The organism is Flavobacterium soyae (assembly GCF_045348165.1).
In the GTDB taxonomy this organism is placed as follows: domain Bacteria; phylum Bacteroidota; class Bacteroidia; order Flavobacteriales; family Flavobacteriaceae; genus Flavobacterium; species Flavobacterium soyae.
Genome location: NZ_CP150845.1, coordinates 5,305,777 through 5,360,377 on the forward strand (window position 1 = coordinate 5,305,777; position 54,601 = coordinate 5,360,377).

48 protein-coding genes and 1 tRNA gene (1 of these 49 cut by a window edge) are annotated in these 54,601 nt (G+C 34.5%); 22 read left to right on the forward strand and 27 right to left on the reverse strand.

Annotation, left to right across the window (positions count from 1 at the left end; genetic code table 11):
* Window positions 1–756 carry the 5' portion of an AEC family transporter gene (locus AABD74_RS21955; protein ID WP_406844295.1) on the reverse strand. 156 nt of this gene lie to the left of the window's left edge, so the window shows 756 of its 912 coding nt (coding positions 1–756); the start codon lies at window positions 754–756; the stop codon falls past the left edge of the window.
* A 377-nt stretch (window positions 757–1,133) separates the two neighbouring features.
* On the opposite strand from AABD74_RS21955, the gene AABD74_RS21960 reads away from it, so the two are divergent.
* The 5 genes from AABD74_RS21960 (at window position 1,134) to AABD74_RS21980 (ending at window position 4,925) form a co-directional block, all read left to right on the forward strand.
* Window positions 1,134–1,700 carry a Crp/Fnr family transcriptional regulator gene (locus AABD74_RS21960; RefSeq protein ID WP_232678836.1) on the forward strand — a complete coding sequence of 189 codons (567 nt, stop codon included), beginning with the start codon at window positions 1,134–1,136 and terminating at the stop codon, window positions 1,698–1,700.
* 54 nt (window positions 1,701–1,754) lie between these two features.
* The gene (locus AABD74_RS21965) at window positions 1,755–2,219 is read left to right on the forward strand and encodes a hypothetical protein (protein WP_406844296.1); all 465 of its coding nucleotides are present in this window, start codon (window positions 1,755–1,757) and stop codon (window positions 2,217–2,219) included.
* A gap of 296 nt (window positions 2,220–2,515) precedes the next feature.
* A complete protein-coding gene (locus AABD74_RS21970; protein WP_406843531.1) occupies window positions 2,516–3,490 on the forward strand; it encodes an integrase core domain-containing protein in 975 nt (324 codons plus the stop codon).
* Between the two features lie 328 nt (window positions 3,491–3,818).
* Complete coding sequence (locus tag AABD74_RS21975; RefSeq protein ID WP_232678832.1) at window positions 3,819–4,226, forward strand: Rrf2 family transcriptional regulator; 408 nt, start codon at window positions 3,819–3,821, stop codon at window positions 4,224–4,226.
* A 57-nt stretch (window positions 4,227–4,283) separates the two neighbouring features.
* Window positions 4,284–4,925: an NAD(P)-dependent oxidoreductase gene (locus AABD74_RS21980; RefSeq protein WP_406844297.1), complete on the forward strand. Its 642-nt coding sequence runs from the start codon at window positions 4,284–4,286 to the stop codon at window positions 4,923–4,925.
* Window positions 4,926–5,582: 657 nt separating this feature from the next.
* Here the strand turns inward: AABD74_RS21980 and AABD74_RS21985 are convergent.
* A complete protein-coding gene (locus AABD74_RS21985) occupies window positions 5,583–6,296 on the reverse strand; it encodes a helix-turn-helix transcriptional regulator (protein WP_406844298.1) in 714 nt (237 codons plus the stop codon).
* A gap of 85 nt (window positions 6,297–6,381) precedes the next feature.
* On the opposite strand from AABD74_RS21985, the gene AABD74_RS21990 reads away from it, so the two are divergent.
* From AABD74_RS21990 to AABD74_RS22000, 3 genes are all read left to right on the forward strand, one after another.
* Complete coding sequence (locus tag AABD74_RS21990) at window positions 6,382–6,600, forward strand: hypothetical protein (protein WP_406844299.1); 219 nt, start codon at window positions 6,382–6,384, stop codon at window positions 6,598–6,600.
* 308 nt (window positions 6,601–6,908) lie between these two features.
* Window positions 6,909–10,136 carry a hypothetical protein gene (locus AABD74_RS21995; protein WP_406844300.1) on the forward strand — a complete coding sequence of 1,076 codons (3,228 nt, stop codon included), beginning with the start codon at window positions 6,909–6,911 and terminating at the stop codon, window positions 10,134–10,136.
* 183 nt (window positions 10,137–10,319) lie between these two features.
* Window positions 10,320–11,624 carry a peroxiredoxin family protein gene (locus AABD74_RS22000; RefSeq protein ID WP_406844301.1) on the forward strand — a complete coding sequence of 435 codons (1,305 nt, stop codon included), beginning with the start codon at window positions 10,320–10,322 and terminating at the stop codon, window positions 11,622–11,624.
* A 1,411-nt stretch (window positions 11,625–13,035) separates the two neighbouring features.
* Here the strand turns inward: AABD74_RS22000 and AABD74_RS22005 are convergent.
* Window positions 13,036–13,353, reverse strand: coding sequence for a GIY-YIG nuclease family protein (locus AABD74_RS22005; protein ID WP_406844302.1), 318 nt, complete (start codon window positions 13,351–13,353; stop codon window positions 13,036–13,038).
* A gap of 284 nt (window positions 13,354–13,637) precedes the next feature.
* Here AABD74_RS22005 and meaB point away from each other — a divergent pair, with 284 nt between their 5' ends.
* On the forward strand, window positions 13,638–14,732 hold the full coding sequence (meaB, locus tag AABD74_RS22010) for a methylmalonyl Co-A mutase-associated GTPase MeaB (protein WP_406844303.1): 1,095 nt from the start codon (window positions 13,638–13,640) through the stop codon (window positions 14,730–14,732).
* Window positions 14,733–15,262: 530 nt separating this feature from the next.
* Here meaB and AABD74_RS22015 read toward each other — a convergent pair.
* The 3 genes from AABD74_RS22015 to AABD74_RS22025 form a co-directional block, all read right to left on the reverse strand.
* Entirely contained in the window at window positions 15,263–17,197 is a 1,935-nt protein-coding gene (locus AABD74_RS22015) for an LTA synthase family protein (RefSeq protein ID WP_406844304.1), read from the reverse strand.
* A gap of 204 nt (window positions 17,198–17,401) precedes the next feature.
* On the reverse strand, window positions 17,402–17,629 hold the full coding sequence (locus AABD74_RS22020) for a hypothetical protein (RefSeq protein ID WP_073484329.1): 228 nt from the start codon (window positions 17,627–17,629) through the stop codon (window positions 17,402–17,404).
* A gap of 159 nt (window positions 17,630–17,788) precedes the next feature.
* Window positions 17,789–19,174, reverse strand: coding sequence for an MATE family efflux transporter (locus tag AABD74_RS22025; RefSeq protein WP_406844305.1), 1,386 nt, complete (start codon window positions 19,172–19,174; stop codon window positions 17,789–17,791).
* 190 nt (window positions 19,175–19,364) lie between these two features.
* Here AABD74_RS22025 and AABD74_RS22030 point away from each other — a divergent pair, with 190 nt between their 5' ends.
* On the forward strand, window positions 19,365–19,889 hold the full coding sequence (locus AABD74_RS22030) for a hypothetical protein (RefSeq protein WP_406844306.1): 525 nt from the start codon (window positions 19,365–19,367) through the stop codon (window positions 19,887–19,889).
* Between the two features lie 634 nt (window positions 19,890–20,523).
* Here AABD74_RS22030 and AABD74_RS22035 read toward each other — a convergent pair.
* The 3 genes from AABD74_RS22035 to AABD74_RS22045 form a co-directional block, all read right to left on the reverse strand.
* A complete protein-coding gene (locus tag AABD74_RS22035) occupies window positions 20,524–22,302 on the reverse strand; it encodes a cytochrome-c peroxidase (RefSeq protein WP_406844307.1) in 1,779 nt (592 codons plus the stop codon).
* A 94-nt stretch (window positions 22,303–22,396) separates the two neighbouring features.
* Entirely contained in the window at window positions 22,397–23,866 is a 1,470-nt protein-coding gene (locus tag AABD74_RS22040; RefSeq protein WP_232678807.1) for a hypothetical protein, read from the reverse strand.
* Between the two features lie 289 nt (window positions 23,867–24,155).
* Complete coding sequence (locus tag AABD74_RS22045; protein ID WP_406844308.1) at window positions 24,156–25,034, reverse strand: PPK2 family polyphosphate kinase; 879 nt, start codon at window positions 25,032–25,034, stop codon at window positions 24,156–24,158.
* Between the two features lie 178 nt (window positions 25,035–25,212).
* Here AABD74_RS22045 and AABD74_RS22050 point away from each other — a divergent pair, with 178 nt between their 5' ends.
* From AABD74_RS22050 to AABD74_RS22080, 7 genes are all read left to right on the forward strand, one after another.
* Window positions 25,213–26,049 (forward strand): DUF6929 family protein, encoded by an 837-nt coding sequence (locus tag AABD74_RS22050; RefSeq protein WP_406844309.1) that lies wholly within the window; start codon window positions 25,213–25,215, stop codon window positions 26,047–26,049.
* A gap of 729 nt (window positions 26,050–26,778) precedes the next feature.
* Window positions 26,779–27,279 (forward strand): RNA polymerase sigma factor, encoded by a 501-nt coding sequence (locus AABD74_RS22055; RefSeq protein ID WP_232678800.1) that lies wholly within the window; start codon window positions 26,779–26,781, stop codon window positions 27,277–27,279.
* Window positions 27,280–27,281: 2 nt separating this feature from the next.
* On the forward strand, window positions 27,282–28,256 hold the full coding sequence (locus tag AABD74_RS22060) for a hypothetical protein (protein ID WP_406844310.1): 975 nt from the start codon (window positions 27,282–27,284) through the stop codon (window positions 28,254–28,256).
* A gap of 80 nt (window positions 28,257–28,336) precedes the next feature.
* Window positions 28,337–30,505 carry a von Willebrand factor type A domain-containing protein gene (locus tag AABD74_RS22065; protein WP_406844311.1) on the forward strand — a complete coding sequence of 723 codons (2,169 nt, stop codon included), beginning with the start codon at window positions 28,337–28,339 and terminating at the stop codon, window positions 30,503–30,505.
* 52 nt (window positions 30,506–30,557) lie between these two features.
* Entirely contained in the window at window positions 30,558–31,145 is a 588-nt protein-coding gene (locus AABD74_RS22070) for an LURP-one-related/scramblase family protein (RefSeq protein WP_232678794.1), read from the forward strand.
* Between the two features lie 111 nt (window positions 31,146–31,256).
* On the forward strand, window positions 31,257–31,973 hold the full coding sequence (locus tag AABD74_RS22075; RefSeq protein WP_406844312.1) for a 3-ketoacyl-ACP reductase: 717 nt from the start codon (window positions 31,257–31,259) through the stop codon (window positions 31,971–31,973).
* Window positions 31,974–32,067: 94 nt separating this feature from the next.
* Entirely contained in the window at window positions 32,068–32,577 is a 510-nt protein-coding gene (locus AABD74_RS22080; protein WP_232679496.1) for a hypothetical protein, read from the forward strand.
* 152 nt (window positions 32,578–32,729) lie between these two features.
* Here the strand turns inward: AABD74_RS22080 and AABD74_RS22085 are convergent, their stop codons facing one another.
* On the reverse strand, window positions 32,730–33,704 hold the full coding sequence (locus AABD74_RS22085; RefSeq protein WP_406843531.1) for an integrase core domain-containing protein: 975 nt from the start codon (window positions 33,702–33,704) through the stop codon (window positions 32,730–32,732).
* An 85-nt stretch (window positions 33,705–33,789) separates the two neighbouring features.
* Complete coding sequence (gene mtaB / locus AABD74_RS22090) at window positions 33,790–35,124, reverse strand: tRNA (N(6)-L-threonylcarbamoyladenosine(37)-C(2))-methylthiotransferase MtaB (RefSeq protein ID WP_232678789.1); 1,335 nt, start codon at window positions 35,122–35,124, stop codon at window positions 33,790–33,792.
* A gap of 498 nt (window positions 35,125–35,622) precedes the next feature.
* Here mtaB and AABD74_RS22095 point away from each other — a divergent pair, with 498 nt between their 5' ends.
* Window positions 35,623–36,147, forward strand: a complete 525-nt coding sequence (locus AABD74_RS22095) for a hypothetical protein (protein ID WP_406844313.1) — start codon at window positions 35,623–35,625, stop codon at window positions 36,145–36,147.
* 82 nt (window positions 36,148–36,229) lie between these two features.
* Here AABD74_RS22095 and AABD74_RS22100 read toward each other — a convergent pair whose 3' ends face one another.
* The 12 genes from AABD74_RS22100 to hisS all read right to left on the reverse strand — a co-directional run bounded on the left by AABD74_RS22100 (window position 36,230) and on the right by hisS (window position 47,716).
* The gene (locus AABD74_RS22100) at window positions 36,230–36,757 is read right to left on the reverse strand and encodes a GNAT family N-acetyltransferase (RefSeq protein WP_406844314.1); all 528 of its coding nucleotides are present in this window, start codon (window positions 36,755–36,757) and stop codon (window positions 36,230–36,232) included.
* A gap of 8 nt (window positions 36,758–36,765) precedes the next feature.
* Window positions 36,766–37,569, reverse strand: coding sequence for a Cof-type HAD-IIB family hydrolase (locus tag AABD74_RS22105; RefSeq protein WP_406844315.1), 804 nt, complete (start codon window positions 37,567–37,569; stop codon window positions 36,766–36,768).
* A gap of 117 nt (window positions 37,570–37,686) precedes the next feature.
* Window positions 37,687–37,905: a putative signal transducing protein gene (locus AABD74_RS22110; protein WP_232678782.1), complete on the reverse strand. Its 219-nt coding sequence runs from the start codon at window positions 37,903–37,905 to the stop codon at window positions 37,687–37,689.
* 26 nt (window positions 37,906–37,931) lie between these two features.
* Window positions 37,932–38,747, reverse strand: a complete 816-nt coding sequence (locus AABD74_RS22115) for an alpha/beta hydrolase (RefSeq protein ID WP_406844316.1) — start codon at window positions 38,745–38,747, stop codon at window positions 37,932–37,934.
* An 83-nt stretch (window positions 38,748–38,830) separates the two neighbouring features.
* Complete coding sequence (locus AABD74_RS22120) at window positions 38,831–39,493, reverse strand: DEAD/DEAH box helicase (protein ID WP_406844317.1); 663 nt, start codon at window positions 39,491–39,493, stop codon at window positions 38,831–38,833.
* Window positions 39,494–39,600: 107 nt separating this feature from the next.
* Window positions 39,601–40,764: a sigma-54 dependent transcriptional regulator gene (locus AABD74_RS22125; RefSeq protein ID WP_232678775.1), complete on the reverse strand. Its 1,164-nt coding sequence runs from the start codon at window positions 40,762–40,764 to the stop codon at window positions 39,601–39,603.
* Window positions 40,765–40,967: 203 nt separating this feature from the next.
* Window positions 40,968–42,284: an ABC transporter permease gene (locus AABD74_RS22130; RefSeq protein WP_406844318.1), complete on the reverse strand. Its 1,317-nt coding sequence runs from the start codon at window positions 42,282–42,284 to the stop codon at window positions 40,968–40,970.
* A 69-nt stretch (window positions 42,285–42,353) separates the two neighbouring features.
* On the reverse strand, window positions 42,354–43,283 hold the full coding sequence (locus tag AABD74_RS22135) for an ABC transporter ATP-binding protein (RefSeq protein ID WP_406844319.1): 930 nt from the start codon (window positions 43,281–43,283) through the stop codon (window positions 42,354–42,356).
* A 163-nt stretch (window positions 43,284–43,446) separates the two neighbouring features.
* Complete coding sequence (gene dnaJ / locus AABD74_RS22140; protein WP_255669395.1) at window positions 43,447–44,556, reverse strand: molecular chaperone DnaJ; 1,110 nt, start codon at window positions 44,554–44,556, stop codon at window positions 43,447–43,449.
* 78 nt (window positions 44,557–44,634) lie between these two features.
* Window positions 44,635–45,213 (reverse strand): nucleotide exchange factor GrpE, encoded by a 579-nt coding sequence (locus AABD74_RS22145; protein ID WP_232678769.1) that lies wholly within the window; start codon window positions 45,211–45,213, stop codon window positions 44,635–44,637.
* Between the two features lie 455 nt (window positions 45,214–45,668).
* Window positions 45,669–45,739, reverse strand: a tRNA-Trp gene (locus AABD74_RS22150).
* Between the two features lie 549 nt (window positions 45,740–46,288).
* Window positions 46,289–47,716: a histidine--tRNA ligase gene (gene hisS, locus AABD74_RS22155; protein ID WP_232678767.1), complete on the reverse strand. Its 1,428-nt coding sequence runs from the start codon at window positions 47,714–47,716 to the stop codon at window positions 46,289–46,291.
* Between the two features lie 241 nt (window positions 47,717–47,957).
* Between hisS and AABD74_RS22160 the strand changes: the two genes are divergently transcribed.
* Window positions 47,958–49,202, forward strand: a complete 1,245-nt coding sequence (locus AABD74_RS22160; protein WP_406844320.1) for an ABC transporter permease — start codon at window positions 47,958–47,960, stop codon at window positions 49,200–49,202.
* Between the two features lie 68 nt (window positions 49,203–49,270).
* Here AABD74_RS22160 and prmC read toward each other — a convergent pair whose 3' ends face one another.
* Genes prmC through AABD74_RS22175 form a run of 3 tightly spaced genes read right to left on the reverse strand, consistent with a single transcriptional unit; the run spans window position 49,271 to window position 51,466 of the window.
* A complete protein-coding gene (prmC, locus tag AABD74_RS22165) occupies window positions 49,271–50,137 on the reverse strand; it encodes a peptide chain release factor N(5)-glutamine methyltransferase (protein WP_232678763.1) in 867 nt (288 codons plus the stop codon).
* Between the two features lie 32 nt (window positions 50,138–50,169).
* A complete protein-coding gene (locus AABD74_RS22170) occupies window positions 50,170–50,976 on the reverse strand; it encodes a hypothetical protein (RefSeq protein ID WP_232678761.1) in 807 nt (268 codons plus the stop codon).
* A gap of 4 nt (window positions 50,977–50,980) precedes the next feature.
* Window positions 50,981–51,466, reverse strand: a complete 486-nt coding sequence (locus AABD74_RS22175; protein ID WP_232678758.1) for a GNAT family N-acetyltransferase — start codon at window positions 51,464–51,466, stop codon at window positions 50,981–50,983.
* A 126-nt stretch (window positions 51,467–51,592) separates the two neighbouring features.
* Here AABD74_RS22175 and ribD point away from each other — a divergent pair, with 126 nt between their 5' ends.
* The 3 genes from ribD (at window position 51,593) to AABD74_RS22190 (ending at window position 53,980) form a co-directional block, all read left to right on the forward strand.
* Entirely contained in the window at window positions 51,593–52,642 is a 1,050-nt protein-coding gene (ribD, locus tag AABD74_RS22180) for a bifunctional diaminohydroxyphosphoribosylaminopyrimidine deaminase/5-amino-6-(5-phosphoribosylamino)uracil reductase RibD (protein ID WP_406844321.1), read from the forward strand.
* A complete protein-coding gene (locus tag AABD74_RS22185; RefSeq protein WP_406844322.1) occupies window positions 52,635–53,237 on the forward strand; it encodes an HAD family hydrolase in 603 nt (200 codons plus the stop codon). Before ribD ends, AABD74_RS22185 begins: the two co-directional genes overlap by 8 nt.
* A 110-nt stretch (window positions 53,238–53,347) precedes the next feature.
* On the forward strand, window positions 53,348–53,980 hold the full coding sequence (locus tag AABD74_RS22190) for an IMPACT family protein (protein WP_406844323.1): 633 nt from the start codon (window positions 53,348–53,350) through the stop codon (window positions 53,978–53,980).
* 31 nt (window positions 53,981–54,011) lie between these two features.
* Here AABD74_RS22190 and AABD74_RS22195 read toward each other — a convergent pair whose 3' ends face one another.
* Window positions 54,012–54,416, reverse strand: a complete 405-nt coding sequence (locus tag AABD74_RS22195; protein WP_232678750.1) for a thioesterase family protein — start codon at window positions 54,414–54,416, stop codon at window positions 54,012–54,014.
* Window positions 54,417–54,601: the final 185 nt, after the last annotated feature.

The following is a 54,601-nucleotide window of genomic DNA, read 5'->3' on the forward strand; positions in this document are numbered from 1 at the left end:
CGTAATTTTTATAGCCTCAGACCGCTGGTTAAAAACAAAAACATAGAGAATAAAAATGATAAGCGGCGTTACAATAAGACGGAATAAAAGTCCGAGCTGCAAAAATTTCCAATGCTTGCTTTTTCTATTAAAAGTCAGCTGTAATCCAACCGAAAATAAAGCCAAAGGTGTAACCAGACTTCCCAGTTTTAATAAAAGTGACTGAATATCCGAATCTAAATCGTACTCAAAAACATTTAGCAGGCAGGAGACAATAAATGTAATAAATGGCGGAAAGAGAATTATCTTTTTCGAAATACTTTTAAAATCCGGGCTCCCTTTTGAGTAAAAAGCCGCCACAAAAACACCCAGGGTCGAAACCACAACAAAAGTTCCCGGCTGATCTACCAGTACAGCTGTTTCTAAACCTTTCTTTCCAAATAAAGCCTCAACAATTGGATAACCAAGAAACGACGAATTACTTAATCCTGCTGTTAAAACCAAACAGCCAATCAGTTTATTAGACCAGCCCAATCGCCGCCCTAAAAAATGAAAAAACACAAAAGCCAGGAAAAAACTAATCCAGCCCGCCCCTATTGGAAACAACAATTCGCTGCTCCATTTTATTTTCGGAATATGATATAAGGTGATGGCCGGAAGACAGACATAAATGACAATTTTATTGATTGTTTTATAGATATGAACTGGAAACCGCTTTACATTTTGCAAAAGCAATCCTAAAAACAAAAAGAAGAATATTATAATAAAATTGTTCATATCAAGGCTTAAACACAAAAATAGGTATTTATAAATTGATGTATAAAACAAATTACACACCTTCTCTAAGATTTTTGTTATTTTTAACTCATTGAGTGTAATTAATATTAACACATAGTCCCGAAGCTTCGGGAGCAAAGGTTTTGTCATTTCGACCGAAGGGAGACCCGAGCGATAGCGAACAGACGAAGTAAATCACACTCGAGACTCGACAAAGATTGGCGATTATGCATGCGGAGTTACTTGCGAAGATTTCTCCCTTCGGTCGAAATGACAATATTGCGTTAAGGCTTTGAGAAATTAATTTTATTCTCTAAAAGCTTAATTTAATCACATTGCCCAACGGGTTTATTTTTAATCTGAAATTTAAAAAATCAATGCAGCAAATAAGAGACAATTTCGAGCGAATGGCAAAACTTTCAGATGATGATTGGAATATTTTTTCGTCAAAGCTCATACGTCGGGAATTTTCAAAGAAAAAACCTATACTCGAAACAGGCCATGTCGAAAATTACCTCTCCTTTATAGAAAAAGGGTTTGTAAGATATTATATTCCCCGTGAAGATAATGATCTCACTTTTGCTTTTGTATTTGATGGCGAATTTACAAGCGGTTATGATTCATTTATTACAAGACAGCCCGCAAACTACACCATCGAAGCCCTTGCCGACACTGTGCTTTGGTGTATATCTTATAATGACCTGCAGGATATTTATGCCGAAACAAAAATTGGCAATACCATTGGGCGTCTTGCAAGCGAAGGATTATTTCTTCAAAAATCAAAGAGAGAACTTTCACTCCTTAACGATTCTGCAGAACAGCGGTATCGTAACCTGTTTACAGAACAGCCGCAGCTAATTCAAAAAATTCCTCAAAAATATCTGGCATCCTATATTGGTATTACACCGCAGGCATTGAGCAGGATAAGAAAACGAATTTGTTAACCCAGGTTCATTGTTTCGGGTTTCTTTATTGCGCAGCTTTGCATAAAAAAAGACATGGAAACCTTAATTGTATTATTTGGAACTTTTATAATTGCTCTACTTGTTATAAGACTTATAACTAAAAGAACCGAAATTTCACAAGCAGGCAGAATTGCCATGGCGGCCATGCTTATATTAACTGCCACAGGTCATTTTTTATTTACCAAAGGCATGGCCATGATGGTATCTTTTTTACCTTGGTCAATTGCAATTGTGTATGTTACAGGAATAATAGAGCTCATAGCAGCAGCCGGACTATTGATTTCAAAAACGAGACTGCTCACAGGCAGGCTTCTTATACTATTTTTTATAGTACTGCTTCCCGCAAATATTTATGCGGCATACCACAATATAAATTTAAAAAGTGCTGACTACAGCGGCGAAGGAATGTCTTATCTATGGTTTAGAATACCATTACAGCTGCTTTTTATAGTCTGGGTATATTTTTTTTCAATCAAAAATCAATCAAAAACGGTATAGTTAATCAGGAGAATACACATCACTTAAACAGATGATATGCATAATCTTCCGCTTTGTTTTTAATATAGTTTAACCTTGCTGGGCGTAATTAATTCCAACATATAGAAACATAAATTCTGCTACTGTTAAAAGGCATTTCACTTGCATTAACAAACATAGCAATGTGGAAGAAACGAGTTTCTTTTGATCATCTTTTAAAATAAAATTAATCTCGCAAAACCTAAACACAATATTGTCATTTCTGTAAAGGTTAGATATTTCGGTAACAAAATTTAACTTTAATAAATTTTGTTGCGATGAGAAATAATAGTCAAGATTGCACATTAGAGAGAAACTATTTAGAGAAATATCGTTTCTTAATAAAAGAATATGAGCAGGTAAAAAATAAAACTCACCCGCTTTATAAAAAAGCGATGGATTTTTACACAGCAAATGACACTTGCAGAAAAAGTTTCTTAAAGTATTATAATCGTTATAAACAGAGCGGGAAATCTCGGGATCTATTACCCCAAAAGCGGGGTCCAAAATATAAAACCAGACGTCCTTTGCCCTTTATAGAACAGAAAGTAATAGAATTACGAGAAAAAGGAAACAACAGATATGAAATTGTTAGTATATTGAATCCCAAATTAGGAAAACATACACCATCATATTCTGGAGTTTATAATATTTTAAAACGGCATAAAATAAATAGATTAACTCCGAAGATTAAAAGGAATCATCAAAAAATAATCAAGGAAAGAATGGGACAGCTGGGTCATATTGATTGTCATTATTTAAGTAAAAGTATTGTTCGAGGAGAAAACAAAAAGCTCTATTTAGTCTGTGTAATTGATGACTACAGCCGGGTTGCCTGGGCAGAATTGGTTCCCGACATCACAAGTTTGACAGTTATGTTTGCCGCATTAAAATGCTTAAACATCTTAAGCAGTCATTATGAAATAAAATTTGAAGAGATATTATCTGACAATGGAGCTGAGTTTGGACCTAAAACAAGCAAGGTAAAAAATAATCATCCTTTTGAAAGAATGTTAATGGAATTAGGCATAGTGCACAGATACACAAAACCATATCGACCACAAACAAACGGCAAAGTAGAACGCTTTTGGAGAACTCTGGAAGATGATTTATTAAGAGATACTGATTTTGATTCTCAAGAAGAACTAAAGGAAGAATTATTACAATATTTATATTATTACAATCATGAAAGGCCACATCAGGGAATTGATGGAAAAAAGCCAATTGAAATGATAAATCCGTTACCGAAATAAGTGACTTTTACAATTTCGACCGAAGGGAGAAATCACACTCGAGACTCGACAAAGATTGGCGATTATGCATGCGGAGTTTCTTGTGTGATTTCTCCCTTCGGTCGAAATGACAAAACCTTTGCTCCCGAAGCTTCGGGATTGCATCTTTGTGAGAGATTTATTCACCATTGCATCATAGATTTTCCCCTTAACTTAATGACATTGAGCTTCGGGACTATGTGTTGAACAAAATTTTTATGCCCAAGAGAAACAAACGGAATTAATTTTTAGTTAAAATTAGTTTTTGTATGATAAAATGTTTTAAATTTGTAACATATTTTATTACAGTATGCTTTCAGGTAAATTTGCCATAACGATTCACATTCTTACACTCCTCAATAAATTCCCAAATGATTATTTATCATCAGAATATATTGCAGGAAGCATTAATTTGAATCCGGTTTTGGTTCGAAAAGAAATTGCAAACCTAAAAGCGCATCATATTGTAGAAAGTAAAGAAGGAAAAAACGGCGGTACAAAACTGGCTGTAGATTCATCGAAGCTGACTTTGAAAGAAATTTTTGAAATGACTTTTGAAACCATTAATCTGGGTTATGCTAAAAACCAGCCCAATCCCGATTGTCCTGTGGGGAAAAAAATCAATGAGAACCTGGATGCTTTATATGCCGACATGAATCAAAAAGTGAGTACACAACTGCAGGGAATCTCTTTAGAAGATTTTTCGAATCAATTTTAAAACAATTTTTTTACTCAAAACTGTAACATTTTTTATTACTAAATAAATTTATATATTATGAAAATCGCAATTATTGGAGCAACAGGATTTGTAGGCTCAGCAATCTTAAATGAATTAGCAGGCAGAAACCACGATATTACTGCTATCGCCAGAACCCCAAAAGATACAGCCGGTATTAACTGGAAAAGTGCTGATATTTTTAATGTAAACGAATTGGCAGAAATTTTAAAAGGAAACGACGCTGTTATCAACGCCTATAATTCAGGATGGACAAACCCAAATATTTACGATGATTTTATTGCAGGATCAAAAGCCATTCAGGAAGCGGTAAAAAAATCGGGTGTAAAACGTTATATTACAATTGGCGGAGCAGGAAGTTTGTTTGTAGCTCCGGGTTTACAAGCCGTAGATACACCGGATTTTCCAAAAGAATATCATGCCGGCGCAGCAGCAGCAAGAGATTATTTAAATATTTTAAAAGAAGAAAAAGAACTAGACTGGGCATTTTTCAGCCCTGCTTTTGAAATGCACCAAGGCATTACAACCGGAAGAACAGGAAAATATCGTTTAGGTTTAGAAAATCCTGTTTTTAACGACGAACAAAGAAGCATCTTGTCTGTAGAAGATTTAGCAGTTGTAATTGCTGATGAAACCGAAACCCCAAAACACCATCAGGTTCGATTTACGGCAGCATATTAATATATAGACTTTAACAACAGTCATTGCGCTGAACGAAGCAGCCGCACTAACAATAAGGCACAAACTTAATTTAGCAAATGAGATTGCTTCTTTCCTCGCAATGACTGTGCTGGTTTTTTATCATTTCGGCCAAAGGGAGATTTGAATGATAGTGACAGACTAAGCAAATTGCACAATCCCGAAGCCCAATATCATTAAGTTAAGCTTTTAGAAAATAAAATTATTGCAAATCAAATCCGTGTTTATCAGCGTTTTTACGAAGTAAATCTGTTTTATCCGCGTCACAATTAGACACTGATTTTACTGATTCGCTAAAGCGAAAACGCTGATAAAAACTGATTTTTCTAATGACTTTCTTAATTAAACTGTTAAGTAATTTTATAGATTTCCTCTTAACTTAATGACATTACCCGAAGCCTTGGGATGCAAACCGTACCGCCAATCTCTATAGTTAACAAGATTGGAAAAAAAATAAATGTAAAAAAATTTCAAAAAAAAAATCGCAATTGTTAAAAATCAGCATAAAAAACCTACAATATTTAACACTCAAAAAAACATTTTTTTTTCAACAATTTCAAGTTTTATTTAATATATAAGAAAAAAGCTAAAAAATAAATTATAAATAAGTTTATAAATCATCTCAAAAAAACAAAGATTTTATTCTAATCTTATTACCCCGGTTACAATGGCTATAGAAAGCAGTTTTGACTTAGGCAGTTCAAACGAATCATAATCTTTATTATCACTAACAATGGTAACAAAATCGTCATTATCTGATTTACAAATACGTTTTACAAGAATCCCTTGTTCAGTATTTATAACATAGACTTTGTTCCATTGAAAAAAGGTGTCGAGCGGCAGATGCTTGCAGGCCACAATATCACCGCTATTGTATTTAGGATACATAGAACTCCCTATTACTGTAATTAAATAATCAGAGCCTTTAAATGTCGGGATTAAAAATTTTGCGGCATTTATCTCTGCAGCCACCTTATTGCCGGCATTGTATTCAATCATATTTTCTGCAGAGATAAGGGGCAGCACCTGATTATTTATAAAAGTACCGGTAAAAGATTCGCTTACAGGTTTAGTATTATTTTCGTCATTATAACCTTTGTTAGTATTGTCGCTGTTTTCTAAAACATTGCCAATTCCTGTTTTAATCCAGTGTTTATTTATTGCAGTATTTAAAGCGCATAATCTGTCTACAAAATCAGCCGGGAGGTTCACTTTTCCATTCAATACCTGCGAAAATGATGATTTATTTGAATATCCTAATAACTTTCCAGCCTCCTCTTGATTTCTTGCGGCACCTAAACTTATCAACGCCTTTAACGCAATTTTAACCCTTTGTAATTCAGTAATTTGCATTCTTGTTGTAGGAAATTTTATATTTTTATTGTTTAATTATAAACTTGTTTATATCTTTGCCTCAATTTTTAAAAGAAATTTGACAATGGATAAAAGTAAGACAAAAATTTACAAATCCTATGATTCGAATATTTTGGAGGCGCTGTTTTTAAAATATGGTGTATCAAAATATTACATACGTCAAAGTATAAGCGGATCTGTTCAGGGGATTACACCAGACAGCATAAAAAAAGATTATGCTACTATGGAAAAAGCAAGCAAAGAAGTCCTTATGCTTCTTATTCAGAAAACGATGGGCAAGTAAAATTATTAAAAAACAATATATAACTATTGTAATTATCCCTGCCCTCCTTTCTGCCTGCCCCAAAAAAACCAAGTTTTTATAAGCCAGTCCTAACAAAAATTCGCTTATGGCGAAATACAAAACCTTTCATCATTATAAGCCATATTGAATACCTCAATAGCGCCTATTTTTTTACAAAAAATACCATAAAATACCACAAATAAAACGAGCATCAACACAGCTGCTCCTAACATATATATGCTTTAATCTATTGCTTTTTTGAGTAATGGCAATGGGTATGTTATTTTAAAAAATTAAAAAAATTAAAAATGAAGAAAAATCTATTTTGTATGTGGCTTCTCCTTCTGTCCATATTATTTTCGGTAAACACGCAGGCTCAGATGACTGTTGGGGGCAAAAAGGAGCCCGAGGCTTTCTCAGTTCTGGAACTGCTTAACAAAGGCGGACTTAGACTGCCGCAAATGACAACTGCAGAGCGTAACGCTTTTGCTGTAAAAAACAATGATAAAGGAAACGGACTTACTATTTACAATAAAACCACCAATTGTGTGGAGTATTGGAACGCTGTGCGCTGGGTAAGTTTATGCGAAGGAACATCGCAGACAACCATAAGCCCGCAGCCATGTGTAAATATTGCTGCAGACGGTACCGGCTGTAACCAGACATTTGATGTTTCAGACCCGGACTGTCCTAACGGTCCATTCAATATTACTATTGTGGCCGGTTCAGAATATGCTTCATTAAGTGAGGTTGATAATGCTGACGGAAGTTTTAAAATAAACTTTCTTCCAAATGAAACAGTAAACGTACATACAGTACTGGTACGTGTTACCAGTACCTGTACCAGTTTATATAAAGAGTTTTTATTCTCTCAAAACGGGGTAGACTGCAGTTCTATGGCCTATACTGCGCCATCGGTAACAGCATCCGGGACTTCTTTATGTGCAGGAGGTTCTGTATATTTATCAGTTCCTGCCAATACCGCTAACCTTGATAAATTAATCTGGACCCGTAACGGTATCGAAGTAGCCCGCGGGGTTAATTATTATATTGCAACCCTGACAGGAAAATACAATGTTTCTATGGGGGCTGTAGGGTGTAATACAAATGCGGCAGGCGAAAAAATCATTACTGCATCCGGTACTGCGGCACCAACTGCTATTTCGATATTGGCTTCTAATAATGGTGTACTGTGCGGAACAAATTCTGTTACACTTTCTGCATCCGGAACCGGCACTATAGCCTGGTTTCACAATGGGGTTGAAGACAAATCAAAAACAGGTAAATCTATAGATATAAGCGGAGATAGCAGTGTTGGCGATTGGTTTGCAGCGGTAAAAGATGGAAGCTGTTATTCTAAACAATCCAACACTATTAATGTGACTAAAAGTGAAGCATCAGGATCAATAACGGTGCCCGATGCAGATGTACTGGTAAACGGAAAAGCTTTAAATACGTTTACTTCATTCTGTTCTGGCGGAACTCTGGATTTAAGTATTGCCAACAAACAAAACGGAATTACCTATACCTGGTACAATGGTAATGACCTTATAACAGCGAACCCATTTGTGGTGCCAGGTTCACAGACTACCATGTCGCTGAGAATGATTGCGACAGACAACAGCGGGGCTAAATGTCCTGCAGAAGCGCATGTATTAGAAAAAAATATTACAACAGGAAATACCCCTGCACAGCCAAATATTACAGGTAAAACTGTACTTTGCGACGGAAGCACAGATTTAACAGTGGTACCGGCAGTGGCAGGTACTTATACTTATGTGTGGTATAAAGACAATGTAAAAATGAGCCAGACTGCTCAAACTATTACAGTATCTGAAGGCGGGGTTTACAACGCCACTGTTACTAATGCAACAGGCTGTACCAGTACACTGGCAGTAAAAAATGTATCATCGACCGTTTCAAGCTTACCGGTGGTTTCATGGGTGTCTAACCCTGCGACGGCTGTATTTGGGGCAAAAGTTACCCTGCAGGCATCTGCTACATTCAACCCAACAGCTTACACCTGGACAGCAGATAATGGTGCGGTGGTAACCGGCACAGGAGCAAGTGTATCTGTACAGCTTCCGGCAAGCGGAGCTGATGGATTAAAAGTTAAAATTACCGTAACGGCTAAAAACGACTGTGGTGACTCTGTACCGCTGGTGCATGAAATCACAATAAACAATGCGTGTCCTACACCTATACTTACGGCACAATCCAGTACAGCTCAAAATACAACAGCAGGTTCTGCCGTAACATTGTCTGTATCTGCAGCAAATGCTGTGCAGGCGACTTATCAATGGTACAGCAATACATCTGCGAGCAATACAGGCGGTACAGCTGTAAGCGGGGCTGCAGCAGCTTCTTATTCTTATACCCCATCGGCTGCAGGCAGCTATTATTTTTACTGTATCGTAAAAAATGGCTGTACTGGTAACCCAACAGGAACTTCACCGGTATTTACGGTTACAGCAGCGGTTAACCCGGCTAATATACCATCTGGCACAGGTACTTTGAGCGGTAAAACTTGTTTTGATATTGCAGAAAGTAATGATAATACTTCTTGTGGTACACTTGCCTCTCGTATATCTATGAAGACAGATTTTAACCTGGCTTCTGTAAATACACAAACGTATACTTTTACCCCAACCGGTACAGTAAGTAAAGTGCGTTTTGTATATGTAGAATCTCTTACCGGTATCGTTAAATCGTTTACTGCTGATGTAGATAAATCACAGGCCCTTAATGTATCTGGGGCCCTTACGGCTAAAATGGTATACAATAGTAATTTAAGCAGCAGCAGCGCCGGTGCTGCAAATGGTATGGCTTACGGAAAAGCAACTGCTGATGCGCTTAAGGTAACCATATATGCTGTTTACAATACAAAAGCAGACGGAACCGGTACAGATGCAACAGTACAGCTTACTGCACAAATAAAAGACTGTATGTGCTGCGGCGCCATGATTAGTGCTACAGAGTGGAGAGGGTTTATGTGTTATAACTTAGGCGCTGACACCTCTATAGATCCTTTTACTCCAGATCAGCGTTTATATGGAAGCTATTATCAATGGGGAACAAACACCCCTGCTATTACTTCTTATACTGGCCAGTCATTTACAGTACCAGCTATTGCAGCCAAAACACAAGCTAACGGCTGGAGTAATGTAAAAGATGTTAAAAACACAGCAACAGATCCGTGTCCTGCGGGTTATCGTGTGCCTACTTTTAGTGAGTGGACAGGAGTAGCAGCTAATAATACTTATAAAACGATAGGCAGTTATGCAGCTTATGGTAGTGGAACAGGAGGTTTATTGATTGGTACTTCATTAATGCTGCCTTATGCCTCCTATGTTTCGTCGGCAAGTCCTAGCAGAATGGATACTAATACACTCCTTTTCTATCAAAGTGCTACATTAACGAATAATCCTGCAACTAATAATCTTGGTATGGGTGCTAATGGCGTTAACCAATTAACGGGGTATAACACCCCTCAAAGATCAGCATTACCTATACGTTGTATCGCTGAAAAACCATAATTTAAAAAAGTTTTAAATTTTAGAAAATAACGAATGTTTTCAGTGTTAAATAAAATACTCAAATCATAAAATTATTTAAAAACCCGCGACGCTTTTCATTTCCTGTTTACAAATCAGGAATGAAGGGCGTTTCGGTGTTTTTGAGATATTTAAATTAATTTATTAAAACAGATAAATAAAAACATGAAAAATATACTTTTAAAAAGCCTTGCCGTTTTTGGTGTGATAACTACTGTACAGGCACAAACCATAAATGTTGCTTTTTCGCATTATGCAGGAAAACAATATGTGTATGTATTAGAACGCGGCAATAAAAAAGACACCATTGCCACAGGCAAGCTCGATACAGCCGGTAAGGCGGCACTGGTTATCCCGGCAGCAAAAAAAAGCTATGCGGGTATTTCGCATTTTGCCCTTACAGACGGCGGAGGTATGGATTTTATTGTAAACAAAGAAAATTTCTCTGTTTCCTCTCTGGAAGAACAGCCCAATTTTGAAAACACAAAATACACCGGTTCTGCTGAAAATGATTTTTTAAATCAAAAAATAAAACAGCAAAAAGCAGTTCTGGACAAAGTCGGTTTTGTGCAGTACGGTCTTAATTTGTATACCAAAGAAGAACCTTTGCATGCCGCTTTTCAAAAAGAAAACCAAAACCTGCAGCAACAGTTTACGGCACTAGCAGACGAAACAGCAAAAAGTCCGCTTTATGCAGCGCGCTTTATAGAAATCTATAATTTTTTAATGGGTATAGGCAGCAGCTTGAACCAGCCCGAAGAGGAAAAAGCAAAAGAATTAAACCTTTTTGTAAAAGGAAAACTCGATATGCAGGCGCTTTACAACAGTGGTTTCTGGAACCAGACCATAGAAGGCTGGACAGATTTACAGCAAAGGGTAATTAAAGACGATGCTGTTTTACTGGCAGATACCAAACAAATATTATCACGCATAAAAAGCAATGAAATCTACACCGCCTTTACAGAAAAAGTCGTGGCTGTGTTTACCAAAGCCGGAAAAGATGATTTAGCAGCAGCCATAAGCCAGTATGCCGCAAAATCCGGAAGGCTCGAAAAACCGGCCAAACAATTAACAAATGCAATTAATGCCCCGGTAATTGGCGGTTCGGCTCCCGCTTTGCAAACGGCTGCAGGCAAGAAAGTAATCAATAAAAAAACGTTGTTATTCTTTTACGAATCGGGCTGTAACAACTGCGAGAACGAGATTCACCAGTTATTAGGCAATTACGAAATTGTAAAAAGTAAAGGTTACGAAATTATAAGCGTAGCTGCAGACATGACCAAAGATGCCACAGACGGCCATGATCACACTTTCCCGTGGAAAGAACAGCTATGCGATTTTAAAGGTTTTGCAGGCCCAAACTTCCAAACCTACGCCATAATAGGAACCCCGACTTTTTTCACCATAGACGAAAAAGGCAAAATCACAGGGAAATATGCGAGACTTGTTGACACAGAAATTCTTAAATAATCCGTATTCCGCAGCAAAGCAGGAATAAAAAAAGAGGCTGTCTCAAAAGGACAGCTTTTTTTTGTCATCCTAAGGAACGAAGGATCACACCAGAAGCTCTACAAAGAAAATCCACAAAGAAAATCCACAAAGTAAATCCACAAAGTAAACCGCCAATCTTTGTCAATCAGCAAATGCGATCCTTCCTCCGTCAGGATGACAAAAAAAAAAAACGCTCATCAACCTTGTCATCCTGAGGAACGAAGGATCACACCAGAAACTCCACAAAGAAAATCCACAAAGAAACTCCAAAAAGCAAACCGCCAATCTTTGCCGATCAGCGAGTGTGATCCTTCCTCCGTCAGGATGACAAAAAAAAACGCTCATCAACCTTGTCATCCTGAGGAACGAAGGATCACACCAGAAACTCCACAAAGAAAATCCACAAAGCAAACCGCCAATCTTTGCCGATCAGCAAATGCGATCCTTCCTCCGTCAGGATGACAAAAAAAAAAAAAAACGCTCATCAACCTTGTCATCCTGAGGAACGAAGGATCACACCAGAAGCTCCACAAAGTAAATCCACAAAGAAACTCCACAAAGAAATTCCAAAAAGAAATTCCAAAAAGAAACCCCACAAAGCAAACCGCCAATCTTTGTCGATCAGCAAATGCGATCCTTCCTCCGCCAAGATGACAAAAAAAACGCTCACCAACCTTGTCATCCTGAGGAACGAAGGAACACACCAGAAACTCTACAAAGAAACTACACAAAGCAAACCGCCAATCTTTGTCGATCAGCGAGTGTGATCCTTCCTCCGTCAGGATGACAAAAAAAAATGCTCATCAACCTTGTCATCCTGAGGAACGAAGGATCACACCAGAAACTCCACAAAGAAACTCCACAAAGAAACTACACAAAGCAAATCGCCAATCTTTGCCGATCAGCGAGTGTGATCCTTCCTCCGTCAGGATGACAAAAAAATGCTCATCAACCTTGTCATCCTGAGAAACGAAGGATCACACCAGAAACTACACAAAGTAAATCGCCAATCTTTGTCGATCAGCTAGTGTGATCCTTCCTCCGTCAGGATGACAGAAAAAAACGCTCATCAACCTTGTCATCCTGAGGAACGAAGGATCACACCAGAAGCTCCACAAAGAAATTCCACAAAGCAAACCGCCAATCTTTGCCGATCAGCGAGTGTGATCCTTCCTCCGTCAGGATGACAAAAAAACGCTCATCAACCTTGTCATCCTGAGGAACGAAGGATCACACCAGAAACTCTACAAAATAAATCCAAAAAGAAACTACACAAAGAAACTACACAAAGAAACTCCACAAAGAAACCCCACAAAGCAAATCACCAATCTTTGCCGATCAGCGAGTGTGATCCTTCCTCCGTCAGGATGACATAAAAAACACTATCTAATCATTCAAAATAACAATTTAGAAAATCGAAATTTGGATTAAAATCTTTTATTAATTCGATTTTTTTATCTCTTTTCCAACCCTTTAATTCTTTTTCCCTAGAAATTGCTTCTTGAATCCAATTAAATTTTTCATAATACACTAAGAATTGAACATTATACCTGGACGCAAAGGTCTTTCTATTGGTTTCAATATTTTGAGCATGTTGATTAAGTCTGACTTTTAGGTTATTTGTAACACCAATATAAAAAGTTGACCGATATTGATTCGTGATAATGTAAACATAATAACTATGAAAACCGATTTGAGGATTTAGCATTTTTTTTAAAACGAATATAACCGTTATTAAATAATTTAACAAGTTAAATATTATAAAAGTACAATTTGTCATCCTGAGGAACGAAGGATCGCACTCGGAACTCGACAAAGATTGACGACTTTGTTTGCGGAGTTTCTAGTGTGATCCTTCGTTCCTCAGGATGACATAAAATTTCATGCAAATTCGTGCAATTTGTGGCAAACCTAACAACCCACAATTTCAAAGAAATCCTTTTTTTGAAACTGTTTTTGTTTTCAGTACTTTTACAATATTAAAAAAGTATTTTGTCAAGTTTAAAGAAACAGTCGGGCAGTTTAAATGAAAAAGCTGGAATTTCATCTCCTGAAATTACCAATGCTTCGGCTATCAATCAAATTAAAAACAAACGCCGACAGCAGCCTTCTGCATCCGAATTAATCTCTGGGATTCTTTCGGGAAACATAACCGCATTAAGCCGTGCGATTACACTTATCGAAAGCACAAATCCCGAACATGCAGCAAAAGCAGACGAGATTATAAAAGGCTGTCTTCCGTATGCCAATAAATCAATCCGCATAGGTATCACCGGTGTTCCCGGAGTTGGAAAAAGTACTTTTATTGAGGCTTTTGGAACTTATTTGACCCAGGCAGGAAAAAAAGCGGCCGTTCTGGCAGTTGATCCCAGCAGTTCGATTTCGCACGGAAGTATTCTGGGCGATAAAACCAGAATGGAAGAACTGGTAAAAGATGAAAATGCTTTTATTCGTCCGAGTGCTTCTGGAGAGAACCTGGGCGGTGTTGCCCGTAAAACCCGTGAAACGATTATTTTATGTGAAGCCGCGGGTTTTGATACAATAATTATAGAAACTGTTGGCGTGGGACAAAGTGAAACCGCCGTTCACAGTATGGTTGACTTTTTTCTTTTATTGAAAATTTCCGGTGCGGGCGATGAACTTCAAGGCATTAAACGCGGTATTATGGAAATGGCAGACGCCATTGTCATCAATAAAGCAGACGGTGATAATATCAAAAAAGCCAATCAGGCAAAACTTGAATTTAACCGCGCTCTGCATTTATTTCCTCCAAAAAAATCAAACTGGCAGCCCAAAGTCACGACTTGCAGTGCGATTACAAAAGAAGGCATTTCGGAGATATGGGACACTATTTCTGATTATTTCGAAATGACTAAAGAAACGGGTTTCTTTCAGGAAAAAAGAAACGAACAAAACCAGTTCTGGATGATGGAAACCATCAACGAACAATTAAAATCAAATTTCTTTAACCAGCCCGAAATCATTACGCTTCTGGAACAAAGCAAAAAAGCAGTGCAAAATCATGAAATTTCACCTTTTGCCGCTGCTCAGGAGTTATTAAAATTGTATTTTAATAAAAGCCGCTAAGGTTCTAAGATACTATCCCGAGGCTTCGGGCAATGTCATTAAGTTAAGAGAAAATCTATAAAATTACTTAACAGTTTAATTAAGAAAGTAATTAGAAAAATCTGTGTTTATCAGCGTTTTCGCTTTAGCGAATCAGTAAAATCAGCGTCTAATTGTGACGCGGATAAAACAGATTTACTTCGTAAAAACGCGGATAAACACGGATTTGATTTGCAATAATTTTATTCTCTAAAAGCTTAACTTAATGGCATTGGGCTTCGGGACTAAGATTTTTTTCTCAATCTTGTCATTCCGAGGAATCTCACAAGTAACTCTACAAAGACTGGCGATTTTCTTTGCGGAATTTCTTGTGAGATTCCTCGTTCCTCGGAAAAACAAAACTCAGGTTATATTTTTTTTGTCAGTTCGGGCGAAGTAGAGAACCCGCAAAGCATTTCGACTTCGCTCAATGTGACAAAGGTTCAAAGCAGCAAAGTTTTTTCTCTGCTTCTTTGAACCTTTGTCCCTTTGTTACTCTGCGCCTTTGAACCTTACTTCGTTCTAAGCTTATATTTGTTTTCTTTGTATAAATTCCCTGCAGTTATAACATGTGCTAAGGCATCTTTTGCTAATTCCTCGTTTAATTTTACGGGAATTAAAGTCGTATCGTTTTTAATTTCGAATTGAAGCGGTTTTAAATTTGGCTGCATTATTACAACCTGATTTTCGACCCTAAATGCGTTGATATCATTAAACTGCATAATTGATCTTCCCTGAACTTTTGGATCTAGTTTACTCAGGTTTCTGCCCACCATTGGTGTTTCAAACGAAAGCCCTAAATAGCTTAATAATGTTGGCGGAATATCAATTTGACTTGCCAGTCTGTCATAAACTGCACCTTTTGGAACTCCTGGCCCCATAATAAAGGCCGGAATATGGAATTTGTTTATTGGCACTAAATTTTTTCCGTAAGTTCTCGTGTTATGATCTGCAATTACAATAAAAATCGTGTTTTTAAAATACGGTTCTTTTTTAGCCATTTCGAAGAATTTACCAATCGAGAAATCGGCATATTTCATGGCGTTGTTTACTGTTGCTGCTTTTTTATCGTATTGTTTTATTCTTCCCGCAGGATATTCAAACGGTTCATGATTTGAAGTCGAAAACATTAAAGAGAAAAATGGTTTATCGCCTCTTGCTTTAAAATAATTATTGGCTTTCGTTACCAAATCTTCATCAGAATAACCCCAGGTTCCCTTGAAAGCGTATTTATTTCCATCTGATTCAAAATCTTCCTGATCTACAATATCGCTGAAACCATTTCCGTTGAAAAATGAAGCCATATTATCAAAATTCGCCATTCCGCCATAAATAAAACTAGTGTCGTAGCCTTTTTGTTTTAAAGCTTCTGCCAAAGTAAAAAAACCTTGCTGTGAGTTTCCAAGTTTTACCACACTTTCTGACGGTGACGGTAAAAATCCGGTTACAACAGCTTCAATTCCGCGAACACTTCTGGTTCCTGTACAGTATAAATTGGTAAACAATAAACCTTCTTTTGATAATTTATCAAATTCCGGTGTTAATGGTTTTCCGCCTAAAATTCCAACATATTCTGCGCCTAAGCTTTCCTGCAGAAAAATGACCAAATTGTATGGTTTTTTCTTAACAGAATCTGGCTGCTGTACATGCAGAAACGGAATTTCGGCATCTGTAAAATCTGTCGGGCCGGCAATCATGTATTTTTTTACACGGGCAATGGCTTCGGCTTCATCCATTTTACCATACATTTTTGTGTTTCCTTCATTCTTAATCGAATAAGCGGCAAATGCAACAGTATAAAATGAATTTAATCCTAAAGTATTTGTCAATTGATCTGTAGAGAAAACAGCATTACTGGCATTGATAGGACGTTTTGAAGTAAGGCTTGAACGCGCCCCAAAAAACAATAAAAAAGCCAATAATGGAAAAACAATTAATTTGAATTTATATTCGGTACTAGTGGTATGAAAATATTTTTTCCCTTTTTTGAAGGCAAAATAAATCACTAGCCCTAAAATTAGAAAAGTCACAATGATCGAAGTCAGATAACTTTTTAAAAGCATTGGAATTACTTCTTTAGGATAAATCAGATAATCTAAGAAAATCTTATTCGGACGTGTGTCGTATTGTTTTACAAAATCAGGCGAAGCCAATTCTACAAAGAGAATCAGAAACAGGAATAAGAAACTGTAAATTACCAAAAACCTATTGGTGAATTTAAGCCAGTTATTTGGCAGAAAAGTAATTAAAACGGCCGGAAGAAATGATAAATAACAAAGTAAAATCAAGTCCATTCGCAGACCAATTGGAAAAATATACCAAAAATCAGGTGTCTGCTCTACCCTTTCTTTAAAAAGGAAAAATAAAAATATTCGGCTTAAAGTTGTAATCAGTAATCCGGTTACTATAAAATTGAAAATAGGTTTTAAATAACTTAATTTTTTCATTAGGTGCTTTACATTAATTTTTAATTTGAGATTATGAAGTTGCAAAGTTTTTGTTTCACGCAGATTTTAAAAGATTTAAGCAGATATACGCAGAAATTTTTATAGTAATTTTTAAAATTAAATCTGCTTAAATCTGCAAAATCTGCGTGAGAAAATCCCGGAAACATTGAAGACGCACTGCTGTGCGTCTCTACATGTGCGTCTCTACTCTTCGTAACGGTTTATTTCTCTGTCGTAAAATTCATTGGCTTTAACGATAAGGCCTTCCATTTCGGCATTTAATTCTGCTTCATCAAGATCTTCGGCTTCTTCCATAAACTCAACCTCATCATCTTTTAAGTTGATTATAAATCTTGGATAATCAAGGTGAATGATGAAAATATCATCTGGAAAATCAGTATTATCGCCAAGTAAAAATTTAGGTAAATCCATTTTATTTATGTTTATTTTTTTAATTTATAATGTTTGTTTTTGGCCCACAGATGTCACAGATGTCACAGATTAATACAGATTAAACAGATTTTATTAAAAAACACAGCGTTCATCTGTATCAATCCGTGACATCTGTGGCCTATACTTTAAGTTTCAAATTTAGTTATTTGCAAATGAATTTGAGATTAATTTCTTTGTAAGGTAATGAAAGCGCATGTACAGGAAAATTGCTGCTGTGGTTAATCCTGCCAAAAGCCCTATCCAAACTCCCTGCGCCTTCCATTCTGTATATTCTCCCAAATAATAAGAAATAGGGAAACCAATAATCCAATAGGCTGCAAAAGTAATGTACATTGGAATTTTAACATCCTGCAAACCACGTAAAGCTCCCAGAACCACAACCTGAACTCCATCAGAAATCTGGAAAATAGCAGCAATCAATAATAATTTTGAAGCAATTTCGATTACTTCGGTATTATCTAAAATTTGTCCGCTGTTTTCCATATTTAAAAAGATATGCGGGAAAAAATCATGGAAAACGACAAACAGAAAAGCAAAAAATGTTTCGATAATAATGGCAAGCAAAAATATAGAACGGGCTACAACAACGAGGTTTTTATAATCCTGCAGTCCTCTTTGATTGCTTACTCTAATCATCGATGTTACGCTTAATCCCATCGCAAACATAAAAGTAAGCGACGACAAACTCAACGCAATTTGATTGGCCGCCTGACTGGTTTTACCAATATTACCGCAAAGCCAGATCGAAGCTGTAAACAAAACGACTTCAAAAAGCATCTGCATCGCTGATGGCAATCCTAAGTTTATTATTTTTTTAAGCGTCGCGCTTTTAATTTCGCTGAAGCTGAAATTTTTGAAAAAGTGTTTTAAATCATTTCTTCTTGACAGCATAATGTGCATGAACATAACCAGAAATATTCTCGAAATCACGGTACCAAGTGCCGCGCCGATAATTCCCATTTTAGGAAAAATCCAAATACCGTAAATCAACACATAATTTATTCCTACGTGAAGTACATTTGCCATAATCATGGCGTACATCGAATATTTTGTCATCGATTTTCCGTCGGCAAATTGCTTATAACCCTGATACATTACTAATGGAATCAGCGAGAAAGCAACCCAGTCTAAGTACGGTTTTGCCAGTACAATTACTTCTTTAGGCTGTTCTAATAATTCCATTAATGGTTTTGCCAAAACAATTAAACCAAAAAGCAATAATCCAATAATGGCGCATAAAAATAAACCATGATGAAACGCAGAACGAATTTTGCCATCATTTTTTTCGGCATCGCCTTCGGCCACAATTGGTGTAATGGCTGTCGAAAAACCAATTCCTAATGACATGGCAATAAAAATCATACTGTTTCCTAGTGAAACTGCTGCCAATTCTGTACTTCCTAATTTCCCTACCATTATATTGTCGACAATACCAATCAGGGTATGACCAACCATTCCTAATATAATAGGGTATGCCAGCCTGAAATTATACGAAAACTCTTTGGTGTACTGCTTTAAATTCACTTTGACTCTTTTTTAGTGGGCAAAGATAATCAGAAGCTTCGAATTCTATCCTATTAATAAAAATATAAGCCAATTTTAAGGCTAAAATTAGCACACCATAATATTATATAAAGATTTTTAAAAATTATATAACAAGTCCAAAAGACCTCTATTCTACTTTTACAATATTAATAATTCAAATATATACGCCATGAAAAAATTACGATTTATATGCCTAGCTGCTTTCGCATTTTTATACTCTAATACAACTTTTTCTCAGGAGAATGCAGCAGCAGCTCAGGAGAGTGAAGCAGCAAATTACGATCAGGGATTTAGATTAGGTTTTGGTATAAATGGAGGTATTCCAACAGACAAAGATTATGACTGGTCACTTGGCGGAGACGTTCGTTTACAATACGATTTATCTAAAAGAACATCAGTTACCTTAACAACAGGTTTTACAAATTTGTTTATGAAAGATGATGTAAAAGATTTAGGCTTTATTCCTGCAAAAGCTGGTTTTAAAGCGTTTATCTGGGAAGACCAATTTTATGTTTTAGGTGAAGTTGGTGCAGGTTTTGCCGTAACAAACGGTTATAACGACACTACACTTTTATGGGCTCCGGGAATTGGGTATGCCAACAAATATATTGACATTAGTGTGCGTTATGAGGATTACGACAAGTTCAATACTAATCAAGTCGCGCTTCGTTTAGCGTATGGTTTTGATTTATAAAAAAGAAAAGGTTTATTTTATTTTTTTGTTTTTGGTAACAGATCCCGGAAGTTTTCATAGTCTTCCGGGTTTTGTATTTTATAGAAGTTCCGGTAAAACAAAATAGTTTTACAAAAAATTCCATTTAATTATCATAGACCAGAGAGGTTTTTAAAACTGTTCCGTTTATTTTTCTGCCGCAGATTAAAAAGATTAAAATGATTTTTTTTGAAAGTTATTCTTAAAAAAAATAATCAGTGAAAATCCTTTAATCTGTGGCAGAAATAAATATAATGCAGGTTTCAGGTTTACTATATTTGATATTCCGGAGGAATATTTGATTGGTAGTAACGTTTTTTCATTATGTCCTGTAAGGACATCTGATTTTATAGAATTATAACCACTCTATTTACCAAACGTTCCTATGGAACGTTAAACCTGCCGAACCTAAATTAAATTCTACCAAACAGACATTCCTATGGAATGAATAACTACATTTAAAAAATAAACCCGACAGGTTTTAAAAACCTGTCGGGTTTGTTCGTGGTAAGATTTTGATTGAGAAATCTTTGTCTTGGTTTAAAACTTTGACAAAGATAGGTACGTATAAATTTTAACGTTGAGAAATTATCGAATTCTCAAATTGACACATTATCTAATTCTTATTTAAGAACTTTTTATCCGTCAAAGTTTTCATAAAGGCTATCAGCTGCTTTTTTTCTTTATCAGATAAATTCAATTTGTCTTCGGGCAGCGTTTGGTTTGGGAGATTGAACCCTAAACCTAATCCTCCGCCCTGATCATAAAAATCTATAACCTCTTCCATGGTTTTATAAACACCATTATGCATATATGGAGCTGTAAGCTCAATATTTCTTATTGTTGGTGTCTTAAATGAATTTTTATGAATGGCGGCCTGCGTGATTACAAACTTTCCCAGATCACCATCAAGTTTTTTGCTTTTATCAGGAACTCCCAGAATTTCACTTTCAGATCTGTCAAAATTTGGAGGGACAGTTCCGTTTGTTAATGGAATAAAATGACAGGTTGCACATTTGGCCTTGCCGGCAAACAAATTAAAACCCGCTTTTTCATCTGCTGTAAATGCCGTTTTATTTTGCATATAATTGTCAAATTTCGAATCGTATTGACTCAGCGAACGAATATAGGAAGCTAAAGCATTTTTGATTGCAAATTCGTTTATTTCGCCTTTTGGAAAAGCTTTTTTGAAATCTTTTACATAATCAGCATTTTTTTGAATGGCCAAAGCTGATTTCTCTAAAGATCCATGCATTTCGTTCTCATTTTTAATTACTGCAACTGCCTGATCTTCGAGATAACTAACCCGCGAATCTGCAAAAAATACACGCTGAAAAGCAATATTTGTCAACGTTGGCGTATTACGCTGAATCATTGATTTTCCGTCTAATGCAACGGCTCTTTCCAATCCATCAGTAAAAGCTTTATCAGCATGATGGCACGAAGCGCAGGAACGTGTATTGTTTCCGGACAAAATTGGGTCATTAAATAACTTTTTACCAAGGACAATTTTTTCCGGCGTCGTTTTATAATCAGGGAAACCTGAGAATGCTTCGGGATCAAAGGCATCTTTATCAAACAAGGTTTCTGCTGCTGCTTTTAATCCTCTTTGTTCTTTCATTAACGGAATTCCTAATTCAGCTTGTGTTTTAAAAAGTCCTTTGCTTAACGGATTTAAAATTTCTTTGATAAAATAAGCACGGTCAAATGCATTAAAATTGTTATTGGCCTGCAGGTACTTTTTTCCTTTTTCTAAAATTTCAAGAACCTGCCCGGAATTTGAAACCTCTTTATTCTCAATATAAACCCGATAATATTTTTCGATTGTTTCCAAAGACACCAAAGCTTCCGGGAGTGAGTTTAGCACAACCGGCGAATCAAATCCTGTAATCCCTAAAGTAATAATTCTATAAACTTCTAATCGCATCGCATCAAAAACATGGGCATCGGTCAATTCATTTGAATTTGAAACTTTTTCCAACCGAATTAAATTTGCTGATAAAACCCCTAATTCCTGAAGCAGTTCTTTTTTATTGTTTTTATCATATTTAGGAAAAACTAGTTCTTCAATAACCTGAAATCCTTCTGGCTGAACAGTTTTATTATCATTTTCCTCAAACTCAGGTATTGCCGGCCCATTGATCGATTTAGAAACTGCCGGCGAATAATACTCACTCAGCAATTCTACTTTTTTATAACTTTGATGTGCTTCCAGAAATTGTCCCTGAATTTGAGCTTCCGCAGAATCTGACTTTACAAAATGTTCTAGTTTAGCAACTTTTTCGATTAATAAAGTAATGTCTTTTTGAAACAATGTATTTATTTCCTGATGTTTGTTTTTTTTCTGACAAGCAGCAAATACAAGCAGGAATAACAAACAATATATTTTTTTCATGATGTAATGACAATTAAAAGAGGGATATTTAGAAAAACAGAAACCACTACCTCAAAAGAAATAGTGGATGACTGTTTTGTAATGATTTTAAAATTTATCTCGGTAAACCTTTAATAACTACAATTTGACTTGCCTGGTTTTCATCAGGACGATTTGTTCCGCCATCAGGATTTTTATATTTTGCACCTGACCAAGAATGTGGCTGTATACTTAACATAAAAGTATCAGGAATACCTAATTGTTCCGAAACATCAATTAAAGCTCCATATTCCCAAATTCCTTTTTTACTTGGATCTGGTGTAAGTGATGAAACTACATTATATTTCGCTGCATCGGCTGCCGTACGACGGTGATCTAATTCTAGCACAACTTTCAAATCTTTTGTAGCAATATTATATTGATAAATATAAGCATCGTGTGTTTCATCTCCGTATCCGTTTGCATCTTCTTCAACGTAAACGTAGTTTTTAGTCACACAAATATTATCCGGATTCTGGAATTTACCAGCAATTCCAGAACGGTTATCTCCGTCAAGAATTACTTCAAGATTTCCTTTTAAAGGATCGACAGCATCAAGATTTAATCTGTAAACCCTGCCATATTTAGTTCTTGAACCATCGGCGTTAGTTTTTACAATATCTTGCCCAGTTACGTTAAAATACAATTCACGATCTGCATTATCTCCGCCTTTACGGTAATCTAAATCTTCTACACGGCCAAATTTAATTGCTTTTAAAGTATTTACAGCCGCATTAATCTGCGCACCTGTAAGCGTTTTATGATCGTCAATTTTTACAAAAGAAACCGGGTAAGTCTTACCAGTCTCCATATCTTTTTCTCTTTGGTTATCGTCGTTTCTTTTTAACATATACAAAGAACCATTGGTTAAATCACCCACAGTATTTGATACATACATAAAAACCTGGCCTCCGTAAGTTCCAGAATCGTCGTCACCAATTACAACAACCGTTTTACCTTTGTAAGCAGAAGTACGCAAAGGCAAAGCATTCTCAGCACTTAAGCGCCCGAAACCGGCTAATTCTTTAGACACAGATGCAGAACCTGCGCTTCCGTAAGGATCTAACGCATGTGTACGGGATTCTTCACCAGATTCTCCACAAGTTAAATAAACAGGTCCAAAACCATGTTCAGCCTGTGTTGCCATTGTAGCGCCGCATAATCTCCAGGTTCCTCCATTAGAGTTTAACAAATATTCTCCTTTAGTAGGTTTAAATGTTTTGTCAAGTGTAATTCTCGAAACAGCAAAATTGTCTTCGTTGTTTACTAAAAAAGTAAAAGTTCCATCGGTATTTTTCAATAAGCCAGAACCATCTGCAGAACCTCCAAAAACAAAGTTAGGACTATCTGCAAAAACATCATCTGAACTAAAAAGAGAATAAATCTTCAGATTTTCAAAACCTGCCTGCGCTTTTATTAAACTTGGCGTTACAGATTGGTCTTTTAACACAACACTTGTTGTTTCTGTTTCGTCTTTAGAATCGTTGTTATTACAAGATGTAATCACCGAACCTAAAATAAGTAGAGGTAAAATAATTCGTTTCATTTAGCTAAATATTGGTTTTTATTTTTTTACAAAGTAAATCCCTACTCTTTAACTTAAAATGATGCTGATATTACCAAAAAAACAAGCCTTTTAGCAAAAACACCTTACAGCTTAAAAAAAATTAACATTAATTTAGTAATACCGAATACACTTAAACTTGCAGTAACATAAAAACAAAAAAAGAGTCTTACTTTATGACTCTCTAAAACAAACCCGACAGGCTTTAAAACCTGTCGGGTTTACGTTTAAAAAAATTATCTAATTATCAAATTGACACATTACCTAATTTCTAACTATTCTCCAAAGTCTTCTTATACGTTTCAAAATTAGCTTTTATTTTTTCATCAAGTTCGGGGTTTTTAATATCCGTATGCTTTTGCATTTCTTCCCAAATAATTTTTGCGACAATATAACGCGCCATTTCTTTATCATCTGCAGGAATTACATACCAAGGTGCATGTTCTGTCGAAGTTTGGTTTATAGCTTCTTCATAATACTGCTGGTATTCCTCCCAATGTTCGCGCTCTTTTAAATCTCCGGGAGAAAATTTCCAATTGTGTTTTCCTTCCTCTAAACGACGCAGTAAACGATCTCTTTGCTCATCTTTACTTAAATGTAGAAAAAATTTCATGACAATAGTTCCGTTTTGAGCAATGTGTTTTTCGAAATTATTGATTTGTTTGATTCTGTTTTCCCAAAATTTAGGTGTAATGTCATCAACAGATTTTATATCAGGTAAATTCTCTGCCAGAATAAATTCAGGATGTACTCTCGTAACCAAAACATTCTCATAATGTGTTCTGTTAAAAATCGCAAACTTTCCTTTTTCCGGCAAAGCGATATAATGACGCCATAAATAATCGTGTTCCAGTTCTGTAGAATTTGGTGTTTTAAAACTATGAACCACAACCCCGCGCGGATTAAATTCTTTAAAAACTTCCCGAATCAAACTGTCTTTTCCAGACGTGTCCATTCCCTGAAGACAGATCAAAACTGCATATTTATTGTGCGCATACATTACATCCTGAAAATCGCTTAATTTTGCCTGGACCTTATCGAGTTTTTCTTCTTTTTCATCCTCATCGGCGTTAACATTTAACAAAGTTGGAAGCTTGTTTAATTTAATTTTATCAGTAACTTTAAAATCCTTCGGGTCTATTGATTTCATATTTTTTGATTTTTATTTTTAAGCGGTAAAATATGTTATCGCTTTCCATTTATTCTTTTTAATGGCTTTTTTGAACCAGCGATTTCATATTTTTAAATTTTGTAGTATAAATATAGTAATTTTACGATTTAAGACAGCTATCGAAAGTGCTGTTAATTGCTTTTTCAAAACAACATTCATGGAAAAATTCACATTAGAAATATTATTTCAAATCATCGGAATCGGTTCGGCATCAGGATTATTTTTTAACAACGATTCTCTTTATATCATTGGCGACAACAGCGGATTTTTATATGAATACAATATGCAGAATCAGCAGTTAAACCAGCATCCTTTAATTGATAATCCGACGCAAAATATTCCTAAAAACCTAAAACCGGATTTTGAATCTTTAACCCATCATAACGATACACTGTATGTTTTTGGCTCCGCCTCTACCGAAAACCGAAACAAAATGGTCGTATTTGATATAAAATCGAAAACTATTTTACAAAAAAATAATCTTGTCGATTTATATGCCGTTATGCAGAATTTCGGTTCTATAAAACCAGAAGATTTTAATTTGGAAGGTGCCGTATTTGATGGTGAAAACTGGTATTTATTCAATCGCGGAAATGGAATATCAAACAAAAACACCATTTTTACGATTCATGCAAAAAGTCTGGGAGATGAATTTGCTTTGGTTGCCACCAATTATAAACTTCCAAAAATAAAAGGTGTTCGTTCAAGCTTTACCGATGCAATTTTAGTGGAAGACAAAATCTATTTCCTTTCTACTGCAGAAGACACAAAATCGACTTACGACGACGGGGAAATCCTTGGAAGTTTCATTGGCAGAATTGACCTTAAAACCATGAAAATCGATTTTACTCAAAAAATAACTTCAACCAATAAATTTGAAGGTTTGACTTTCTATAAAAAAGAAAATAATAAAATTGAGTTTTTACTTTGCGAAGATAATGATACGGAGCTTTTAGAAACTAAGATTTTTAAATTGACTTTGCCGATAAAATAAATTAAAGAAATTCGCTTTGTGCAACTTTGCGTAATTCTTTGTGAATCTTTGCGGCAAAATTATAACACAGAGATTCGCAAAGGTTTTCACAAAGATTCACAAAGTATTTCGATTCCAATAGTAAAGTAGAGGCGCACAGCAGTGCGTCTCCGCAAAGAATGTAAAAAATAATATTGACAAAATTGTGGATTTACGAGACGTTAGACGCACTGCTGTGCGTCTCTACATAAAATCATCGTAAAAAATATATGCCTTTTTAAACAAAGATTCGCAAAGTATTTCGATTGCAATAATAACGCAGAGGCGCACTGCAGTGCGTCTCCACAAAGAATGTAAAAAATTATTAATGACAAAATTGTGGATTTACGAGACGTTAGACGCACTGCTGTGCGTCTCTACAAATACCATTAAATGCCTTTTAAAACAAAATTATACACACAAAGCTGCACAAAGTATTTTGATTACAATAGTAACGTAGAGGCGCACTGCAGTGCGTCTCCACAAAGAATGTAAAAAATTATTAATGCCAAAATTGTGGATTTACGAGACGTTAGACGCACTGCTGTACGTCTCTGCCATAAAACCTTTGTAACTTTGAAACTATGAGCCTTTGAACCTGAAAAAAAACTTTTTTTCATCTCCATCCCAACCTTTTTATCTTTTTCGCTCTCTTTATAATTAAAGACCAAAATTGTGATAAACGAAACTCAAATTTCTAACTGCAAAAAAATGAACCGTGATGCCCAGCGTCAGGTTTATGAGCATATGGCTCCAAAATTGTATCGCGTTTGCAAACGATACCTCAAGAAGGAAGAAGAAATCGAAGAAGCTCTGGCCGACGCTTTCTATACCATATTTACAAAATTAGATCAGCTTAAGGAAGAAAAAGCTTTTGAAGCCTGGGCCAGAAAAATTACCGTTAATTACTGTTTGGCGGCCATCAAGAAAAACACCAATTTCAATATGTATCTTGATGATGCAAAAGTGCTTTTACAGCCTTTTACAGAAGAAATGAACTCGTTAGAAGAAGAAGATTTACTCAATTTATTAAACCATATTCCGGATGGCTGTAAAACCGTTTTTAACCTTTTTGTTATTGAAGGTTACGGGCATAAAGAAATTGCAGCAATGCTTAATATCTCAGAAGGCACTTCAAAATCACAATTGAATGCCGCGAAGACTAAGCTGAAGGAATTAGTAAATAAATTGTATTATCAAAAAGCAAAATAGTCATGGACAATCAAGATAAAATATTCAACAGATTTAAGCAAGCTGCAGATAATGCAGAAACCAAAGATTTTCCGGGAATGGAAAAAGTCTGGTCGCGCCTTGAAGACAAACTCGACAGAAAAGAAGATAAAAAAAGCATTGCACTTTGGAAAAAAATCGCTGTTGCTGCTTCTCTCCTATTAGTAATCTCTTTAGGATATCAGTTTTTAAAAACAGACAAAACGACCATTATTCAAACACCTAATAAAGTCGTGGTTAATGAAACCGAAAAAGAAACAATAGATAATTCAGCTTTAGAGAAAAACAAAGCTGTAGTCGCCGCAGATTCACAATTAGTTCCAAAAGAAGAAGCGGCCCAAATTCTGGAAAAACAAATTAAACAACAGGAAAGAGTTGCGATTCAGGAAACACAAAGTGCTCCTAATCAAACTGCAACGCCCGCAGCAAGTATGGTCCCAATGCTTGATGAGGCTGCGATGCCAGCTCCTATAGCACAAGCCGAATACGCTGAAGAAGAAGCGGCATCCTCAAAAGCAAAAGAGAAATCAGAGGCAAATTTTGGGTATGCGAGAAAAATGGAAAAAGAAACTTTTAAAGCTGCTTCTGCAGAGATGCAGTCTCAAAGAGCCAAAAAAAGTACACCATTGGTTATACTTAACGGAAACGCAATGGCACACAGCGACGATGCAAAAAGAGACCAAATGATGCAGAAAGAACTTCCAAACCTAAGTCCTGAAAATGTAGATTCTCTGGTCATTTTAGATGAACCGCTTTATATTATTGACGGAATTTATTATTCAGAAAATGATTTATTCGGTACAAACCCAACAAGTCCATACGCTCCATTAAACGAGCAGGAAATAAAAACCATAACAATTCTTCAGGATCTTGAAGCCACATCAAAATATGGCGAAAGAGGAAAAAAAGGAGTTGTTATAATAACTACAAAAACTGGAAAACCGGCTTTAAAGAAATAGCCAAAACTTAAAAAATCTTAGTCAAAGTTTAAAACTTTGACTAAGAAAAAAATCCGAACATTAATTTAAAACTTACTATCATGAAAAGTCTAAAACTTATTTCATCAGCCATTGCTATGCTTATTTGTTTCGTGTCAATGGCGCAGGAAAGAACGATTACAGGAATTGTTTCAGATGAAACTTCTCAGCCAATTCCGGGCGCTAACATTACCAATCAAAATTCAAAAAAAACAGCTCAAACCGACTGGAATGGTAAATACTCAATTCAGGCTCAAAAAGGAGACCTTTTGATTTTTGAATATATTGGTTACAAAACTCAAAGGCAAAAAGTACAAAATTCAAATACAATCAATATAAAACTAATTGCAGCGACTCAAACTTTACAAGAAGTTGTGGTTGTAGGTTACGGAACAAGTACTGCGGAATATGAAAGTGTTAGTTCTGATTATACGGAAAAAAGAAAAGCAAACAAATCTGTTGCTCAATCACTACAAGGCAGAGCTGCAGGGCTTCAAATTTCATCAAATAATCAATATTATACTCCGGCTCCAAGTGTTGCAATACGCGGAACTGCCTCTGTTTCTCCTAAAAATGAACCAATGTATATTGTTGACGGAACAGCAATAAAAGCCGATCAAATGGCGAAAATTAATCCGAATGATATTGACAATGTATCTGTTTTAAAAGATACGGCTGCAACTTCAGTTTATGGCAGTAAAGCTGCAAATGGTGTTGTAGTTATTTCAACCAAAAACGAACTTTATAAAAACCTTTCAGAAAAAGAATTAGACAAAAAACTAAATCAGATCACTCCTATTCGTCCTGTTGAACCAACGCAGGAAGATTATGATACTTTTGTAGAGAATGCTTTTGAGAGTCCAAAAACAGCTCCGCTTTCCACTTTCTCTATAGATGTTGATAATGCTTCTTACACCAATATCAGACGTTTTTTAAATAACGGGCAAGAAGTTCCAAAAGATGCGGTACGTGTAGAAGAAATGGTGAACTTTTTTAAATACAATTATCCGCAGCCAAAAAATGAACATCCGTTTTCTATTAATACTGAAGTAAGCGATTCACCCTGGAACTCAAAAAATAAAATTCTGAAAATTGGTTTACAGGGAAAAAATATCCCGACAGATGATTTACCAGCCTCCAATCTTGTTTTTTTAATTGATGTTTCGGGTTCAATGAGCGACATGAATAAACTGCCTTTATTAAAACAATCCATGAAAATATTGGTAAATGAATTACGTTCAAAAGATAAAGTGGCAATTGTGGTTTATGCAGGAGCAGCAGGATTAGTTTTAGCACCAACTTCTGGAGATGAGAAAAAAACAATAATTGAGGCGCTGGATAAATTAGAAGCCGGAGGAAGTACAGCCGGCGGCGCAGGAATTGAACTGGCGTATAAAATTGCTGCAGAAAACTTCATCAAAAGCGGCAACAACCGTGTAATTCTGGCAACCGATGGCGATTTTAATGTGGGAAGTGCTTCAAACTCTGATATGGAAAAATTAATTGAAGAGAAAAGAAAAACCGGTGTTTTCTTAACTTGTCTGGGTTACGGAATGGGAAATTACAAAGACAGTAAAATGGAAATCCTTGCTGATAAAGGAAACGGAAATTATGCCTATATTGACAATATTCAGGAAGCGAATCGTTTTTTAGGAAAAGAATTTAAAGGTTCGATGTTTGCGATTGCAAAAGATGTAAAAATCCAAATTGAGTTTAACCCAAAACAAATTCAGGCATATCGACTGATAGGTTATGAAAACAGAAAACTTCGCCCGGAAGATTTTAAAAATGATGCAATCGATGCCGGAGAATTGGGAAGTAATCATACGGTTACGGCTTTATATGAAATTATTCCTGCCGGTGTAAAAAGTGATTATTTAAACGTTCAGCCGGATGATTTAAAATACACTAAAACCGAAACAAATCCTAATAATTACAGCAGTGAACTGGCAACAATAAAATTTCGTTACAAAAAACCTGACGGTGATAAAAGCATCGAAATGGTTCAGGTTATTGATAATAAATCTGTCTCTTTGGAGAAATCTAGCGATGATATGAAATTTAGTTCGGCTGTGGCTTGGTTTGGATTAAAACTAAGAGATTCAAAATTAATTGCCGATAAATCTTCTGAAGAAATTGTAAAATTGGCAAAACAGGGAAATTCAAATGACAGTGAAGGTTATAAAGCCGAATTTATTCGTCTTGTTGAAGGTGCTAAGCAGTACAATTAATAAATATTTCTTTACATTTGGTTTTTAATCGAATCATTAATCCTAAAAACGTATGAATCCAATTTTAAGCCAAAATCTATTTTTAGTTAAAGAACATATCGGAATGTTTAAAGCTGCTAACAATTATGACATTTATGACCCTCAAACGAATCAAATAATCATGAACTGCCGAGAAAATAATCTTGGTTTCTTTACTAAAGTATTTCGTTTTACAGATTATAAAAGAGCAACACCTTTTAATGTTGAAATCACAACTGCTTCGGGCGAAAAATTAATTTCGGTAAAAAGAGGAATTGCCATTTTCCGTTCAACAGTTGAAGTTTTTGACGAAAAAGACAGATTAATTGGAACCTTCAAACAGAAATTTTTCTCATTTGGAGGAAGATTTGAAATCTTAGATAAAAATGACAAACCTGCAGCAACGCTGCAAGGAAAATGGACAGGCTGGGATTTTAAATTTTCTCACGAAAACAAACAGCTTGCACAGGTAAGTAAAAAATGGGCCGGATTAGGAAAAGAGTTTTTTACAAGTGCAGATAATTATGTACTTCAAATTGAAGAAACCGTACCATCAGATAGTCCGCTTAGACAATTAATTCTTGCTGCCGTAATGTGCATCGACATGGTTTTGAAAGAATAAAAAGTTGTTAAACTTAGATTAAGAAAACACCTAAAAGCATCATTTTAGTCTGCAAAAGCTTTATTTTTGTTAGACTTAAAATGATGCTTTTTGCATTTCTAAACATAAATCATGACAGACTTAAAAAATAAAAATGCGCTTATTACGGGTGCAGGTAAAGGAATTGGGAAAGCAATTGCTATTGCTTTGGCAAAAGAAGGTGTAAATGTGATTCTTGTAGCAAGAACTCAGACCGATGTTGATCAATTAGCCGTTGAAGTAAATAAATTTGGTGTAAAATCTTTAGCTTTATCTGCAGATGTTTCGGACATCAATTCTATAAATACTGCTGTTGAAAAAGCTTTAGCCGAATTTAAAACTATTGATATCCTGATTAATAATGCCGGAATTGGTGCTTTTGGAAAATTTCTGGAGTTAGAACCTTCTGACTGGGAAAGGATCATTAAGGTAAATTTAATGGGAACGTATTATACAACCCGCGCTGTTATCCCTCAAATGATCGAAAGACAAACGGGCGATATTATCAATATTTCTTCTACAGCGGGATTAAACGGAAATGCCGTAACAAGTGCTTACAGTGCATCAAAATTTGCTGTTATGGGTTTAACTGATTCTTTAATGCAGGAAATGAGAAAACACAATATTCGTGTTACTGCTTTAACACCGAGTACCGTAGCAACAGATTTGGCAATCGACTTAAAATTAACAGATGGAAACCCAGAAAAAGTAATGCAGTCTGAAGATGTTGCTGAATTGATTATTGCACAGCTTAAATTAAACCGCAGGGTTTTTATTAAAAACAGCAGTATTTGGTCGACTAATCCTTAAATTTAAAATTCCAAAAAATAAATTCCAAATTCCAACTCTTAAACAATTGGAATTTTGGAATTTAAAAATATTGGAATTTTTCAAAACTAAAATGATGGAACAATATTTAAGACAATTAATTGCGATAGAATTTCAGGATAAAAAAGAAATTTTTACCGGGTTTCTTATTGATTATTCTGATGACTGGATTTTACTTCGAAACAATCCGGTTGATTATATTTTAGACGGTTATGTGATTTTGAAGAATAAAAATATCGAAGCAATACACAGAGATCAGGATTTGGCTTTTACAGAAAAAGTAATCCGATTGAAAGGCTTAAAAACAAATGCTGAAGATATTATTCCGATTCGGGATTTGAACTCGATTTTAAATTTCATCAATAATCAGCACGGTATTTTTCAGATTTCTAAAAAGTCTGCAAAATCAGCTTATTTAGGTAAATTAATTTCTTTGACTGATGAGGAACTTACAATTGATTTTTTGGACACCAGAGGTCAGTTTGGCGGCGAATTAGGTTTTAATCCAGAAAAAATCAGAGTTATTGAATTTGATACAGATTATATTAATTCTTTGAAATTGGTGATTCCCGAGAATCAGAAATAGTTATAAAATAAAAAAGCCTCTTTTAAGAAGCTTTTTTATTTGTCATTTCGACCGAAGGGAGAAATCGCACTAGTTTGTTGACAAAGATTGGAGATTTTCTATGCGGAATTACTAGTGCGATTTCTCCCTTCGGTCGAAATTGTAAAAGTCACTTATTTCGGTAACGGATTTATCATTTCAATTGGCTTTTTTCCATCAATTCCCTGATGTGGCCTTTCATGATTGTAATAATATAAATATTGTAATAATTCTTCCTTTAGTTCTTCTTGAGAATCAAAATCAGTATCTCTTAATAAATCATCTTCCAGAGTTCTCCAAAAGCGTTCTACTTTGCCGTTTGTTTGTGGTCGATATGGTTTTGTGTATCTGTGCACTATGCCTAATTCCATTAACATTCTTTCAAAAGGATGATTATTTTTTACCTTGCTTGTTTTAGGTCCAAACTCAGCTCCATTGTCAGATAATATCTCTTCAAATTTTATTTCATAATGACTGCTTAAGATGTTTAAGCATTTTAATGCGGCAAACATAACTGTCAAACTTGTGATGTCGGGAACCAATTCTGCCCAGGCAACCCGGCTGTAGTCATCAATTACACAGACTAAATAGAGCTTTTTGTTTTCTCCTCGAACAATACTTTTACTTAAATAATGACAATCAATATGACCCAGCTGTCCCATTCTTTCCTTGATTATTTTTTGATGATTCCTTTTAATCTTCGGAGTTAATCTATTTATTTTATGCCGTTTTAAAATATTATAAACTCCAGAATATGATGGTGTATGTTTTCCTAATTTGGGATTCAATATACTAACAATTTCATATCTGTTGTTTCCTTTTTCTCGTAATTCTATTACTTTCTGTTCTATAAAGGGCAAAGGACGTCTGGTTTTATATTTTGGACCCCGCTTTTGGGGTAATAGATCCCGAGATTTCCCGCTCTGTTTATAACGATTATAATACTTTAAGAAACTTTTTCTGCAAGTGTCATTTGCTGTGTAAAAATCCATCGCTTTTTTATAAAGCGGGTGAGTTTTATTTTTTACCTGCTCATATTCTTTTATTAAGAAACGATATTTCTCTAAATAGTTTCTCTCTAATGTGCAATCTTGACTATTATTTCTCATCGCAACAAAATTTATTAAAGTTAAATTTTGTTACCGAAATATCTAACCTTTACAGAAATGACAATACTTTGTCTATATATTTTTTTTAAGCTTCCGCCAATTTATTTACAAACTCTAAACGAACACTTCCATCTTCATCAATTTTAGTTAAATTGATTTCATGTAAAGTATTAATCAATTCAGGGTTCCATGGCGTTTTTACTTTTACGTAGTTTTCGGTAAAACCGTGAATATAGCCTTCTTTATTTTCACTTTCAAATAAAACAGTTCTGTTGGTTCCGATTTGACTTTCGTAGAAAGCACGACGTTTTTTAACCGATAATCCGCGTAACATTTTACTGCGTTTTGCTCTTACATTCGCAGGAACAATCCCAGGCATATCTGCAGCTTCTGTATTGTCTCTTTCAGAATATGTGAAAACGTGCAGATAAGAAATATCCATTTCGTTTAAGAAATGATATGTTTCTAAGAAATGTTCGTCTGTTTCTCCAGGAAAACCAACAATTACATCGACACCAATACAGGCGTGCGGCATAACTTCACGAATTTTATTTACACGGTCTGTATAAACTTCACGCAAATAACGGCGTTTCATTAATTTTAAAATATCGTTGCTTCCTGACTGCAGCGGAATATGGAAATGCGGTACAAAAGTTCGGCTTTTTGAAACAAAATCTATCGTTTCATTTTTCAGTAAATTCGGTTCAATGGATGAAATACGAAGACGCTCGATTCCGTCAACTTCATCTAAAGCCTTAACTAAATCAAGAAAAGTATGTTCGTGTTTTTTATTTCCGAATTCACCTTTTCCGTAATCTCCAATATTAACTCCGGTTAAAACAATTTCCCTAATATTTTGAGCCGAAATTTCTTTGGCATTTTTTAAAACATTTTCCAAAGCATCACTTCTCGAAATTCCACGCGCTAAAGGGATTGTACAATAGGTACATTTATAATCGCAGCCGTCCTGAACTTTCAAAAAAGCACGTGTACGATCGCCAATGGAGTAACTTCCCACATAAAAATCAGCTTCGGCAATTTCGCATGAATGAACTTCACCCATATCATTTTTGCTCAAATCGTGAATATAGTCTGTGATTTTAAATTTTTCTGTAGCACCCAAAACTAAATCAACACCATCAACGGCTGCTAATTCTTCTGGTTTTAATTGTGCATAACATCCAACTGCTGCAACAAAAGCTTTATCATTAAGTTTCATTGCTTTTTTTACAACCTGCTTAAACTGCTTATCAGCATTTTCTGTTACAGAACAGGTATTGATAACATATATATCTGCAATTTCTTCAAAATCAACACGATCAAAACCTTCATCATTAAAGTTTCTGGCAATCGTAGAGGTTTCTGAGAAATTCAATTTGCAGCCAAGCGTATAAAAAGCAACTTTTTTTCTATTTTCCATAGGAATGCACTACATTTATAGTAGCAAGATATTATATTTACATCTCTATTAAAGAGTTTGCAAATTTACATACAATATTCTTGAAAATAAAATCAATAATACACTATATATCAATATTTTGCACAAAACATGAATTTTAAAATGCATTAAAAAATCAAATAATAAATCAATTATTTCTTAATTTTTGTATTTTAGAAGATGAAAAAAAATAATTCGATAGGAATAAAATGACAAAATTATCGATTAAGTGCAAATTTTATCGATTAAATACATTTTTTTGTTTTTTAGATTAAAATTTTCTTACATTTAACTTTGCTTAGAAAATTTCAGCCTTGTATTGAGTTTTTATAGATTTTAAACTTTAATATTAATATAATAACAATTCATATAAAACAATTTTGATTTTCAATCGTTATGTTGTTGTTTTGTTATTAAAAACGAATGGGAACGCCGAAAACCAGAAAGAGTAGGCAAAAATTAAAAATTAAAAACTCCATTATGAAAGCATTTTTACCCACAATCTGCTTGATGTTCTTAACCATTTTTAGTTCGCAAGCGCAAACTAATGCCCCAGCTGCGGCTGCTAACCCATTTCCATCTATTAGTACTTTAACAAATTGGGCGAGTTTAAATTCGCAGTCACAATTTGATATTGCCATTCGTGCGGTTGGATTTAAATTTGAAGTAAAGGAGCCAGGTGCAGAATCTACGTCTTATACCTACATTCGTAAAGTAACTGTAAATGAAGTAAATTATACTGATAGAATTGTTTACAGAATTATGAACAATAATTCAGCAAGTATTATTTCATTAGTAACTGCATCTACAGATTTAGTTAGCTTATACACTCCTCAGTTGGCAACTTTTAAAAACAACAATTGTAAAACTGAAATGTCTAAAGATAAAAACACAACTTGCAGCTGTTACGAAAGTGCCGCTTATGCAATCGATCTTTGCGATGAACGTGTAAAACTTACAATGGGTGACGGAAATAAATATTTTGTTTCTGTAGCTAAAAAATAATTCAAAGAAACTACGTTTTCCAAATCTTTGCAGACTTTAGTTTTCAAAGATTTGGAGGAACGCATTTCTTAAAATACAATTCCTATAAGTTTGGATTTTTAAGTTCGTACCAAACTTCTATTTCTCCTTCATATTCGAAAGAATTTACAAAATGGAAACCTAGTTTTTCTAAAATCTTTCTTGAATTTTCATTTCCCGCATCTGCGTAAGCGTAAAGTTTTTCTACTTTCATTTCGTTAAAAGCATCATCAATAAAAGCTTTTCCAGCTTCAGATGCATATCCTTTTCTCCAATGCTTTTCGATAAAACGATATCCTAACTCGTAAAAGTTTTTATGATTATTGATTTCGTCTGTAATATACTTTATTCCTGACCAGCCAATAAATTCATTGGTTTCTTTTAAAACGACAGCCCGGCGGCCTGTTCCAAAATCTTTGTATTGCTTTTGAACAAATTTGATATAATCAATACTTTCCTCAATATGTTTTATGGGGTTATTTCCTAAAAACAAATGTACATTCGGATTCGAATCCAATTCGAACATTCCTTCTGCATCAGAAAGTTCCAGCTTCCGTAATATCAAACGTTCTGTTTCGATTGGATTTTTCATCTCAAAATTTAATTTAAAATATATTTCTGTACTACTTCGGCAACTCCGTCGTTGTTATTTGAAGATACAATTAAATTGGCTTTATCGCGCAATTCAGGCGCTACATTATCAACCCAAACACCTAAACCGGCATATTCGATCATAGTTAAATCATTTCCTGCGTTTCCAACGGCGATAATTTCACTTTGATGAATTCCGAGTCTGTCTGCTAATTGTTTTAAACTTGCTGCTTTATCTATCCCGTTTTGCGCTGCTTCAAGGAAAAAAGGTTTAGACATAGAAACACTTAAATGAGGCATTGCAGCTAATAAATCTTTTTCGACTTCTTTTAAATAAGCAGGATTTTCAAGTAAAATACATTTTACAGCAGGTCTGTCAACATAATCTTTAAAACTCGAAACTTTACGGTGTGCCATTCCGGTAATATCTTTTTCAATCTCGATATATTCAGAATCGGTTTCACTTATAATTTCGTCATCTAAATACGTTATAATGTGCGTTTTCATCTTTATACTATAATCGTATAAAGCATGAATTTGTTCTACAGTAAGTTTCTGTTCAAATAAAACAAGATCATCTTTTACCTGGCTGATAATTGCACCGTTAAAAGAAATCATATAAGAATCATTCAAATCCAGCTCCAGCTCTTTTGCATAAGCAATCATTGCCGTTGTTGGTCTTCCCGAAGCCAAAACAACATAAACACCTTTTGCCTGTGCTTCTAATAAAACTTTTTTATTTAAATCAGAAATTTTGTGGTCGTCTGTCAACAAGGTATCATCCATGTCGAGAACTAACATTTTGTATTGCATTTTTTTAGTTTTCTGTTTTGAGTAATATTCAGTTTGCAGTGTTCAGTATTTAGCGTTCAGTCATAATTTTGATGCTGCAAACTGAACACTAAATACTGAACACTGAAAAAAAACTTCCTAAATACTCATTCTAAATTCTTCAATAACCGGATTTGCTTTTGCAAAATCTGTTTCCTGAATGAAAACCTCAACGGCTAAATCTGTACCGCCAAAACCTCCTAAACGAGCTGATTGAATATTGTCTTTTTTTAAAGTTTCTACACCGGCTTCTTCTAATCTTTCCTGCAAAGCAATCGCTAATACTTCACTTCCTGAAAACACCTTCATTAATCCCATGACATTTTATTTTATTAATTATTAATCTATTCTAGTATTGTTTTTAATTGATTTTGAAAATCTTCATTTTCATTTACTCCAATATGTTCCTGATTTTTTAATGGATAAAAAACAGCATTTGATTTCAAAAGCTTTTTCAACCGAACCGAATTCTCAAAAGGAATTAATTGGTCTGCCGTTCCATGAAAAATATAAATCGGAGCTTTTACCTGCGAAAGATATACATTGGTTTCTAAACTAAACTTTTTCATAAAGTCCGGAAACATTGGCACTCGTTTACTTGACAATTCTAAAAAATTATAATACGGCGCCTGCAGCAGTAAAGCTTTTGGTTTATTTTCTAAAGCTAGTTTAGCCGCAAATCCAGAACCTATAGAATATCCGGCAATTATAATTTTATCTTCTGGATATCTTTTAGTCATTGACTGATATACAATTGAAATGTCTTTTGACAATTGTTCTTCATTTTCGATTTCGCCTTCGCTTTTCCCGAAACTTCTATAATCTAAAATAAAGATATCGTATCCTAATGAAGTATATACTTTTGCGATTTTACCCCAGGTTTCAAGTGTTCCTGCGTTTCCATGAAGATAAAAAACCAATCCTTTAGAGTTTTCAGTCTTAAATAATAATCCGTCAAGAATAGTTCCGTCAAATGATTTGATGTTAATTTCTTCAAATTTTTGCTGATAATCAAACTTATAATCTTTTGGTAGTCTTGAACTATGAAAAACTAATTCAACCTGATTAAAATAAACATAAGAAATTATCAAAACATAAATAATCAGAAAAAAGCACAAAAGTACGATTGATAAGAATTTGAGCGTTTTGAATATTTCCATATATTTATTTAGTTTTCAGTCTCAGTCTCAGTCACAGTTTACAGTAAAAAAAACTGCGACTGAAAACTGAAAACCGCAACTTTTTACTCTTCTTCAATATCGTCTTCTTCTTCGTCAAGTTCCTCCTCGCCTTCTTCATCCATATCAAACAAATAAGGTTCGATCAGCATTTTGTCAGCCAAAATTTCGATGCGTTCTGTCAAAGTTTCAGCAAAAATTAAACGCTGTGTTTTGGCAATACTGTTAGAAATACGCATAATTTTAGTTTCATGTCGCAATTTCAAAATAGGATCTGCATCATCCAAAATAAACATTTTCAAACGGTTTACATTATAACCCGCTGTCGAAAACATATCGCTCAATTTGTTTGGCGTTCCTATTAAAACATCAATTCCCGTAGAAACGTAATTTTTGTCATAATCCATATCGCCTTTGTCATGAACACCGTATACTTCGAGATTGGTATATTTCCCGTATTTCTCAAAAAGCTCTTCCATTTCAAGCACTTTTGCTTTGTCTTCTACAATAATCAAAGCACGAGGCGATTCTTCTGTTTTTCCAGCCAATTGCTGAATCACATTTAAAACAATTGTAGTTGTTTTTCCGCTTTTCTCCGGAGAAATAATAATACAATCTGCACCGCTTTTAATGGTCGAAAAAGTTTCCAGCTGCAAAACATTTGCTTCTGTTAATCCATTTTCAATTAATCCGTCTTGTAATTTCTCGTTTATTTTTTTTAGTTTCATTTTTTTTATGCTTTTTTAATGCTTTAAGCTTTAGGCAATAAGCTATAGGCAAAAAATCTAAATCGTTAATAGCTTAAAGCTTATTGCCTAAAGCCTACAGCAAAATTTTATTTGCTTGCGAACATTTTCACGTCGCTTTCAGAGATTTCGTTTCCTCCTAAAATGATTAATCTTTCGACAACATTTCGAAGTTCACGAATATTTCCTGTCCAATCGTATTCCTGTAATAATTGTATGGCTTGCGCCGAAAACACTTTAACCGCATTTCCTTGTTCTGATGCAATTTTTTCTGCAAAATGTTTGATCAAAGCCGGAATATCGTCACGTCTTTCATTTAATGGCGGAACTTTTATTAAAATTACAGCCAAACGATGGTATAAATCTTCACGGAAACGGCCTTCGGCAATTTCTGTTTTTAAATCTTTATTTGTTGCGGCTACGACACGAACATCAACTTTTATATCTTTATCGGCACCCACTCTTGTAATCATACTTTCCTGAAGCGCGCGTAAAACTTTGGCTTGCGCCGAAAGACTCATGTCTCCAATTTCATCTAAGAAAATAGTTCCTTTATCTGCCGCTTCAAACTTTCCGGCACGATCTTTAACTGCCGATGTAAAAGCACCTTTTACGTGTCCGAATAATTCGCTTTCGATCAATTCACTCGGAATCGCTGCACAGTTTACCTCAATTAAAGGGAAATTAGCACGTTCGCTTTTTTCGTGTAATTGATGCGCTACTAATTCTTTTCCGGTTCCGTTTGGCCCCGTAATTAAAACTCTTGCTTCGGTTTGAGCAACTTTATCAATCATCACTTTAATATGATTAATTGATTCGCTGTCGCCAATCATTTCGTAATTTTTGCTGACTTTTTTCTTTAAGATTTTATTCTCAACAACTAATTGTTTTTTATCTAAAGCATTACGAACCGTATTCAATAAACGGTTTAAATCTGGCGGTTTTGAGATATAATCAAAAGCGCCCAGACGCATGGTATGAATTGCGGTTTCCATATCGCCATGACCTGAAATCATAACCATCGGAATCTCCGGTTTTATCTTTTTTACTTCTTCTAAAACCTCAACACCATCCAGTTTTGGCATTTTGATATCACACAAAACCAAATCGTAATCGTTGTTTTTTATTTTTTCAAGACCTGCTGCGCCATCTTCGGCTTCATCTACCAGATAGGAATCATTTTCTTCTGATAATATTTTTACCAAAACTCTTCTAATCGCTGCTTCGTCTTCGATAATTAGTATTTTACTCATTTTTTTCTAAGGTTCAAAGTTGCAAAGGTTCAGAGGTACAAAGTTTTAAATCTTTGTCACTATTAATTCCTTTCAACCTAGTATTAGTAATATCTTTTTTTAAGCTCTAGTATAATCTTTAAGTTGTTTATTCTAAGTTACAAAAAATCAAATCTCAAAACCTTTGAACCTTTGTCCCTCTGAACCTTTGCAACTTTAAAAAGCTAGTACTTCAGCCATTTATACAATTCCTTCCACGTTGGTTTTTTGCCGTACATTAAAATACCTACTCGGTAAATTTTTGCGGCGAACCAAACGACAAGGAAAAAGGCAGCAAACAATAATGATACCGAAATTGCTATTTGCCACCACGGCACGCCAAACGGAATACGCATTAGCATAACTATTGGCGATGTAAGCGGAATCATCGAAAATACAACGGCAACTGTTCCGTGTGGATCGTTTACAACTGTAAAGAATCCGATGTAGACACTTAGAATTAACGGCATTAATATTGGCAGTAAAAATTGCTGCGAATCGGTTTGATTATCAACAGCGGCTCCAATTGCTGCATAAAACGAACTGTATAGAAAATAGCCTCCGATGAAATAAATTACAAAACCAATTATAATGCTTGCGATTGGCAGGTTCCATAATTCGGTAATATACATTTGCGCTGTTCCAGAAAATTCATGCTGGGCAGATTGCATTAATTCTGGCGAAATTCTGGCTGTTGGCCCAACGTTTACTCCAAAAAATGTTGATGCCGCAAACATTAACCCTAAACCAATAATCGCCCAAATTATAAATTGTAAAATTCCGGCCAATGATGTTCCAACAATTTTACCAATCATTAACTGAAAGGGTTTTACAGATGAAATAATGATTTCGACAATACGGTTTGTTTTTTCTTCAATTACGCTTCGCATTACCATATTTCCGTAAATGATTATAAACATCATAATCAAATATCCGAATGCCCCGCCTATTGCGATTTTTATTTCATTTAACCCTTTTAAACTTTCTTCTCCCGAAGCTTTAACCAAATGAATATTGACCTCTGACTGTGCTTTTTGAATTTTCAGAGTATCTAGTTTTGCTTCTTCCAGATTTAGTTTGGTAATTTTTGTTCCGATGATTTTCTGCGTGCCTTCAATAAAAGAAATGCTCGGGCTGTTATTCGAAATAAATTCAATTTTACTTTCTAAATCTTTTGTTTTATTTGTTTTTGGAATAACAATTAATCCGCTGAAATTTTCTTTTGTAATGCTGTCTTTTAAAGCTTTTACATCAATTTCAGATAAATTCAGATATTTGAATTCGGCACCTTTTTTATTTTCTTTTAAAAAATCGGCAGTAAAAAGTCCGGTTTCGTCATGAATTGCAATACGTTTTGTTTCGGCTTTCATCGTGCTCAGATAGCCTATAAAAACGGCTATCGCAACAAACAAAAGCGGACTCAAAAAAGTCATGACAACAAAAGATTTATTGCGGACTTTGGCAATAAATTCTCTTTTTATAATCAACGAAATGATGCTCATTTATAATTTTAGATTTTAGATTGTTGATTTTAGATTACCGATTTAGATTTTAGTTTTTCACTCTAAAATCTAAACTTTATTCTCTGTAACCGTTTGAATAAAAATATCGTTTACACTTGGAATTTTTTCTACGAAATGCGTTACTTGCCCGCGTTGTGTCAGGACATTTAATAATTCATTTGGTGCTGCATTTCCTATTTGAATATTTAATTTTAAATCGTCGTTTAAGGATTTAAAATTAGCAGGCGAAACAGTAAACTTTTGTGTAATATCGTACATCAAACCTTCAACATTATTGGTCAGGATTCCCACTTCAAAACTGTTGGTTTTAAACTGGCGTTTTACATCGCCTACTTTTCCTTCAATCAGTTTATTTGATTTGTGGATTAAGGCAATATGATCACAAAGTTCTTCTACACTTTCCATTCTGTGTGTCGAAAAAATAATGGTTGAACCCTGCTCTTTTAATGCCAGAATTTCATCTTTTATAACATTGGCATTTACTGGATCAAAACCCGAGAAAGGCTCATCAAAAATTAACAATTTTGGTTTGTGCAGTACACAAACTACAAACTGGATTTTCTGCGCCATTCCTTTAGAAAGTTCCTGAATTTTTTTATTCCACCAGCCTTGAATTCCTAAACGATCAAACCAATAATCCAATTGTTTTTTGGCTTCGGTTTTAGAAAGTCCTTTCATTTGCGCGAGATATAAGCATTGTTCCCCTACTTTCATCGAGCTGTATAACCCTCGTTCTTCCGGAAGATAACCAATTGTCTGCACGTGTTTTGGCTGCAGTTTTTCTCCATCTAAAATTACTTCGCCGCTGTCCGGCATTGTAATTTGATTGATGATTCTGATTAGGGAAGTTTTTCCAGCTCCATTTGGACCTAAAAGTCCATATATACTGCCTTTTGGCACATTTAATGAAACTTCGTTAAGCGCTACATAATCGCCATATTGTTTTACGACTTTATGTACTTCGAGTAAGTTGCTCATTTTGTTTTTTTGGATTTTCTTGTGCTGGCTTTTGACATTTTTGCCAACAGTCTGTAAAAGTAAATAATTACTAGCGAATCTGCATAATAATACGCAAAAAACCCATTCTATTTATGTTTAGAATGGGTTTTGAATTTATTTAAACATTTAGAAAAAGTTTAGATTATGAGAACATATCTTTTACTTTTTCAAAAAATGATTTCTCTGATTTTTCAGGGCTTGGTATAAAATGTTCGTCGTTTAAAGCATTTTCAAAGAATTGTTTTTGCTCTTTATTCAACGTTTTTGGTGTCCAGACATTTACGTGAACCAATAAATCTCCGCTTCCGTAACCGTTTAAACTTGGAATTCCTTTTCCTTTTAATCTTAAGATTTTTCCAGATTGAATTCCTTCTTCCAGTTTAATACGAACTTTTCCGTTGATTGCTTCAATATCTTTTGAAACTCCTAAAACTGCTTCCGGGAAACTGATGTATAAATCAAAATGAATATTTTCACCTTCACGTTTTAAGAACTCGTGTTCTACTTCTTCAATGGCAACGATTAAATCTCCCGGAATACTATTTCCCGGAGCATCGTTTCCTTTGTTTGAAACTTTCAACTGCATTCCGTCAGTAACACCAGCCGGAATTTTGATTGATACTGTTTCATCTTCCTGAACCATTCCTTGTGAGTCTGCTTCAGAAGGTTTTTTATCTAAAATTTGACCAGAACCACCACAAGTAGGACATGTTGATGCTGACTGCATTCTTCCTAAAATGGTATTGGTTACACGCATTACCTGACCTTGGCCGTTACAAGTTGTACAGGTTTTATACGTTACACCTTTTGCCTGAACTTTACGTTTTACTTTTACTTTTTTCTCAACACCATTTGCAATTTCTTCTAAAGTAAGTTTTACTTTAATTCGAAGATTGCTTCCTTTAGCACGGCGAGGTCCACCGCCTCCGCCTCCGAAACCGCCAAATCCGCCTCCAAAAATATCACCAAACTGGCTGAAAATGTCATCCATATTCATACCGCCGTGACCACCGCCAAATCCGCCAGAACCGTCAAATGCCTGATGTCCGTACTGGTCATATTTTGCTTTTTTCTGTGGATCGCTTAAAACTTCATAAGCTTCAGCAGCTAATTTGAAGTTTTCTTCTGCCTCTTTGTCGCCTGGATTTTTATCAGGGTGGTATTTAAGCGCACTTTTTCTATATGCTTTTTTTATTTCGGCAGCGTCAGCATTTTTTGAAATGCCTAGTATTTCGTAAAAATCTTTTTTCATAATTAGGTTTAAATTCCAAATCTAAAAATTCCAAAATCCAATTTTCAAGCTGGTATTTGAAACTTCTGTTTGCATTTTTTAGTTTCCGATTACTACTTTAGGGAAACGAATAATTTTGTCTCCTAATTTGTATCCTTTTTCAATAACATCAACAATTTTCCCTTTTAATTTTTCAGACGGAGCCGGAATCTGGGTAATTGCCTCAGCAAAATCAGCATCAAAAGCATCTCCTGCTTTTACATCAACCTGCTCTAAACCTTTAGTTACCAAAGTGCTTTTTAGTTTTTCGTGAATCAATTCAACACCTTTAGTTAAATTTTCATCTTCAGATTTGTTGATTTCTACAATCGCTCTGTCAAAATCATCCAAAACAGGAAGCATTGCTAACAAAACTTCTTGGTTTGCAGTTTTAAACAGGTCGATACGCTCTTTTGAAGTTCTTTTTTTGTAATTTTCAAATTCGGCAAATAATCTCAAAAACTTATCTTTTTCTTTTGCCAAGTCTTGAGCTAATTGCTCTTCAACACTTAATTCTTCAACAATTAACTGCTCACCGTTGGCATTGTTCTCTAACGTTACATCGTCTAATTCCTGATCGAATTCTGTATTTTCCGTAGTCATATTACTTTTATTTTTAAAAATATTCTTAAACTTCATTTTTTATTTCTTTCTTTTAGATTGCAAAAGTACTGCCAAATCTTATAAAATGTCAAATTGTCACTTTATTAAATATGAGTGTTTTAAAAAGCGAAAATAGACAATAAAAATTTATTATAATTTTAAGACTATTACGATTTAGTTTATCGTATATTTGGTATCCAAATTGGGAACATAAATTATTACCTATCAAAATTGAATTTAAGGGTTGGCTTAGGCCTCTAAATAATTATTAATTCAAGTTTACCTTATATTAAAAAAAGCTTCGCCTTTATAGAGACGAAGCTTTTTTTTGCTTTTTGAAAAAAAATTACCGCAAAGAACGCTAAGTTTTTTTACTCTTAAGCTTTATAAAAAGAAAAAGTTCGCAAAGCTTTGTGTTGATTTAGCTTTGTGAACTTTTTTTGAAAGTATCTTAGATAAAATCCTTGCGTACTTTGCAGTAAAAAATATTGCACGGGCGGAGGGATTCGAACCCCCATCAACGGTTTTGGAGACCGCTATTCTACCCTTGAACTACGCCCGTAACTTAAGGTGGGCAAATTAAAAGTTTTTTTTCTTCACCTGCAATATTATTTCACCCAGATTTAAAAAGAAAATCCTTTTAATCTGGGTTATCTGCGACAAAAACCTTCGTTCCAAATAGTTAAGCTAACAAAGTTTTTTTTCAATTAGTCGAAATCTATTCGCTTGTCACTAAAAAAAATTATTTCACGCAGATTTTAAAGAGATTTAGGCAGATTAAAGCAGATTATTTTATATAAAATCAAATTAAATCTGCTTTAATCTGCCCAATCTGCGTGAAAAAAAAATCCTTTAAATCTGTTCAATCTGTGGCAAAAAACCTTCGCTTCAAATAGTTATTCTAACAAAGTTTTTTTTCAATTAGTCGAAATCTATTCGCTTGTCACTAAAAAAAATTATTTCACGCAGATTTTAAAAAGATATAGGCAGATTAAAGCAGATTATTTAATATAAAAATCAAATTAAATCTGCTAAAATCTGTCCAATCTGCGTGAAACAAAAATCCTTTAAATCTGTTCAATCTGTGGCAAAAAACCTTCGCTTCAAATAGTTATCCTAACAAAGCTTTTTTCAATCCTTCGAAATCAACCGAAACCTGCTCGCCTGTCACTAAATTCTTTAAGGCATAAGAGTTTGAAGCAATTTCCTGATCGCCGGCAATTACTGCAAACGGAATCAAGCGTTTATCTGCATATTGAAACTGTTTTCCAACTTTTACATTATCCGGATACAATTCTACTTTTATATTTTCCTGTCTTAATTTCTGAATGGCTTTTGAAGCATACAAAGCTTCTTTATCTCCATAATTGATAAATATTGCTTTTGAAGTCGCTGCAACAGTTTCCGGGAATAATTGTAATTCTTCCAAAACCAAATAAATTCTATCTAATCCAAAAGAGATTCCTACACCGCTCATATTTTTCAAACCAAAAATACCCGTCAAATCGTCGTATCTCCCGCCGCCGCCAATAGAACCCATTGAAACTGTTTTTGGAGCTCCAACTTCAAAAATAGCTCCTGTATAATAATTTAATCCGCGTGCCAAAGTCACATCAAGATCTAAAATTGCGGTTGATAGTCCTAAAACTGCAACATTGTCACAAATAAATTTCAATTCTTCTACTCCCTTCATTCCTTCTTCTGATGAAGCTAATAATTCTGAAAGCTGATTGATTTTATCTGCGAAAGTTCCGCTAAAGCTAAAAAGCGGCTGTACTTTTACCAACGCCGTTTCAGATATACCTTTTTCAATCATTTCTTTCTTTACACCGTCTTCTCCAATTTTATCTAATTTATCAAGAGCAACTGTAAAATCAATTAATTTATCTGAAGCGCCAATAACTTCGGCAATTCCAGATAATATTTTTCGGTTATTGATTTTGATTGTAACACCTTCTAAACCTAAAGAGGTAAAAACGGTATCGTATAACTGAACCAATTCTACTTCCTGCCAAAGCGATTTTGAGCCTACTACATCGGCATCACATTGATAAAATTCTCTGTAGCGTCCTCTTTGTGGTCTGTCAGCTCTCCAAACTGGTTGAATCTGGTATCTTTTAAAAGGAAATTCAATTTCGTTTTGATGTTGTACAACATATCTAGCAAACGGAACTGTTAAGTCGTAACGCAATGCTTTTTCTGAAATTCTTCCTGTAAATTTATTCAGCTCAATTCTTTGGCTTAAATCTATTGTTTCTGCAGAATTAACCTGCAGCGATTCTATAGATTCCGGTAATTCAATTTTGTTTTTATTAAAGAAAAAGTTTCCTGAATTCAGGATTTTAAAAATCAAACGATCTCCTTCTTCCCCATATTTTCCCATCAAAGTATCTGAGTTTTCAAACGAAGGAGTTTCTATCGGCTGAAAACCAAATTTCTCAAAATTAGTTTTTATCGTCTGAATTATATATTGACGTTTTGACACCTCGGCAGGCGAAAAATCTCTTGTCCCTTGTGGAATGCTTGGTTTTGAAGCCATCTTTTTTATTTTAGATTGTTGATTTTAGATTTTAGATTTCTTTGAGATCTAAAATCTAAAACCTTTAAAATTATTTTATTTTTAGTTTTTTTTGATTGTTGGTTTTACACTTTCGACTTTATGCCTTTCCAACTTTCGACTTAATTTAAAATCGACTGCAAATATCTTACTTTTTAAAATAAATAATAGCGGTTCGAAAACAAACTTGTAACAAAAACCGTATTTTCGTGACAAATTGGTCATGATGCTAAAATTATTTAAAGAAAATATCCGAATTGCTTTTGGTTCTATCAAAACTCAATTACTGCGAACCATTCTTACTGTTTTAATTATTGCTATCGGAATTACCGCTTTGGTTGGAATTTTAACTGTTGTAACGGCACTTGAAAATACGGTTTCGACCAATTTTGCTTCGATGGGAGCAAATACTTTTAACATCAATCAATATGAAAATACGGTTCGTAACCGCGGTGGAAACGAACGGGAAATCATAAACCCAATTATTTCTTATCCAGAAGCGGTTGCTTTTAAAAACAAATACAAATATCCTTTTACTGAAACTTCTCTTTCGTTTACGGCAACTTCAAAAGCGGAAGTAAAATTTTTAGATACCAAAACAGATCCTGAAATTACGGTTGTGGGTGTTGATGAACATTTTATTTCAAACTCAGGTTTAGAAACTACTTTAGGACGCTCTTTTAATCAGTTTGATATTGATAACAATACTTATTCCTGCGTTGTAGGTTCTGATTTTGAAAAAGGTTTATTAAAAGACGTAAACCCAATTGATAAAGTAATTTCGATTCGCGGCGCACGTTTTAAAGTTATTGGCGTTTTAAAAGAAAAAGGTTCAACATTTGGAAACAGTCAGGATTTGCGTGTTTTAATTCCTATTCAGGTGGCGCGGTCTTTATTTACGGCTCCAAATATCAATTATACGATCAGTGTTATGGTTTCTAAAAAAGAACTTTTAGACGAAGCCGTGGATAATGCAACAAGTACCATGCGAAGAGTTCGAAAACTAAGTCCGGTTCGCGATAATAATTTTGGAATTGGCCGAAGCGACGATTTAATCAACAGAATTTTAGGAATTACAAAATATTTAGGCTGGGCATCCTGGATTATTTCTATTATCACAATTTTAGGTTCATCTATTGCCTTAATGAATATTATGATTGTTTCGGTTACAGAACGAACCCGAGAAATTGGCGTTAGAAAAGCTTTGGGCGCAACAAAAGCCACAATCTCTGTTCAGTTTTTTATCGAAACTTTATTAATTGGACAAATTGGCGGTTTGGTCGGAATTGTGTTAGGAATTCTAATAGGTTTCGCTTTTGCTGCCGCAATGAGTTTTGCTTTCGTGATTCCGTGGATGGCGATTTTTGCTGCTTTCGGAACCAGTTTTATGGTTGCAATTGTCTCCGGTTTATATCCGGCAATTAAAGCTTCGCAATTAGATCCTATTGAGGCGTTACGATATGAGTAATTTTCACATTTCCTGCAAGGTTTCCAAAACCTTGTAGACATTGTATTTTCATCGTTAATAAATTAAACCTACAAGGTTTTGGAAACCTTGCAGGAAATCATACGATCGTTATAATAAATATCTTTTCGAAGATCAATGTTTATAAAATCCATTTTGCCTAATAAATCGATCATTTCTTTTCCTAAATACTGATTGATTTCAAAATACAACCGTCCGTTTTCTAAGAGATTATTTTGTGCCAAAGATGCTATTTTTCTGTAAAAAACCAATGCATCATTGTCGTCTACAAAAAGTGCTAAATGCGGTTCGTAATCGAGAACATTTTTTTTTATTTCTTCTTTTTCAAGATTTCTCACATAAGGCGGATTTGAAACAATTATATCAAATTGACTTTTCAATTCTTCGGTTTTTAAAATATCCTGAAATATAAAAGTAACATCTACTTTATTTCTGCTGGCATTTCGTTTTGCCGTTTCTATTGCTTTTTTTGAAACATCCATAGCATATACGTCTGCATTTGGAAGATTTTTAGCCAGCGAAATAGCAATACACCCGCTTCCGGTACCGATATCAAGAATTTTTAGTTTTTTGATTTTATCAAATGTTTTGTTTTCGTTAATGATCCATTCTACTAACTCTTCTGTTTCGGGTCTTGGAATCAGGACATTTTCGTTTACTTCAAATTCTAAACCGTAAAAACTGGTTTTACCTAATAAATATTGAATTGGAACTTCTTTTTTTAGCTGCGCAAGTAATAAATCCCAAACAGCAAAATCAGATTCAGAAAAAAATAATTCGTGATTTAGAGCCAAATCTATTTGACGCAGCCTGTGTTTATCTTCTAAAATTAAATAGAAAAAACTTTCTGCTTCGTACGCATCATACAAAGTAGATAACTCTTTAATAAACTGAGTACGATATTGTTTAATTTTCATTTTTTATATCTGTTATTAGATAGTAATTTTATTTAACAGTCAAATTGTACTGCTATTTCCGAAACTTTCTTCACCGCCTCCCCGTTCTCAGCTTCTGATGAAAGAAACAAAATCACCCGATCTTCTTCATAATTTCTATTTGCCCCAAAAATAAAGTCTAGTTTTCCATCACCGTCAATATCTCCTGCAAAAAGCAATTCTACAAAAGTGTCATTAAAAGACGTTTCAGCCAGAAGCAGTTTTTCAGGATTATTCCCCACGCTTAAATACAGCTTATAATCTTCTACTTTCTTAAAAATCTCTATTTTATCATCATCAGTACTAACTTTTTCTTCAGAAAGTATTTTTCCATCTCCACGTAAAGTATAATTGAGATTATTAAAAGTAAAACTTAGTTTTTCTTTCGGCCAGATTTTGTCTCTATCAATTTTTAAGGATTTTATTTTTCCTGTTTTCAATTTTGGAAGGTCCATTAATAATAAAACTTTTTTTTCAGACAGAATTGAAAGGACAGAATCGCCGGAGCATTCGCTATATCCTTTTTCAATTTTAAAATTAGCTTTTCCTAAAAAATACTCTCCACTTTCCTGATACAATTCAATCCATTTCTCATTTAAAGCAGTTACAGGATTTTCGTTATTAAAAGTTCGGTAATTTTGCGGTATCAGGATATTGAATTCATTTTTAAATTCTTCTGCAGCAATGTCAGCTTTATTTTCTAGGGCTTTAACAACTGTATCTTTTGCAATTTTGGTATTTTTTATTGCTTTTACTTTTGCAGTGTCTTTACAAGAAAACAAAAATGAAAGTAAAAAAAGGCTGAAAATAATTTTTCTCATGGACTTATAATTTTTTCAACATCCAGACAGGGCAAGAATTATGTCCGGTACAACCCATTGGCGTATCTAAATATTCAAAACCTGATTTTCTATATAATTTTTGTGCTGCATGCATAAACGGCATAGTTTCGATATAACATTTTTCAAAACCAAATTTTCCGGCTTCCGTTAAACATTCTTCCATCATTTTGCTTCCAATTCCTAATCCGCGGACTTCTGGCAAAAAATACATTTTTTGCAATTCACAAATTTTAGGGTCTCCATTCTCTAGCGGTGCAATTCCTGCACATCCTAAAATTTTCCCTTCACTTTCAACTACAAAATAGACTGATTGTGGTTTATTATACTCTTCAAACATTAAATCTAAATATGGATCTTCATAAGCGGTACCTGCTTTGGGAATTTCCATTTCATCAAAAACTGATCGTATTAGCTTCGCAACTTCTTGATTGTCTTCTTTTTTAATTTTTCTGATAATCCAATTTTTCATTTTATATATTTGCTTATATCTACAAAAATAAAAATACTTTTCCGATAGTTTCATAACAATTTGGATTGTTTCACAACAATCATTGCAACATTAGACTCAAAACTCAAAAATAGTTACTTTTGCAGGGTGAATATACATGAGAAATATATTAAACGATGCATTGAACTTGCTAAAAATGGTTTTGGAACAACTTATCCAAACCCTATGGTAGGAAGTGTAATTGTTTATGAAGATAAGATTATTGGCGAAGGCTGGCACAAAAAAACCGGCGAACCACACGCCGAGGTCAATGCAGTTCGATCTGTAAGGGATAAATCGCTGTTAAAAAAAGCAACAATTTATGTTAGTTTAGAACCTTGTTCTCATTTTGGAAAAACTCCGCCTTGCTGCGATTTAATTATTTCAAATGAAATTCCGAATGTTGTGATTGGAACAGTTGATCCAAATGAAAAAGTAGCCGGAAACGGAATTAAAAAACTTATTGAGGCCGGAGCAAATGTAGTTGTAGGCGTTTTAGAAAAAGAATGCAGTGAACTCAACAAACGCTTTTTTACTTTTCATCAAAAAAAGAGACCTTATATTACATTAAAGTGGGCCGAAAGCCAGGACGGATTTTTGGCTCCCGAAAAAGAAGAAGGCCAGGAACGCAAACCAGTTTGGATAAGCAACGAATATTCCAGACAATTGGTTCATAAATGGCGAAGCGAAGAACAGGCGATTTTAGCCGGCACGCAGACCATTATTGATGATAATCCGAAATTAAACGTTCGGGATTGGTCAGGAAATAATCCTGTTCGGGTGATTTTAGATCAAAATAACCGAATCTCAAAAAATAGTTTTGTTTTTGATGACAGTGTAAAAACTATTGTATTTTCGAAATCTGAAAACAATGTTTCTACAAAAAATACGATTTTTAAAAAAATTGATTTTAATGAAAATGTGATCGGACAGATTTTAACCGTTTTATACAAACATCAAATTCAGTCTATAATTATTGAAGGCGGGAGACAGACCCTGCAGTCTTTTATTAATCAAAATATTTGGGACGAAGCCAGAATTTTTGTTGGAAAAAATACTTTTGAAAAAGGAATTAAAGCACCAGAGCTTCAAAAGAAAAATGCTATTAAAACTTATATTCAAAACGACGAATTAATATACGTAAGAAATCATGATTGATACGATAATTTTTGACTTTGGGGATATTTTTATCAATTTAGACAAACAAGGAACAATTTCAGGTTTGCAAAATTTGGGTTTAACGGAATGGAATGCTGATCTTGATCGTTTGAACTTATTATTTGAAACCGGAGATATTTCATACGATGATTTTCTGGCTGGGTTTCAAAAACAGCTTCCAAATTCTTCGACAGAAGAAATCCTAAACGCCTGGAATGCAATTTTGGCTGATTTCCCTTCTTATCGATTGGATTTCTTAAAAGAGCTTTCAAAAAAATACCGTTTGTTTTTGTTGAGTAATACAGATGCTATTCATATTGCTGCTTTTGAAAAAACGGTTGGGATTCCTTTTTATACTGATTTTTATAATTGTTTTGAAAAAGTTCATTTTTCATTTGAAATTAAAAAACGAAAACCAAATGCTGAGTCGTTTCAACATTTAATTGACGAACATAATTTAATTCCTGAGCAAACGTTATTTGTTGATGACAAAAAAGAAAATACGGATGCCGCTGCTGCATTAGGTTTGCGTGTTTGGAATTTACAAGTTGGCAAGGAAGACGTTGTAGATTTATTTAGCAAAGAATTATTGTAAAAATATTTAGCCACAGATTAAAAAAGATTAACACAGATTTTTTACATCAATTAAAAAAAATCCTTTTAATCCTTTTAATCTGTGGCAAAAAACAATTTAGAATTTTAAGTTTGGAATATAACGATACGTATCAAACCATTGCCACAGAATCTGAAGAAGTTCTTTTTAAGGAAAAGGGAAGCAAATTCTTTGGCTATGCATTTCCTATAGAAAGTGAGGATGAAGTAAAACCAATTATCGAAGATTTAAGAAAACTTCATCCGCATGCTGTACATTATTGTTACGCTTATCAATTGGGTACGGCTCCAAAAATTTCTTATCGTGCAAACGATGATGGAGAGCCAAGCAATACAGCAGGCGCTCCCATTTATGGACAAATACAATCTTTTGGCGTGACTAACGTTCTTATAGTTGTGGTTCGTATTTTTGGAGGCACAAAACTGGGTGTTGGCGGTTTAATTGCTGCTTATCGGACAACAGCGCAAATGACATTAGAGGTTTGTGAAATTGTCGAAAAAACAATTGATGTTCAATTTTTAATTTCCTTCGATTATAAAAACATGAACAAGGTAATGCGTGTTATAAAGGAGAAAAAACTGGAAATTATATCTCAGGAAATGGAAATTGATGAAGGCTCCGGGCTTCCAATTGGTAAAATAATGACCAAAGCACGTAAAAAAAATGCCGAATCTATATTCGACATTTTTGATTTAATGTTTGAAATCGATATTAAAATTGTGTAATTTGTTATAAAAACACCCTTCGCTTTAATAATTATGTTAAGGTTTTAAACAATTCTAAAATATAATCCGGAGGTGCAGTCGGGCGACCTGATTTTAACGAAATAAATACTAAAATAAATACGGCGGTTGTTAATAACTCATTTGCTTCATTATAGATTTCGCAGTCAAATTCAATCTTGACAGATGACTGACTTTTGAATGTCGTATGAATTGTTAAAAGCTCATCATAACGCGCTGATTTTTTATAATTGATCTGCATCGAAACAATCGGGAGACCAATTCCGCTTTCTTCCATACTTGCGTACGAAATCCCTTTATTTCTAAGCCATTCCACGCGGCCAATTTCAAAATAAGGCACATAATTTCCATGATAAACGACCCCCATCTGGTCAGTTTCGGAGTAACGAACACGCACTTGCGTTTGATGATTTTTCATTATTTATACGTTAAAAAAATTTAAATTACAGAAGTTCTCTTACAACTTTTTTTTATAAAATTAGATACCAAAATATTTTTTTTTACAGAAATTTGTTCACATATTTGTTATCCCGAAATACGGAATAAAATTGCTCCATTTTTACAGGAGAATCTTTATTAATAATATAAAAATTTATTTGAATC

Bases quoted from the DNA above. Each gene is read 5' to 3' on its own strand.
- AABD74_RS21960 (WP_232678836.1), top strand. From the start codon at position 1,134: ATGCAGCAAATAAGAGACAATTTCGAGCGAATGGCAAAACTTTCAGAT.
- AABD74_RS21965 (WP_406844296.1), top strand. From the start codon at position 1,755: ATGGAAACCTTAATTGTATTATTTGGAACTTTTATAATTGCTCTACTT.
- AABD74_RS21970 (WP_406843531.1), top strand. From the start codon at position 2,516: ATGAGAAATAATAGTCAAGATTGCACATTAGAGAGAAACTATTTAGAG.
- AABD74_RS21975 (WP_232678832.1), top strand. From the start codon at position 3,819: ATGCTTTCAGGTAAATTTGCCATAACGATTCACATTCTTACACTCCTC.
- AABD74_RS21980 (WP_406844297.1), top strand. From the start codon at position 4,284: ATGAAAATCGCAATTATTGGAGCAACAGGATTTGTAGGCTCAGCAATC.
- AABD74_RS21985 (WP_406844298.1), bottom strand. From the start codon at position 6,296: ATGCAAATTACTGAATTACAAAGGGTTAAAATTGCGTTAAAGGCGTTG.
- AABD74_RS21990 (WP_406844299.1), top strand. From the start codon at position 6,382: ATGGATAAAAGTAAGACAAAAATTTACAAATCCTATGATTCGAATATT.
- AABD74_RS21995 (WP_406844300.1), top strand. From the start codon at position 6,909: ATGAAGAAAAATCTATTTTGTATGTGGCTTCTCCTTCTGTCCATATTA.
- AABD74_RS22000 (WP_406844301.1), top strand. From the start codon at position 10,320: ATGAAAAATATACTTTTAAAAAGCCTTGCCGTTTTTGGTGTGATAACT.
- AABD74_RS22005 (WP_406844302.1), bottom strand. From the start codon at position 13,353: ATGCTAAATCCTCAAATCGGTTTTCATAGTTATTATGTTTACATTATC.
- AABD74_RS22015 (WP_406844304.1), bottom strand. From the start codon at position 17,197: ATGAAAAAATTAAGTTATTTAAAACCTATTTTCAATTTTATAGTAACC.
- AABD74_RS22020 (WP_073484329.1), bottom strand. From the start codon at position 17,629: ATGGATTTACCTAAATTTTTACTTGGCGATAATACTGATTTTCCAGAT.
- AABD74_RS22030 (WP_406844306.1), top strand. From the start codon at position 19,365: ATGAAAAAATTACGATTTATATGCCTAGCTGCTTTCGCATTTTTATAC.
- AABD74_RS22035 (WP_406844307.1), bottom strand. From the start codon at position 22,302: ATGAAAAAAATATATTGTTTGTTATTCCTGCTTGTATTTGCTGCTTGT.
- AABD74_RS22040 (WP_232678807.1), bottom strand. From the start codon at position 23,866: ATGAAACGAATTATTTTACCTCTACTTATTTTAGGTTCGGTGATTACA.
- AABD74_RS22045 (WP_406844308.1), bottom strand. From the start codon at position 25,034: ATGAAATCAATAGACCCGAAGGATTTTAAAGTTACTGATAAAATTAAA.
- AABD74_RS22050 (WP_406844309.1), top strand. From the start codon at position 25,213: ATGGAAAAATTCACATTAGAAATATTATTTCAAATCATCGGAATCGGT.
- AABD74_RS22055 (WP_232678800.1), top strand. From the start codon at position 26,779: ATGAACCGTGATGCCCAGCGTCAGGTTTATGAGCATATGGCTCCAAAA.
- AABD74_RS22060 (WP_406844310.1), top strand. From the start codon at position 27,282: ATGGACAATCAAGATAAAATATTCAACAGATTTAAGCAAGCTGCAGAT.
- AABD74_RS22065 (WP_406844311.1), top strand. From the start codon at position 28,337: ATGAAAAGTCTAAAACTTATTTCATCAGCCATTGCTATGCTTATTTGT.
- AABD74_RS22070 (WP_232678794.1), top strand. From the start codon at position 30,558: ATGAATCCAATTTTAAGCCAAAATCTATTTTTAGTTAAAGAACATATC.
- AABD74_RS22075 (WP_406844312.1), top strand. From the start codon at position 31,257: ATGACAGACTTAAAAAATAAAAATGCGCTTATTACGGGTGCAGGTAAA.
- AABD74_RS22080 (WP_232679496.1), top strand. From the start codon at position 32,068: ATGGAACAATATTTAAGACAATTAATTGCGATAGAATTTCAGGATAAA.
- AABD74_RS22085 (WP_406843531.1), bottom strand. From the start codon at position 33,704: ATGAGAAATAATAGTCAAGATTGCACATTAGAGAGAAACTATTTAGAG.
- mtaB (WP_232678789.1), bottom strand. From the start codon at position 35,124: ATGGAAAATAGAAAAAAAGTTGCTTTTTATACGCTTGGCTGCAAATTG.
- AABD74_RS22095 (WP_406844313.1), top strand. From the start codon at position 35,623: ATGAAAGCATTTTTACCCACAATCTGCTTGATGTTCTTAACCATTTTT.
- AABD74_RS22100 (WP_406844314.1), bottom strand. From the start codon at position 36,757: ATGAAAAATCCAATCGAAACAGAACGTTTGATATTACGGAAGCTGGAA.
- AABD74_RS22105 (WP_406844315.1), bottom strand. From the start codon at position 37,569: ATGCAATACAAAATGTTAGTTCTCGACATGGATGATACCTTGTTGACA.
- AABD74_RS22110 (WP_232678782.1), bottom strand. From the start codon at position 37,905: ATGGGATTAATGAAGGTGTTTTCAGGAAGTGAAGTATTAGCGATTGCT.
- AABD74_RS22115 (WP_406844316.1), bottom strand. From the start codon at position 38,747: ATGGAAATATTCAAAACGCTCAAATTCTTATCAATCGTACTTTTGTGC.
- AABD74_RS22120 (WP_406844317.1), bottom strand. From the start codon at position 39,493: ATGAAACTAAAAAAAATAAACGAGAAATTACAAGACGGATTAATTGAA.
- AABD74_RS22125 (WP_232678775.1), bottom strand. From the start codon at position 40,764: ATGAGTAAAATACTAATTATCGAAGACGAAGCAGCGATTAGAAGAGTT.
- AABD74_RS22130 (WP_406844318.1), bottom strand. From the start codon at position 42,284: ATGAGCATCATTTCGTTGATTATAAAAAGAGAATTTATTGCCAAAGTC.
- AABD74_RS22135 (WP_406844319.1), bottom strand. From the start codon at position 43,283: ATGAGCAACTTACTCGAAGTACATAAAGTCGTAAAACAATATGGCGAT.
- dnaJ (WP_255669395.1), bottom strand. From the start codon at position 44,556: ATGAAAAAAGATTTTTACGAAATACTAGGCATTTCAAAAAATGCTGAC.
- AABD74_RS22145 (WP_232678769.1), bottom strand. From the start codon at position 45,213: ATGAAGTTTAAGAATATTTTTAAAAATAAAAGTAATATGACTACGGAA.
- hisS (WP_232678767.1), bottom strand. From the start codon at position 47,716: ATGGCTTCAAAACCAAGCATTCCACAAGGGACAAGAGATTTTTCGCCT.
- AABD74_RS22160 (WP_406844320.1), top strand. From the start codon at position 47,958: ATGATGCTAAAATTATTTAAAGAAAATATCCGAATTGCTTTTGGTTCT.
- prmC (WP_232678763.1), bottom strand. From the start codon at position 50,137: ATGAAAATTAAACAATATCGTACTCAGTTTATTAAAGAGTTATCTACT.
- AABD74_RS22170 (WP_232678761.1), bottom strand. From the start codon at position 50,976: ATGAGAAAAATTATTTTCAGCCTTTTTTTACTTTCATTTTTGTTTTCT.
- AABD74_RS22175 (WP_232678758.1), bottom strand. From the start codon at position 51,466: ATGAAAAATTGGATTATCAGAAAAATTAAAAAAGAAGACAATCAAGAA.
- AABD74_RS22185 (WP_406844322.1), top strand. From the start codon at position 52,635: ATGATTGATACGATAATTTTTGACTTTGGGGATATTTTTATCAATTTA.
- AABD74_RS22195 (WP_232678750.1), bottom strand. From the start codon at position 54,416: ATGAAAAATCATCAAACGCAAGTGCGTGTTCGTTACTCCGAAACTGAC.